The sequence below is a fragment of the Atopostipes suicloacalis DSM 15692 genome (assembly GCF_900129085.1).
GTDB lineage: Bacteria > Bacillota > Bacilli > Lactobacillales > Carnobacteriaceae_A > Atopostipes > Atopostipes suicloacalis.
This window is the reverse complement of record NZ_FQUF01000004.1, coordinates 1-57,671: the sequence shown is the minus strand read 5'-3', so window position 1 is coordinate 57,671 and position 57,671 is coordinate 1. Positions and strand designations below refer to the sequence as shown.

Below are 57,671 nucleotides of genomic sequence, written 5' to 3'. Positions count from 1 at the left end.
ATAGTAACAACTTTTAATTTTTAAGCGATAGACTTATGATTTTAAATAAAGCTTCCTAAATAGTAACGCAAGTTGCTGTTTAGGAAGTTTTTTTGTTGAAATAAGGGATTGAAAATTGAGGGAATACTCCATCTCGTTTGAACGAACATTACAAAATAGATGAGAGAGTTCTCTATCTTGGAAATGTTCTGTGAAAATTCACTTAGCAAATTTCATCTTTTTAAATTAATTTTATAGATGAAAAAAGTCCTACCTATTTCTAGATAAGACTTTTTACAATATCTTTTATTCAATTTACTATATTTTTTCTTATTCAGCTTCTTCTAATAGTTCTGGATAATGTTCTTTAACGATTCCGTGACAACGGTGGCAAAGAACTCCTTTACCTTCTACTTCAATTAACTCTTCCGTCGTAATACGACAACGATCGCAAACTCCACCAGGCATGTGTTCCACTTTAATTGCCATCGTATCAAATTCAAGAAGTGAATCATCTTTTTCTGGTTTATCCGCTAAAGGCAAGATATTCAGTTCAGAAGCTACTAAAATTTGTCGTAAATCTGCGTTTAAAGAATCCAATAACTCTTTTACCCCATCCGTTACATAAAGGGTTAGTTTTGCTTCGAAATCTTTACCAATCACTTTATTTTCACGAGCAACTTCATTCGCCTTTAAAATATTATCTCGCAGGTCCATAAACTGAGTCCATTTATCTAGAACCTCTTCACGATTTTCATAATGCTCAATTCCTGGCATTTCGCTTAATTGAGCATAATCTTCTTCTTCATCCAAAAAGGCCCATAATTCTTCAGCAGTATGTGGAATAATTGGTGTAAGGACTTTTGTTAATTTCACTAGTGCTTCATAAAAGACGGTTTGAATAGCACGTCGGTCATAAGCATCCGGTGCATCAATATATAAGATATCTTTGGCGACATTCATATAGAAGTTTGATAAATCAACCGTACAGAAATGGTTAATTTCTTTGAAAATTTCATTAAATTTATAATTCTCATACGCATTTGAAATCTTTTCAACCGTTTCATCTAGTCGATTCAATAGATACTGATCAATTGTACGTAACTCATCATAAGCTATTCCATTTTCTTCTTTATTGAAGTCTTCAGTATTTTGAACCATAAACCGTAAAGTATTTCGGATCTTACGATAAACCTCTGAAACTTGTTGAATAATCTCCATGCTTACACGTACATCTGACTGAGAATCTGCACTTAATACCCAAAGACGCACAATATCTGCACCTAATTGGTCCATTACTTTATTTGGATCAATCGTATTCCCGAGAGATTTACTCATCTTTCGACCATCACCATCTAAAACAAATCCTTGGGAAAGAACTGCTTTGTATGGAGCTACCCCATTCACCGCCACACTCGTTGTTAAACTCGAGTTAAACCATCCACGATATTGATCAGACCCTTCCAAGTATAAGTCTGCCGGAAATTCTAAGCCATCATAATGACGTAATACGGCTTCATGAGAAGAACCAGAGTCAAACCAAACATCCATGATATCTGTTTCTTTTGTAAATTCACCATTTGGACTTCCAGGATGTGTAAAGTTTTCTGGTAATAAATCTTTGGCTTCTCGCTCAAACCAAACATTTGATCCATGTTCTTCAAATAATTCCGCAACATGCTCAATCGTTTCAGGTGTAATAATAGATTCCCCATTTTCCGCATAGAAAATTGGTAACGGCACTCCCCAATCGCGTTGTCGAGAAATGACCCAGTCCCCGCGATCACGGATCATATTGTGAATTCTTTCTTCACCCCATGGGAGCAACCAATCGACTTTTTCAATTTCATCTAAAATATTTTGACGGAAATCACTAATGGATGCAAACCATTGAGGCGTTGCTCGGAATATTACCGGTTTTTTAGTACGCCAATCATGTGGGTAACTATGTGTAATAAATGACATATCTAGTAGTAGACCTTTATCTTCTAGCCAGCCTGTAATTATTTTATTAGCATCATCATAGAAAACACCTTCTAACCCAGGAGCCTCATCTGTAAAGTGACCTTGGTCGTCGACTGGAGACAAAATATCTAATTTATATTTTTGACCGACAATAAAGTCATCATCCCCATGACCAGGAGCCGTATGAACTAAACCTGTACCTTCTTCAAAAGTTACATGGTCCCCTAATATTAGTAAGGATTCTCGGTCATAAAACGGATGATGTGCCGTTGCATATTCTAAATCTTTTCCATTAAATTCTTTTAAGACCTTAACATCTTCCCAACCTAATGCTTCAGAAACTTTATCTAATAACTCAGCCGCTACAATATACTTTTCGTCTCCCACAAGAACTTCATTATAAATACCAGATTTATGAACTGCAATGGCCATATTTGAAGGGAGTGTCCAAGGAGTTGTTGTCCAGATAACAAATTTAGCATCTTCTGAAACAACGCCCTTTCCATCTTTTACAGGAAATGCAACAAAAATACTAGGGCCACGTACATCATGATATTCAATTTCAGCTTCTGCTAAAGTAGATTCACTAGACGGAGACCAATATACAGGTTTTTTTCCTCGATAAATGTAATCTTTTTCCGCCATTTTTCCAAAAACACGAATTTGAGCGGCTTCATAATTTGGTTGTAAAGTAATATAAGGATGATCCCACTCACCAGTAACTCCCAAACGTTTGAAACCAGTTTTTTGTAATTCAATTTGTTCTAGAGCAAATTCTTCACATAAACGTCGGAATTCTGCAATAGACATGGATTTACGATCCACGCCTTTATTGGTTAGAGCTTGCTCAATAGGTAAACCATGGGTATCCCATCCCGGCACGTAAGGAGCATCATAGCCATTCATTGAACGGTGACGAACAATGAAATCTTTTGATACTTTATTTAATGCGTGTCCAATATGAATCGGTCCATTTGCAAATGGTGGGCCATCATGCAAAATATATTTTGGTTTTCCTTCATTCAGTTGTCTTCTTTTTTCATAAAGACCTTCTTCTTCCCATTCTTTTTGTCGTTTTGGTTCTTTATTAGCAAGACCCGCACGCATGGGAAAATCTGTTTTCAATAGATTTAACGTATCTTTGATTTCCAAAATTTTCAACTCCTATTTTAATTCCTTTTTACTAAACGCTCATTTATACCTTATAAAAATAAAAAAGATCTCATCCGAAAAGGACGAAATCTCGTGGTACCACCTTTTTGAAACAAAATAAACACTTTGTTTCACTCAAAGTCTCTTTAATGCAGAGTTACACGACTAGCTACTAAGTTTCACTAATCTTTTCAATGGATGATAATATATTAAGGATTGATCAACTCACACCAACCGTTGACTCTCTGTTCGACATTACTGTCTCCAATACTCTTAATATATTGCGTTCCAACGTTATATGTTATTAATATTTAAAATCTAATTATTCTTGTGCAGAATCTGGTAATTCTACTGCGGGCATAGAGCCTTCTTCATAATCGTCTTCTGAACTTTCATTATTATATACGTCATCTTCTTCATTTGCAACTGTATCGACTAAATTGTCTTCTGTGTCAACTTCTGTTGCTTCTTCAGTTGAAAATGACTCATCCAAATCTTCTATTTGCTCAGATGTTTCTTCTTCATCGATATCTATTTTTTCTTCTAGTTCTTTTTCAACTTCTGTAATCATCTCAGTATCAGGATATTCAATTGGTTTTCCAACTAAAAGATTATCCCAATCTTCTTTAGTCAAAAGTTCAAGTTGCGTTTCGATAAGAAGTTGTAATCTTTGTCTGAAGACACGACTTTGTTTTCTTAAAGCTTCCGTTTCATCTTCAATTTTTCGTGCTTTTAATACGGCTTCTTGTAATAAAGCATCCGCATTATCGTCTGCTTCTTTATGTATTGAATCAGCATATTCATCCGCTTTTTTATTGGTTTCTGTCGCATACTCGTCGGCTTCTGCGCGGATATTCTCTGCATATTTTTCAGCTTCTAGCTTAATAACTTCGATTTCACGCTCTGTATTTTCTTTTAGACGATCCGCTGCATCCTGAGCTACAAGAATTGATTTATTTAAGGATTCTTGCATTTCTTCGTAATTCGACAATTTTTTATTCAAAATTTCAAGCTCATCATTAACTTCTTTATTTTGACGAATTAATAATTCGTAATCACGAATGACCTGATCAAGAAATTCATTAACCTCATCTTGATCGTAACCACGCATACGCGTATCAAATTCCTTGTTATGTATCTCTAACGGTGTTAATGGCATATAAATCCCCTCTTCCAATAAATAATAATTCTACTTTTAAACTCTTTATGTGTTTCGATCAATAACCTCTATTTTTAATACAAGATTATCTTTACGAGTGATCCCTTGTTGTGTTCCAATCTTTACTCGACCAAATCCACGTATTGAAAGAATATCGTATTCTTCCACGTCAATATCTGGTCTTTCAACTTCTACCCAATTTAGTTTAACTTTTTGATCTTTTATTAACGTTTTTGCTCGATTACGAGACACATTTAATGCCCGTGCTAAAATAACATCTATACGTAATGAAGAAACGACAATTTCTTCTGACTCCCACTTATCCATTTTTTGAACAAGGTTTTCGATAGAATTTTCTTCTAAATGAACATTTACACGCCCTACATGGTTCACATTCATTAAGATAAAATCTTTCATTCCTTCATCAGCGAAAAATTGCCAGCGTTCTCCATCCGTTAGAATATCTCCTAAATTCCCTCTAGAAATTCCTATCCCTAATACAGTTCCCATGATTTGCCCATGAGATAATTCAGCAAATTTTGTAGGGTAGTTAATTTCAAACAGAGTAATTTCAAAATCATTCGAAGTTGGTTCATAATAGGGCGGATAAATTAAAATTCGTTGTTGTTCCGCCCCTTCATACCCACCGAATGATTGGTGATAAATCGTATCGTATTGCCCAATAATAGATTCAACAATAAATAGTTGTCTTGGATTCAAAAAATTCGTTAAATACGGGGCATATTGATTTTCGACTTGTAAAATCCAGTCAATGACTTGATCAATAAAAGACTGTTCATCTTCACGAAAGTGTTGATAGATATTCATCATGTTTTTTTACTCCCCTAAATAAATAAGCGAATTAGAAAATTAAAGAACACAATCACACCATTTTGAATTAAGGAAAGAGCAACAAGTGCTACTATTCCCGCAAGACTTATAAAACCAATTGGAGGTACGAATTTTCTAAAAAAGCCAACGTAAGGTTCACAAATTCGATATAAAATTTCTCCTAATTTTGATTGATAAGCCCCAGGTAACCAAGACATTAAAAAATAAACGACAAGGATTAATTGATAAGCATCAATCAATCGAATAGCTAAACCTCTTAGTTGAATGAGTATATTTACCATATTTTTAATTCTTCTCCTCAATAATTACAATAGTGATTCACTAAATTCAGATAAGTCAGAACCGTTGACCGTTACACTTTGAGGAGTACAAATAAATATTTCATCATCCAATCTTTGGATATCTCCTTTAATCGCATAGGTTACACCCATTAAGAAATCAATGACTTTTGTTGCTTGTTCATGGTCCATTCTACGAAAATTAACAATAATCGATTGATTGGATAATAAATGATCGGAAATTTCTTGAACTTCAGAATATAGTCTTGGTTCAATAATTGTGATCTGTGGCTTTTGCAGTGCTTGTTTTTGATTAATGGCTACCACATTCTCCCTTCCCGATTTTTTTCGTGTCCATTGATTTGTTTTTAGCGTTTCATTTTTTTCTGTTCGATTATTGTCTTCGTAAGTAGGTTCTATTTGTTTTTCCTCTATTTCTTCTACACGATCTAGTTCCCCTTCATCATCAAGAAAGAAGAAACTATTGAACTTATCTTTAAAATTATTCATGATCATTTCTCCTTTTAGGTCTATTAGTCGTCTCTGCGTCGACGTCTAAAGAATGGCGGAGTATCTAGTTCATCGTTTTCTTTTGCTACTTCATCTTCGTTTTCACGGTTAAAAATATTGCTTCCGCGATCTTGATTGCTCTCTTTATGCTCGTCTAAATCTGCATTGTGTCGGTCACGTAAATTGTTCTCTCTTCGAATATCCCAGTTTCCAAATGGATCACTATTACTTTGATGATCATTTGAGGCAGGTTCTTCGTTTGATGTATTTTGTCTACGGTCTCGATCCTCTACATTTGATGGACGATTTCTTTGTGTACTCTGACTACTTTGTGAAGAACGTCCAGGTCCTCCTGGTAAATCTTTTTCTTTAATTCCTGTAGCGATTACGGTGACGACCACTTCATCATTTAAGTTTTCATTAATTGACGTTCCAAAAATAATATTTACATCACTTGTAGAAGCAGCTGATATAATATCTGCAGCATCTTGTGCTTCAAATAATGTTAAGTCAGCACCACCTGCAATATTTAAGAGTACATTATCTGCACCTTCAATAGAAACTTCTAATAATGGAGAAGAAATTGCTTTTTGAGTAGCTTCTGCGGTACGGTTTTCTCCACCGGCTGATCCAATTCCCATTAGTGCAGAACCTTGATTTTCCATAACTGTTTTAACGTCTGCAAAGTCTAAGTTTACAAAACCTGGGTTCGTAATCATATCAGAAATACCTTGTACACCTTGACGCAAGACATTGTCTGCTTCGCGGAAGGCTTCAAGAATAGGTGTTTTCTTATCTACAATTTCCAATAGACGGTTATTTGAGATGGTCACTAATGTATCTACATGTTCTTTCATTAACTCGATACCCTCTTCGGCATAGCGAGCTTTTTTCGGACCTTCAAAGCTAAATGGACGGGTAATGACTCCAATAGTCAATGCCCCTTGTTCTTTTGCTACTTTAGAAACAATACCGGCTGCACCTGTACCTGTTCCTCCACCCATTCCAGCTGTAATAAAGACCATATCTGCACCTTGTAGTGCTTCTGCAATAGATTCTTCACTTTCTTCAGCTGATTTTTTCCCAATCTCAGGCATTGAACCTGCACCTAGTCCACGTGTAAGTTTGGGACCCAGTTGAATTTTAGTTTCAGCATTCATTAAATTTAAGGCTTGTACATCCGTGTTAGCAACAATAAACTCAACCCCGCCAACACCCTCTTCAATCATTCGGTTTACAGCATTTCCACCAGCTCCACCAACACCAATGACTTTAATCACCGCGCCAGTTGGAGGCGTCATTTCGAAATCTAAATCCATTTATTTTCCTCCTGTACCACAATCAGTAACATTTTCATTTTAAATATTATATTTTATATTTTCAATTGAATTTACATCTACCATTTTAGCATTAATTGGCTCTGTTTTAACAGTCTTTCCTAAAAGCTTTCTCAACAAATGACTTTCTTTTTAAGTTTATTCAAAAAATCCAGAAAAAAAGTTTTTTACTTTGTCACCGAATGGTTCTTTTTCCTCATTTGGTTGAGAACTGGGTTGGGTAATTTCTTCTGTTTGTTCATCTTGTTCCTGATTTTCTCGGACCACAGGACGAACAGAATTTTTCGCTTGTAGATTTAATGTTTTCCCTAAAACTGTTTGATTAATCAAGCGCTCAATATCACTTAGGTTTGTTTCAGCAACTACTAAACCTATTGCATTTGTAAAGGCTGGATAACGAACACTCATAAAATCTGGAACATAAATTCTTACCGGAACATTAAAGACATCTTCTGCTAAATGTTCAATTCCAGGTAATGATGCGGCACCTCCACTAATAACCATCCCTGCCGGTAATTTCCCAGCACCTACATGATCAACAGAAAATTTTAGTTGTTCGAAAATTTGTTCTAACCGTGCTTCAATAACTTCTGCAATATAAGCTTCTTTAAACGTCACTAAATCGTTTTGTCCAACAACTTCAACTGAAACTGAACGCTCAGGGTTAGCTTCTTCATAAAAAGCATGTCCCACATCTCTCTTTAGCTTTTCTGCATTTTTAATTGAAGTATTTAAAACGATTGAAATATCTTTTGTTACGTACTCTCCACCTTCAGGAATCACTTGGGCATGTTTAACCTGGTTTTCGTGAAGGACGGCAACGCTTGTTTGTCCGCCTCCCATATCCACTAAAAGCGCCCCAAAATTTCTCTCATCTTCACTTAAAGAAACTTGGGCCATGGCATGAGGTTGTAATATAATATTTTTGATTCCAAAACCAGCTTTTTGAACAGCTTTTCGGATATTATGTAAAATAGAACGAGGGATAGAAGTCATTGTGCCTCTAAACTCAATTCGATTTCCAATCATACCGCGTGGGTCTTTAATTTCATCAAAACCATCTACTACGAATTCTTCTAGCGTTAGATTAAGTACTTCACGTTCTTGATTTAAACTACCCTCTATTGCCTTTTCAACCACACTTTGAACATCTTCATCTGTTATTTCTTGGTGATTTTGATTAATAGAAATACTGCCATAACAAGAATTAATGTGTAAATTGTTGGCTGGTATTCCTACGATTAGTTCATTAATTTTAATGTCTGCTTTATCTTCTGCTTGCCTCACTGCTTGTTGAATCGATACCGCTGTTTGATCAATATCCACAATCATTCCTCGGCTCAATCCATTCGATCGTTCATTTCCTACTCCAATAACATTGATTTGGCCATTTAAAACTTCGGCTGCGATTACTTTAATTGAAGTGGTTCCAATATCTAAACTTGCATAAATTCCGCTTTTCATTTTATGATTGAAACCTCCCATTTTTTTATTTTTAAGTTTTCATCATACTATAATTGAAAGTCTATATTTAATAAAATTTTAACACTTCATTTTTAACTGAAATAAACTTTCCTAACATACTGTTAATATTACCATAAAATCCATTCAAAGTAGAGGTTCAGCTTATATTTCATCATTACGATTTTATTTCAAAGACTTTTGTTTTCTAACATTTTTACTATTCTCTATATTGTTTAGATTTATTTGATAAATATTATCCTAAAAACGAAGTATAAAAAGATTAAAATTTTCTTATATAGAAAAAGGCAGCTTAAACTGCCCTCTCTTATTCATTAAATTCTTCAAGTGCTTCTCTTTCGTCTTCATTTAATCCAGATTCTTCTGTCTCTTCATCAACAAAAGGAGTAAAGTAGACTCCGGCTTCCATATCAAAAACTCCTTTTTTTCCATTTACAGCCTTTACCATTTGGGGGTAATAAGGAATCTTTTCGGAAAAAGTAGGGATTAAAGAAAGAACTCGATTGCCATTATTCATATACACGCGAATGAATAAGGAGTTTTCTCGATCGGTCACTAATTCAATTTCAGAAATTAAATTCAATATCGGCATGTCGACTTTACTTAATTCCTCGATCATTCGATCCAGTGCTGCTCCTTCTTCAAATTTTGTAAGAACGGGTTGGTTTCCAATAGATACATTATATTCTTCATCAAGAACTGTTCCATTTTCTAAAACACGTAAATATGATTGTTCTTTTGCAATATAGGCGACTGTATTATATTCTTTTACCTGAATAATCACTTCGTTAAAGCCAGAAATATCTACAGAAGATTCAGAAACTTGCGGAAGATTTTGAACAATATTTTCAGCTGTTGTATCTTTTTTACGCATAAGCTCTAGGACAGAGTCTTTACTACGAATACCGCTTTCTTCAATAATCTGTTGATCATAAACCGCTTCGTTTCCTTTAACTACTATTGTAGCTACTTTACTCAAAGGACTTATAAGATAGCTCATAATAATAATGATTAGGAGATTAATTATGACAATTGGAATATATCTTTGCATGACTTTATAAAAAGCCATAGAACTCTCTTTTGGATGTTCATTTGCTTGGACATCTTTTTCTTGAGATAAATCAGTATTATTATATGCCATAGATTATTTCTCCTTTCATGATTGAATTCATTTTTTACAAAACCTTAAGCCACCTTGTCTGTTTTATTTCTTTTTGTTCTTCACTTCATCAAGCATGACTTGAATCAGCTGATCTGTGGCTCGTGGTTGTCCAAGCTCTCGAGCACGTTCGCTCATAAAAGATCTTTTATTTACACTATTCATCAATTCATCTAACTTGCTTAAAAGAGATTTTCCAGATAATTGATCTTCTTTTAATAAGATAGCTGCCTCATTATTTACTAAACTTTGAGCATTTTTTGTTTGGTGATCATCCGTTACATACGGAGAAGGAATCAACACACTTGGGATTCCTAAGACTGTAATTTCTGCAATAGTCGTCGCGCCACTTCGACTCACGATAACAGAAACATTCCGTAAAATATCAATCATATGATCAATATAAGGTCTGACGACAAAATGAGGATTACGAGCTAAAGGTGAAACATCATTGAGTTGTTTCACAATTTTTTTATAATGTTCTTCACCTGGAACAAAAATAATCTGATAACCTCGTGTTCGCAGAATAGGATAAGCTTCTACAACCGCTTGATTAATTTTAGGAGCTCCACGGCTTCCGCCAAAAATAAGTGCGATTGGTTTGGTTACATCTAATCCCAAAACATGGTCAATCATCGGCAAGTTCGCAGAATTCACTTCCTGTGCGCGAGGATTTCCTGTGAAAACTACTTTTTCTTGATACTTTTTCATTTGTTCATAAATATCATCAAAACTAATCGCCAAACGATCAATATAACGAAGTAAAAATTTATTCGTTAATCCTAAAAAACTATTCTGTTCATGTACAACCGTTGCGATACCTTCTTTTGAAGCAGCATAACAAATCGGAGCACTAACATAGCCGCCTGTTCCTAAAACAACATCTGGTTGAAAGGTTCGGATAATTTTTTTAGCTTCGCTAATGCTTTTTAAAAACAAATGGACACTACGCAAGTTATATTTTATTCCTTCAAAATTGAGGCTTCGCATAAACCCTTCAACTTCTATTGTTTTAAAGGGAATTTTTTCTCTGGGCACAATCGTACTTTCAAGTCCTCTTTTTGTTCCTACATAAAGAAGCTCAACTTCCGAATCCATTTCTTGTAATCTTCGGGCGACTGCTAAAGCTGGATAAATATGGCCTCCAGTTCCTCCACCTGTTAAAAGTACTCTCATTTATAAAATCCCTCTCCTTAAAGATCTTTTTCATCTAGATTTATTAAATTATGAACGGCTTCAATAAAAATATCCCCACGTATTTCAAAATTATCATATTGATCCCAACTAGCTGCTGCTGGCGAGAGCAAAATGATATCATCCACAGCGCTCATAGCATAAGCTGCTGGGACTGCCTCAGTAACATCCTCAACTTTTTTTATTTGAGTAATCCCCGCTTTTTTTGCAACCTCTACCATTAAATCTGCTGTCTCTCCAAAAGTAATTAGAGCTTTTACATGTTCTTTTAGATCAGGAAGTAAAGAATCAAAGGAGTTCCCTCGATCTAAACCTCCAGCAAGTAAGATCACAGGTTGGTCAAAGCCTGCCAATGCATTTTCTGTTGCTTCAATATTTGTTGCTTTGGAATCATTGTAAAAAATACGTCCTTTATATTCCCCAATAAACTGAGTGCGGTGCTTTACCCCATGAAATTGTCGCATTACCTCTTGGATGATTTCATTAGAGACTCCCTTTAACTTTGCCACGCTGATTGCAGCTAACATATTTTCTAAATTATGAAAACCTTGAATAAAAATATCCGAAACTTTTGCGACTACTTCGCCTTTAAAATAAATGTTCCCCTCTTTTACAGAAGTTCCATTTTCTAAATATTCTTTTCTCGAGAAGGGAAGCAATTGAGCGTTAGAATTTTCCTTTACCAGTCTTTCAAGGTGGGGTTGATCCTTATTATAAATCGTAACATCTTCAGACGTTTGATTACGCATAATATTCATCTTTGCCTCTTCATAAGCTTCTTGTGATCCGTGGTAATCTAAATGAGCAGAATATAAATTAGTAAGCACTGCGATATTTGGTTTAAGTGTTGGCGTCCCCATCAATTGAAAACTTGACAATTCTATCACTGCATCATCATCTGATTTCAAACTTAATGCTAATTGACTTGCCGGAACTCCAATGTTCCCAATAGCATAAACAGATCCAGAAACTCTTTTTTGGTTGAGCATTTCATGGATAATAGAGGTCGTTGTTGTTTTCCCATTAGTCCCTGTAACCCCAATAATAGAAGCCTCCATAACAGAAGCAGCAACTTCTACCTCAGTAATGACGGGGAGTTTTTGTTTTAAAGCCTTCTGAATTACTGGATTATCGTAAGGAATCCCCGGATTTTTTACAACCAAATCAAAAGAATCTTCCATTAAATTTGCTGGATGTCCTCCTGAAATTACTTTAATCCCTAAAGTTTGAAGTTCCTGTGCTTCATTATCATTTTCCAACTCTTTCGCATCATTTACGGTGACTTCTGCTCCTAGGGTATGTAATAATTTTGCAGATTGATAACCACTTTTTGCAAGACCTAAAACTAAAACATTTTTTCCTTGATAACGATTTTCTTTGGTCACAAAGAACTCCTCCTTTTATTTATTCCTCGTATCACAAAATGATTTCCTTATTTTTTTAGATTCTTTGTCATTTCGAAGAGGTGGATTTAGGGTAAAAGGATTAAGGCTAGAGTGGTCATTAAAAAACCGATTCCTGCAAAAACGCCTACTATTTTCCACTCAGACCAACCCTCCATTTCGAAATGATGATGAATCGGACTCATTTTGAAAATCCGTTTCCCTGTTTTTTTGAACCAAAAGACTTGTAAGATCACACTCGCTGTTTCAATAACAAAGATTAAGCCAATTAAAAGTAATGTCCATTCAACATTTAACAAAATTGACATGGCCGCTAATCCTGCACCTAAAGCAAGGGAACCTACATCCCCCATGAAGATTTTTGCGGGTTTATGATTAAAGATTAAAAAGCCAAGTAATCCTCCGACAGTACTTAATGCAAAAATCAACACGCCCCATTCTTCTTGAGTATAGGCAATATAAGCATAACCAGCATACGCAATGGTTCCTGTCGAAGCCATTAGGCCATCAATTCCATCCGTTAAGTTAGTCGCATTTGAAAAACCGACTAACCAAAAGATTGCAAATAATCCATAAAGATATCCTAAGGGAATATTTCCTATAAAAGGAACGTTTAATTGATTGTCAAAGCCATTCATTAACAGTACAACATAAAAAACTAAGCCAATAACGATTTGAGCCAAGAATTTTTGCCGACTTGTCAGTCCTAAATTACGTTTCATAAATAATTTAATAAAATCATCTACAAAGCCAATTAACCCATATAATAAAAAGACCGCCGTAAGTAACCATGCATTTAAACTGCGATCAACATTAACGAGGGTTAGAAAAAAAACAGCAAGGACGACAGCTAAGATGATTACTACTCCACCCATTGTCGGTGTCCCACTTTTGTTTTCATGCCAGCTAGGTCCTTCGTCCAAAGTGACTTGTCCTAATTGTTTTGCTCTAAAATACCGAATAATAAAAGGCATCAAAATTACAGTCATCAAAAAGCTTATTATTAAGGGCCAAAAAATCATTTTCATATGTTCCATCCTATTCTTCCTCATATTCACTATTTCAGGGTTTAGTTACCCTGAATAAAAAGACGTTCTTATTATATAGACTCCCTTTGTCAGGCTCAATACCTTTTAGAATTTTAATAAAAAAAGTGGAAGCCGAATGTATCGTCTATCTTCCACTTTTTTTATTTTTTATAGGAGTCCTCACTCATTCTCATTGGCTTCAGGAGAGCTCGCTTCACCTTCTCCGTTTGATTCTGATGAGAGCTTAACCGTAATTTCCATTCCCGGTTCCATGTATGATCCTTCTTCTAAGCTTTGTTCAACGACATATCCTTCGCCTTCAAATGTAATATCTACACCTGTTAACTCAGATACTTTTAATACATCATTCCTTGACCAATTCGTTAAATCAGGAATGGTAGCAGCACCATTTGTCATGAGTATAATTTGCTGATCGTCAAACAAAGGGGTATCTGGATATGGAATCTGTTGGACAATTTCTTCTCCAGTACCGATCAACGAATATTGCTGATTTGATTTTTTCAAATCTTTAATGGCTTCACTACTCGTTAAATCTAAATAGGATGGTGTTGTGACATATTGAAGATCATTTTCACTGGATCCATCACTTTCTATATCTTCTTTAAAATCAATGATACGATCAATTAAAGGATGATATATTTTTTGGACCACTTCACTCCCATAGGAAGCATCTTCAGTATATGTTGGTTCTTGCACAGTAATATAAACAATGTATTTAGGATCTTCGGTCGGAAATAGTGCTGCTACTGAGTAAATATACTTTGAAGATGAATAAGCACCTGTTTCTGAATCGACTAGCTGGGCGGTTCCAGTTTTAGCTGCAATAGAATACCCTTCTTTTTTATAACCTTTAGCTACCGCATTTTCGATATCCATCGCTTTTGATAAATAATCTAAGGTTAATTGCGCAGTTTCTTTAGAAATGGGGCTTTCTAATTTCTTCGGCTCATAAAGTGTTTCTTCTTCAGTTGTATTATCTTCTGTCTTAGCAATTAATCTAGGCTGTACAATATTCTCGCCATTTGCAATGGCACTAAATGCTTTTAGCATTTGAACAGGAGTTACAGAAATCCCTTGTCCAAAACCTGTATTTACTTTTTGCAGAGGCCATGCATAAGGATTGGTACCAGTTTGTTCATTGGGTAAATTAATTCCCGTTTTTTCACCAAAACCGAAAGCATCCAAATACTCTTTCCATACATCATGACCCATTGCATCTACTAAGCGTACAAAGAGCACATTACTCGAGCGAGCAACACCTTCAAGTGAGGATATCCATCCCCAACCTGTACGATTATAATCTCGAACAGTTCCACCATGAACTTTAATCGCTCCCGACTCATAGTATTGATTCGGGTCAAATACCCCTTCTTCTATAGCTGCTGCTAAGGTTAGAATCTTCATTGTTGAACCTGGTTCATATGTATATTCGGTCAACAAGTTTTGCCAGGAAGCATCAATATTTTCCAAAGTAGTCGCATTAAAAGATGGTCGCTGTGCACTTGCTAAAATTTCCCCATTTTTAGCATCAATTACTGTGGCGGTCATTCGCTTTGGGGTATTTTCCTGTTGTACCCGATCCAAAATCGTCTCTAAATGTGTTTGTAATTTATAATCCAAGGTCAGGTATAAATTATTTCCATTAATCGGATCAATTTCTTCATGCTCCAAACTTGGAATTAAATAACCTAAACTATCTTTTTTATATGTTATTTTCCCATTTTTCCCCGTCAGCAAGTCATTGAAAGAAGCTTCAAGTCCCATAACTCCTTCAAGCTGTTTATCCTCTGTCTTCTCATCTTTATCATTTCCAGTATACTGGGCTAACCCCACTGTATGAGAAGCAAATGTTCCATTCGGATATAATCTCTTTTGTTTCTCTTCGAAAATGACGCCAGATAGATTTTTTTCTTCTAATTCCTCTTTAATACTACTAACTGTTTGGTAAGACAAATTGTTCCCTGCCGAACCAAATTCTATCTGATCGACATCTCGTGTTAAATACTCAAGGACTTTTTCTTCAGACAAATTAATATTTTGAGAAATAATCTTTGCTACCGCTTCAGCATCTGTTATATGTTGAGGATTTTTTTCTGTAGACCATTTATCGGTTAACACGGCAACCATTTTATAAGACGTCGCATCAATCGCTATAGGATTACCAAAGCGATCAAAAATCGTTCCTCGATTCGCTTGCAGTGTTTGATTTCTAGTGTATAATCGTTCCACTTTTCCATCTAAATCTTCTCCATTGATTTCACCTCGTACCATAATTTGAGAAAAACGTAAAAACATTAAACCAAAGGAAAAAATGGTAAACACAAGCAATAATGCAGAGAAATTATGTCTGTTTTTATCTGAATTCATTCTTACACCTACTCTTTTGGCACAAGATTTCGAATATTTTCTTCATGTAACTCTAGTCCGTATTTTTCTGCTATTTCATTAATACGATCATAACGGGTTAATTCTTGAGTATGTTGTTTTAAGTTTTCAATCTCTACTTCAGTTTGTTCAATTTGTGCATTCACGTCTTGGACATCACGACTTACCGTCGTAAGTTGTAAATCGGAATACACATTGAATAAAATTAAAGCAAAAACAATACTTGTAAACAAAGAAACTAGACCGATTTCTAACTTTGTAAGTCCCTTTGCTGCTGGTTTTACCTGTGGTATAGGTTCCACAGAAGGTGTTGGTTCTTCTCTCGGTTGAACCAAAGGCTGAGTGATTTGTTGTTCGTGTGTAACGGAATCTGCTTCTAGTTCAATATCTAATTCTAAATCACGTGCTAAATTATCCTCCATGACGTTAAATCCCCCTTAGATTCAAAGACGTCTAAATAATCAGTTATGTATCCAGTCTTATGACCTTATTTTATTATTATTTATCTAATTCATGCTGTTTTTCTGCAATGCGTAACTTGGCACTTCGCGAACGTTTATTATGTTCTACCTCTTCATTTGAAGGTAGGATAACTTTTCTGTTTACTAATCGTAATGGTGCTTTTTGGATTTCACTAGGTAATATAGGCAAATTTTTAGGTGGTTCTTCAACTGTTGAATATTCTTTGAAAAGTTGTTTAACAATTCGATCTTCTAGTGAATGGAAGGTGATTACACTAACTCGACCATCAATATTAATTAGTTGAATCGCTTGTTCAATAGATTCACTAACTGCATTTAACTCATCATTAACTGCAATTCGAATTGCTTGAAACGTTCGTTTAGCAGGATGTCCACCTGTACGACGAGCGGGTGCTGGAATAGCTTCCTTAATAATATCCACAAGCTCGAACGTTGTCTCAATTGGTTTTATTTCTCTGTGCTGTTCAATTCTTCGTGCAATTTGTTTTGAAAATTTCTCTTCACCATATTGAAAGAATATACGAACCAATTCATTATATTCCCAATTATTTACGATATCATAGGCTGTAAGCTTTTGATTTTGGTTCATGCGCATATCTAAACTGGCATCATAGTTATAACTAAATCCACGTTCTCCTTGATCAAGCTGTGGAGAAGAAACCCCTAAATCATATAAAACACCATCGACTTTTTTTATCCCTAAATTTGCTAGATTTTCTGTCAGATTTCGAAAATTATCTTTAGTTAACGTCACTTGTCCTGCTTCAATCCCATGTTTTAAAGTGATTTTAGCCTGTTCAATCGCAAAATCATCTTGGTCAAATGCATATAAGTGACCTTCTTTGTCCAATTCTTCTAAAATTCGTAACGAATGCCCAGCACCACCAAGTGTACAATCAACATATATTCCGTTCGATTTAATATTTAGTCCTTCTACTGCTTCTTTTAATAGTACCGTCTCATGTTGAAATTCCACATTGTGCCTCCATTCTTTGTATGTTTTTATATTTTAAGATTGATTTTAGAAACCAAAATCAATCATATCTTCTGCAATATCTTCAAACGTTCCTTCAGCTTCTTCAGTAAAGTCGTTCCAATTCTCTTCACTCCAGATTTCGAAACGATCGGAAACACCAACAAAATAACAAGCTTTTTCTAGTTTTGCAAAATCAATGAGTGTCTGCGGAAGATTAATTCTTCCTTGCTTATCAAGCGTGCATTCTGTTGCTGCTGAATAAAAGAAACGTGTAAATTTACGTGCGTCACGTTTTGCCATAGGTAGTTGGCGTAATTTTTCTTCTACTTTTTCCCACTCTTCCGCTGGATAGCCAGATAAACAACCATCCAAGCCTCTTGTGACAATAAAACGCTCGCCTAAATCTCCCCGAAATTTTGCAGGGACGATAATGCGACCTTTTGAGTCGATAGAATGTTTAAATTCACCGAGTAACATTTTATTGCCTCCTTTTATGGTTAAGGTAAGTCCAACATAAATTTATTCTACCACATTCCCCCACTTCCCTCCACTTCAAATCGAATATAATTAAATTTTCTTCACAATTGTAATATTCGTAATACATTAGGGTAACAGGTGTTCGGTTAATGCGTAATTTAGAAGGTTTTCAACCCTTTTTTGAAAATAGTTTGAAGAGCATTCCGTGGGGCATTTTCCCAAATAAAAAAATCCCCCACTTTACTCCCTTTAATTTTCATAAGGGGAAAGGAGGAGAAATTTATTTTTTATTTCGAATTATTTAAATGTTTTTTTGTTCAATTTTTTATCCACCTGTGGATAAAGATTTTTGTCATACTCTTATTAAATAACAATCCTCATTTTATGAATATTGGAAAACACAAAAATACCACAGAATCCTTTAGTCTTTACCAAAGTTTTCTATGGTGTGCACTCTCATTCAAATAGATCATCAAATTCAACAAATAAACTATGGATTTTATCTTCTAGTTTTTAATATTTCAGGGACGAAAATAAATTTTCACCCCTGAATCTGATATCACCACTTATTTAATTAAAAGAAATTAATAAAAATACCATAACCGCCTATAATGACATGATAGCTCAAAGAAAAGATAAAGGCATAACGCCACCATGTACGAAAGAAGTTTCCAACAAGCAACATGCGTTTACCAAATGCTAAGTAAGAGGCATAGACAATTCCAAAAAAGCTAAGAAAAATATAAAAATAGAGATGCAATGGCTCTGCCCTAGCTAAAAGAGTTTGAATGGTAGCTGATAGTAGTAAATAAGGGGTAATCAAATCCACCGTTTTTATCGGAATCGGAAAAACATCTAAATTCAGTCTAAATTTACGCCCAAAAAATAGCATGAGAAAAGGAAATGTATAAAAAAATATGTATAAAACAGTATCTATCGTCTCACTCACTATTTTCCACCTCTCATCCGTTTATAGTTTCTATATTATCATATCAAAAAAAACGTCTTTTGAATAGCTTCAAAAGACGTTCTAATCTAATTTTGATAAAAATAATTATTCACTAACAACTTCTTTTCCGTTGTAGTATCCACAAGATGGACAAACATGATGATTTTTTCTCATTTCACCACAGTTTGGACACTCGCTTAAGTTAGGTAAAGTTAATTTTTGATGTGTACGACGTTTTAATTTTTTTGATTTTGATGTTCTTCTTTTTGGTACTGCCATGTTCCAAACACCTCCTTAAGATTTCAATTCATAATATTTTAGTATTCTGATTACTCATTTTCATCCTCAGAAAAATCTAAATCTAGATCTTTCAAAATGGCGAAAGGTGAATTTTCAGATGTGTCTGCTTCATCCTTTTTATTTGATGAATCAGTTTCACCTTCTAGCTTAACTTCCCAATCATTTCCGGTTGGAAAATCGTTAGAAGTCTTTTCATCTTCCGAAAGAACTTTCATCGGAATAGCGGCTAGGATTGTGTCTTCAATCGGCTTTTTTAGGTCAAGGATATCTTGTTCAAGAGAAAAAACGACCTCATCTTCTAAATTCTCAACTGCAGCCTGACCTGCTTCTGGTGCTAAATACACTTCAGAAAATGGAATAGTCAAGTCTAATTTAACAGGTTTTAAAGATCTTGATGAAGGCAAAGTTAATGCAACGTTTAAAGTCAAATAAACAAAGTAGCGACTATATGCCTCAATGCTGATTGTACCTTGAATTTCAATCAAACTTACATCCATCAATTCAGTGTCCCGCTTTTTTAAAGACTCAGTCATATCCACTTTTTCATCTAACGTTAAAATGCCAGCTGGTTGTTTATGAAGCTCTGCTAAAGACCATTTTAATTTCATATTTGTCACCTCAATCTTGACCTATGATTGCGTTCCATAGGAATAGACAACATCAGTAATTATACTAGTACAGTGTGTTTCTGTCAATCAAATTTTATAGGATGACGTGTAAAATCCTGCTTTTTTAGTCTTTTATTTCCCAAAGTATAAATTTCGCCGGCTAAAGTATCTAACTTTACTAGATTTTTTGTCTTCTGATTTATATTTGAAATTAACGGAGACTGGAATTGATTCTTTTTTTCATTTAAATAACACTGACCTTTTTTATTGAATCCAAGCAAACGAATAACTGGTATTTCGTTCAAGTTTTTTTCAACCTCTTCTTGCGACAATTGCAGTAAAATATAAGTCAGCAATCTTTGCAACCTTGTGCGTGTATAACGTTTTGTTTTTACACACTCCAAAAATTCCTCCATAGAAAAGGCCTCTTTTATACATTGCTTTAGGCGATATTCAAGCCCTTCAGTCATTTGATAAACGTTACGTAAAGATGCTTCAGATTGTATAAGCAACTGATATTTTAAATATGGAAAATAATCGTCCCATGTCACCATCTGATCTACTTCTTCAAGTAAATAGGAGTAAGAGGAACTAGGAATATAAGCTTCAATCTCTCTATCATCAAGCAGTGCCTTACGAATAGCTGTCGCACTCGCAATATTTGTTTTTTCATCAAGCACAGGATCATTATATCCAACAGCCTTCCTTTGGATAGGAAAAAGTTCAATTTTCTCCGCTAGACCTTGTCGTACAATCTCTTTTGCATAAGCAAATCCTAGTTGATTATTCGGTGAATTGAGTGCAATCGGAAAACTAGGAGCTAACTGATTTAAAAGTTCTTCCATTTGTTTCGCGTAAGGAACATTCATTGTCTCACGCTTTATCATTTCACGAGAAATTAATGATTCATTCTCAATCATCCAAATGGCAGCTTTTAAAAAATCTACACCTGATCCCTCTTCCACACCAAAACTCAAAAAATCAATCTTTAAATCTCCTAAAATCTGGATAGCCCCTTTAGCAAAAAAATCAGCCGGTTGTGTACTAAATGAAACAGGTAGCTCTACAACCAAGTCAACTCCGGCAGCTAGAGCCATTTTCGTGCGTGTCCATTTATCAACAATAGCTGGCTCACCACGCTGAAGAAAATTCCCACTCATCACAGCGATTACGACATCAACGGGTAATTTATTTCGTATTTGCTCAATTTGATAGGCATGTCCATTATGAAATGGATTATATTCAGTGACTATCCCACAAGCTTTCATTGATCTTCTCACCTTATTCTTTTAGTTCTGTGCTTTAAAAAACCAACGAATATTCTCTCCAGTGATTTCCTTATCAAAATCTGCAAAAACTTCCACTTTTGTAAATCCAGCTTTTTTCAACTCTTCTAGATACTGCTCCAGTGGATAAGTGCGCTCCTTATGCAACTCTTCAAATCGTTTATATTGACCATTTTCTTGCTCAACAAAAAAAGACAAGTCATGTTCTATTGAATGAGACTCTTCTCCAGAAAAACTATCCCAAGTAAAGACTAAACCAGGTAATTCATCATGATAAGAGTAGCCATCCAGTGAAGCTACATGTTCTGTTGTAAAAACATCGAACAAAAAGACTCCACCCTCTACCAAATGTGCATGAGCTTGTTCAAAGACACTTATTAAATCATCAAACGCCTGCAAATAGCAAAGCGTATCACAAAAACTAATGATCGCCTCATATCTACCAAAATTTGACAAATCTCTCATATCCACTTGAAATAAAGGAAAGTTAACTCCAGCCTCTTCTTGCTTTTGCTTCGCTAATGACAACATTTCTGCAGATAAATCTAAGCCCGTAATGTCATACCCTTTTTGCTTTAGTAAAATACCTAATTGACCGTTCCCGCAACCTAATTCTAAAATACTGGCTTTTGGGTCCGATACAAATCTTTCAGTATAGTCTAGCCATTTAATAAATAAAGTATCATCCATTAGCTGGTCATAAACTTTGGCAAAAATTCCATAAGCCACTACTCATTCATCCAATCTGTAATATCTACGGTTGGAGCTTCTGTCCATAAACTTTCTAATCGATAACGACTACGTTCTTCTTCATCAAACACGTGGAAAATAACGTCTCCTAAATCAATCAATATCCAATCTCTCGATTGTTTTCCTTCAATACTTTTTACTTCAATACCTGCTTTTGTAGCTGCTTCGACAATACTATCTGCAATCGCATTAATTAAACGTTTATTCGAAGCATGGGCGATAACATTATAATCAGTTAAAATCGAAATTTCTCTCATATCAATCGCAATAATATCTTTTGCTTGGCGGTCATCCGCTGTGCGAACCACAAGCTCTAATAATTCTTCGGGTGTGTTTCCCATTAATATTTTTCCTCCAGTATCATTTTTTACATTATCTGTTTTTTCTTTCAATCCATGCATTATAGGCATTTATAGCATTTGGATAAATTCGTTCCTCATTTTCAACTAAATATTTAATCGTTTGTGTAATTTCAAAACGAACTGCATCTCGTAAAGAGTAACTTGCTAATTTTCTAGCTTCTTCTGCAGCTTGATGCGTTCGACCAGGCTCAATATAATCAGCCACAAAAATAATCTGAGCAATTAAACTCATTTCTGGAGCTGCAATGGTATGATATTTAATAGCTTCTAGGATTTCATCATCTGTAATGCCATATTCTCTTTCTGCCAGAATAGAACCAACTGGCGCATGCCAAATCTGACTCCCAAACTGTAAAAGATCCAGATTTAAATTCTCACTTATGACAATATCACGCATTTCAGCTTCAGGTTGTTCCTTGGCCACATCATGCAAAAGTGCCGCAATACTAGCTTTTTCCACATCTGCAGCATACTCTCTAGCCAACTGTATTGCTGTTTGTTCTACACGAAGAACATGTTCAAACCGTTTTTCACTCATCGTATTTTTGACTAGTTCGATGAGTTGGTTTCGAGTATAAGAAGTGTACTTTCCAGAATATACAACTGGTTCACTATTTATCATCTTTATATAACCCTTCTTTTTCAATAAATTCTTGCACTACCCTTGGTACTAAATAGTTTATCGAGCCACCTATTGCTACTTTGTGACGAATAAAGGAAGAACTGATATCTAAAGTTGGCGTATCTACCATAATAATCGGATATTCAGATTCCTTTTCAAAACCTGGCCGCTTTACGCCAACAAATTGAACCAGCTGCACCAACTCATCAATTTTATACCAAGTCGGCAAATCGCTAATCATGTCGCCACCAATAATAAAATAAAAATCAACAGCAGGATATAATTCAATCAGAGCCTTCATCGTATTATACGTATAATTTTTCCCTCCAGCTTCCACTTCATATAACTCAACATCAAAAGCCGAATGGTCTTGAATCGCCAATTCTAGCATCTTTACCCGTATATCTGAAGAAATCGTCTTCTTCTTAACCGAAGAATGTGGAGGTTGAGCGGTCGGCATAAATAAGATCTTATCCAGATCCAACTGATCCTTGACTTGATCCGCCATAACTAAATGTCCCATATGAGGAGGGTTATAGGTTCCCCCAAGAATCCCCACCTTTTCACGCTTACTCGTTCTAATTTCTTCGATTAAAATTTCCGGTTCTGTGATCACTGACGATTGTTTACTCAAACTTCTTCGTTCCTTTCTGTTCATTTTCGCTTCGCAAATGCCTTTATTCTAATTTTCAGCAGCCTTTTGTAGGTTCGTGGAATATCTTTGGTATTTCTCTTCTTCAGCTGGTAAATACAAGACCAATACTTTTCCAATCACTTGAACGACTGTAATCTCTGAATGCTCTTCAATAAAGGCAGCTGCTTCTTTAGCCGTCATGCTTGAATTTTGTAATACTTGTACTTTCATTAATTCACGTTTCGATAAGGCATCAACATATTCATTGACAATTTCTTCTGTTAGATCATTTTTCCCAATCTGAAAAACTGGGGACATATCATGCGCTTCCGCACGTAAGAAACGCTTTTGTTTTCCTGTTAATTTTAACATATTATCTCCATTCTTTTGTTTCTTCATTTTTATCTTACTGCTCTCTTCGTCGTATTTTCGAAGAGGGATTTAAATCATTGTTTTTCGCACGTAGACATCGACGCCTTCAGGGGCCCACATGGCAATTTTGGTCTTTATGTGGTCAATAGATACCCAACCTAGGCCTGAAACGACTATATCCGTTGGTTCATTGATTGTAAATTGATGTCGTTTTAATTTTGGAAAGTTTTGTGCTGTGAATTCAGTGGGTGGATTTAAGATTTTTCCGACTTGTTTTTCGTAAAATTCATCGGCATTTTCTAATTTAGTCCGATGCAACTGTAAATCGTTACTCACATAAAAAACAAATGGTTGTTTTCCTTCTCCGCTGATGTAATCAAAACGAGCTACCCCATCTACAAAAATCGTTTGTTGGTCATTTAATTGATAGACTTTTGGTTTGACTTCTCGTCTTGGGATTACTTGCTTGAGTTCTCGACCTGATAGGAAATGTGTTAGATTTGTATGCTGAATAATCCCTGGTGTATCAATGATATTGCTTCCGTCGTCTAATGGAATTTCAATACTTCCTAGCGTGGTTCCTGGGAAATATGAGGTTGTAATGACATCATTTGATTCAGTAGCGATATTAATAATTTGATTGATGAGCGTTGATTTCCCAACGTTTGTCGCTCCTACAATATAGACATCGCGCCCATTTCGCTCGCGTTCAATGACGTTCATTAGTTGCTTAACACTTTCTGAGCGTTTTGCACTTGCAAGGACAACATCTTTTGGACGAATACCTACTTCGTGCATGCGCTCGGTTAACCATTGACGAATTTTCCCGTGACTGACTGCATTTGGAACTAAATCTATTTTGTTTCCTACAATTAAGAGAGGATTTTTTCCTGCAAATCGCTGCATTCCTGTGATCAATGTTCCACTAAAATCAAAGATATCGACCACATTCACAATTAAGGCATCTTTAGAGCTAATATCATTTAACATACGTAAAAAGTCATCATCTGTTAATTCGACGTCGGACACTTCGTTATAATGACGCAAACGGAAACAGCGTCGGCAATAAATATTTTGTAATTCAGAAGATGGACGTTTGAATACGGAAGATGGCACATAACCTGCTTTGTTTTCTTCGACAGATTGTAACTTTGCTCCACAACCTATACAATAAAATTCTTTATCATTTGCTGACTGGTTCATCTAATGATTCCCCCCATTTCATATCTGGATCTGATTTTATTAATGCATTCATTACTTTTAGTTCAATAAAACGATTTAATTTTGTATTCCAAGCGTCGGAATTTAAGATTGGCTTTACTAATATAGATCGTACCCCATGACGGTTTGATCCTAAAATATCCGTTAAGATTTGGTCACCAACCATAACTAAATTCTCAGCTGGGATACCTAATTTTTTTTCTGCTTTACGAAATGCTCGACGTGAAGGTTTTAGACTTCTCGGAACATAATCTAAATCTAATATTTCAGCAACTTTTTGAATGCGGTCTCCTTTGTTATTTGAAAGAATAATTACCGGTATACCGGCTTCTTTCATTCTTTCTATCCAAAGAATCGATTCTTCTGTTGCTTCTGGATGGTTCCAAGCAATTAACGTATTATCTAAATCTGTTAATACGGCTTGGATATTATTTTTACGCAATTGCTCTGGCGTTATTGAATAAATCGATTCTACCATCCATGTTGGTTTAAAATAGTTTAACATTCTTTATTCCTTTACTAGTAAATTTCTTATGAAAAACAGAGAGTACAAATTTGTACTCTCTATTTCGCCTTAATTTTCTTCAGGCAAGACCGGTTGAATAAGTTCTAAGATCTCCATTGCTACAAAGTCGATATTGTCAAACTCCATTTCTTCTTCTATGGATGGATCTTTTATAATAAATAGGTCACGGTCTTTGAAGTATTCAACAGTGGCTCGTAATTGTCCATCGGTTTCAAAGCGACGAACTTGAACATCATCTGTTGTATCTTCAATCATTGCTTCTAATCTTAATATAATAGGTCTTAAACTTGATGGTTTCATCTTTCTCACCTTTCTAATTGATTCTTCTGATGGTCGTAGTTTATTTTACCAAATAAACGGTTAAATAACATTGATTTCCTCTAATTCTAACAAAAAAAGAGAAGGATTCGAAGACACACGCAATGAATCCTTCTGAATAGATTGTTATTTCATTCGAATCATATCGGTCAAAATTTAAAAGAACTGATCTTATTTAAATTTTATTTAGATTCGATGGTATTTTCAGTCTACATATTTTATTCATGTAAAACTTAATCCCACCACAATTTAATTAATGATTGAGTTCCTTCATCTCCGTAGCCAACGCTTTCTAAGTTTTTGTATAATTCATAAGCTTGAGTCGTTGCCGGAAGATTTAGTTCCATCTTTTCAGCTTCATCTAAAGCAATTTTCAAGTCTTTTACAAAATGTTTCACAAAGAAGCCTGGAGAATAATCCTCTTTAATAATACGCGGTCCGTAATTTTCTAAAGACCAGTTCCGTGCCGCACCACCATTGACTGTTTTTACGACTTCTTCTAAATCAAGTCCTGCCTTTTTTGCATAAGCTAGCATTTCAATGAGCCCTGTCATTGTTCCAGCAACCATAATCTGGTTCGCCATCTTTGTATGTTGCCCACTTCCTGCTGGACCAAATAATCTTAATTCACTTGAGAACGTATCTAAAATAGGTTGAACTTTTTCATAAGCTGCTTGCTCCCCACCAACCATAACCGTTAATGTTCCGTTTTTAGCACCTAAATCTCCACCTGAAACTGGTGCATCCAATGCAGCAACTCCAATTTTTTCCGCCTCTTTTGCTAATTGTTCGGCAAGTGCTGGAGTACTTGTTGTCATGTCAATAATGGTTTTGCCTTCTGATAAGCCTTCAAACACACCATCTTCTTCAAAATAAACTTTTTCAACGTCAATCGGATACCCGACAATTGTCAAAATGACATCTGAAGTTTTCGCAATTTCAGCAGGCGTATTTTTCCAAACCGCTCCCTCTTCAGTTAGAGGCATAGCTTTTGATTTTGTACGATTATAGACGTTCACTTCATACCCTGCTTTTAAAAGATGACGTACCATAGACGATCCCATAACACCTGTTCCAATAAATCCAATCTTCATGAAAATTTCCTCCTAATAATTTCTAATTTAACTATCTACATTATTCCTGATAACAAACCTATATTTTACCTATGATAACTCTACAGGAGTCCTCCTAGAGAATCAAAAATTATCTATGAAGAGAGAAAGTAAGTTCAGTAGATTTGGTCTTCTTTTGCTTTATTAGGTTTTAAGTGAAAAACCTCTCTAGTATGCGGATTAGTAAGATTTTATACGGTGAAAAACGCCCATTTTTCTGAAGCACCTTATGTTCGGTGTGCAACATATTACATTAGCACTCACTGTTTTGCGTTTTTTGTCGGTAGATCCCATCAACGCCCACCGCTTTTCGTTCTGTGTCGGTAGATCCCATCAACGCCCACTTTTTCGCGTTCTGTGTCGGTAGATCCCATCAGCGCCCACTGTTTTGCGTTTTGTGTTGGCAGATCTCACCAGCGCCCACTTTTTTGCGTTCTGTGTCGGTAGATCCCATCAGCGCTCACTGTTTCGCGTTTTGTGTTAGCAGATCCTATCAGCCCCCACTGTTTTGCGTTTTGTGTCAGCAGATCCCATCAGCGCTCACTTTTTTGCGTTTTGTGTCAGCAGATTCGATCAACGCCCACTGTTTTGCGTTCTGTGTCAGTAGATCCCATCAGCGCCCACTTTTTTGCGTTCTGTGTCGGTAGATCCCATCAGCGCCCACTTTTTTGCGTTTTGTGTCAGCAGATTCGATCAACGCCCACTTTTTTGCATTTTGTGTCAGCAGATTCCATCAGCGCTCACTTTTTTTGCGTTTTGTGTCGGTAGATCCCATCTACACCCACTTTTTTTCGTTCTGTGTGTGATAAGCATTGCTAGCGCTCACTGTTTCATGTTCTGTGTGTGATAAATCCTCCCAGCACTCACTGTTTCGCGTTTTGTGTGCGATAAGCTGTTCTAACTCGTTTTTATCGAGGATTAAAATCAAAAAAAAGGAGCTAGTTCCCTAGCTCCTCCGAAATTACTATTTAAATATTTATTTGGTATATTCTTCAACTAACGCTTTAACTTCTTCATTTGAAGTTGCTTCGTTCAATGCTTTCTCTACTAATTCTTCCATTTTAGAAGAATCTAGACGTTTCATTAAACTACGCGTTTTTAGAATACTTGTAGCACTCATTGAGAATTCATCTAATCCCATACCAACAAGTAGAGGTACAGCGGTTTGATCTCCAGCTACTTCTCCACACATACCTGCCCATTTACCTTCAGCGTGTGCTGCCTTAATGACGTTATTGATTAAACGTAAGATAGAAGGGTTATATGGTTGGTATAAATATGAAACTTGTTCATTCATACGGTCAGCGGCCATTGAGTATTGGATTAAATCGTTTGTACCAAGACTGAAGAAATCAACTTCTTTCGCAAATTGGTCAGCTAATACTGCAGCTGCTGGAATTTCCACCATAATACCAACTTCGATTGAATCAGAAACTTCAACGCCTTTACTTTGAAGTTTTTCTTTTTCTTCTTCATAGATTGCTTTTGCATCACGAAACTCTTGCAACGTAGCAATCATTGGGAACATGATACGAAGTCTTCCATGAACAGAAGCACGTAATAGTGCTCGTAATTGTGTTCGGAAGATTTCATCTTGGTCTAAACTAATACGAATAGCTCGGTAACCTAAGAATGGATTCATTTCATCTGGTAATGCAAGGTATGGGAGTTCTTTGTCGCCACCAATATCCATTGTACGAACAACAACTGGTCGACCTTCCATACCTTCAAGCACTTCTTTATAAGCTTCATATTGTTCATCTTCAGTAGGAAGCTCTTGAGAATCCATGTATAAGAATTCTGTACGGTATAAACCAATCGCTTCTCCACCATGTTCTAAAACACCTTCTAAATCACGAGGTGTTCCAATATTTCCAGCTAATTCAAGTTGTTTACCATCAGCTGTCACAGTTGGTTCGTCTTTTAATTTTTCCCATTCTGCTTTTAATTGTTCGAAATCTTCAGCTTTTGTTGCATATTCGGCAACTTCATCTTCTGAAGGATCAACAAGAACCGTTCCTTCAATTCCATCTACAAGTAACATGTCTCCTTCTGAAACTTCATCAGAAATTGTACCTGTACCAACGATAGCAGGAATTTCTAATGAACGAGCCATAATTGCAGAGTGAGATGTACGACCACCAATATTCGTTACAAAAGCTTTGACATATTTTTTATTTAATTGTGCTGTATCACTTGGAGTTAAGTCGTGAGCCACAATAACAACTTCTTCATCGATCGTAGAAGGGTTTGGTAATGAAACACCTAGTAATGTAGCAATGACACGTTTGCAGACATCTTGAATATCTGCCGCTCGCTCTTGCATATAAGGATTATCTTCCATACCTTCAAACATTGTAATAAATGTATCTGTAACTTCTTCATAAGCTGCTTCTGCATTTATTTTGTTTGTAGTAATTGCTTCTTCTACTTGACTTGTCATTTCTGGGTCAGACAAAATCATCGCATGTGCATCAAAAACTTGCGCTTCTTCTTCACCTAATGATTGAGCAGCAATCTCACGAATACGTCCAATTTCCGCACTTGATTTCTCAATTGCTTCTTTTAAACGCTCGATTTCAATGGCAGGATCTTCAATTTCTGTTTTTTCAATTGTAAGATCAGGCTCGATTAGACGATAAACTTTAGCATGAGCATAACCATCGCTTGCCGCAATTCCAGTTATTTTTTTGCTCATTATTATTCGCCCAGTCCTTCGCTTTTCATTGTTGCTTTGATGCCTTCCATTGCTTCTTCTTCATCTTCGCCATCAGCAGTGATTGTAACTTCAGCACCTTGACCAACACCAAGAGACATAACGCCCATGATTGATTTTAGGTTTACTGATTTACCATTATACTCTAAAGTAATATCTGAACTGTACTTACCTGCTGTTTGCACTAACATTGTAGCTGGACGTGCATGGATCCCTGTATCTGCTGTAATATTAAATTCGTGTTTTACCATTCAAAAAACTCCTCTATAAATATATTTTTTATTTCTGAAGGATAGAAATACTTCTCGTTCCTAAATAAATTAGAAATCCATCAGGAAGCATTTTCACGAGTCCTCCAGTCAAGATTACCATTTTTCAAAATGATTCTCAACCATTATTTATCTAAAATATTATTTGGCAAATTAAACTAGAAACCTTTAGTTTTAGGGACATAATAAAAATATTTAATTATGAAGTTTCTAATAAGTATTCCAAGTTATAATATCAACAATGAAATATAGGATCTACTGTTTGAGATTCATTTCTGGTCTATAAAACATATTATGTATATATTTCTCTATACTCATCTTGATCCAATACTTCAATGACATTTGACTAATGTAAAACCGTTCCTACAAAATTTCTAATATCCAGCCCTTCCATTTCATATACTTCTACATCATTAACCATTCCTGTTGCTTCTTCAATATTCCTTAACTCTTCTTTAAAATCATTGGTCAGACTTTTTATTTTCTATGGATCTGTCGTAGGACTTATTGCATATCTCTTTGTAGTCACTTCTATGGAACAAATTACTTAAAACACTGATATAATAGACTTCTCCTTTTAAAATAAACTTAATATTTTTAAGCATAACACTTGAAAGTCAACATTGGTCAGAGTATACTATATATTGTCAAAGGTCAGAGATAGTCAAACGGAAAGTTCTTGATATTTTTAAACCATATCTCTTTCTTTTGAGCCTATATGATATAAAATATACTTGATAAAACATTTGAAAGGAAGTGGTTTGGATGCTTTGTGAAAGATGTAGAAAGAATGAAGCAACCATTCATTTAACAACCAGAGTAAATGGTCAAAAAAGAGAAATTGATATTTGCCAAAATTGCTATCGTGAAATTAGACAACAACATAATGATGCAAGAAATCTAAATAACCCGAACAGAACACCCGATCCATTCGGTTTTGGAAACTTTGATGATTTATTCCGTGCAATGAGCGGCGGTGCGACAAGACCTCAAGGACAAAGACCACAACAAGATCAACCTTCTCAAGGGTTCGGTGGACCTACTCCCCCTGAAGGAGGACAAGGTGGTCGTGGAGGACTCCTTGGAGAATTCGGAATTAACTTAAACGATATGGCACGTGAAGGTAAAATCGATGGTGTGATTGGCCGAGACGAAGAAATAGAACGTGTCAGTGAAATTCTTAACCGTCGTCGAAAAAATAATCCAGTTCTTATTGGTGAAGCTGGTGTAGGTAAGACAGCGATTGTAGAAGGTATGGCTTTAAAAATCGTTCATGGAGAAGTTCCTCAAAAATTAGCGAAGAAAGAAATCATTCAATTAGATGTCGCTAGTCTCGTTTCTGGAACGGGAATTCGTGGTCAATTTGAAGAAAAAATGCAACAACTAGTTAGTGAACTGGAAGAAAATCCAGACATTATCTTATTCATTGATGAAGTACATCAAATCGTTGGTGCTGGATCTGCAGAAGGTTCAAATAGCGATGCTGGAAATATCTTAAAGCCTGCCCTTGCTCGTGGAGATATTCAGTTAATTGGAGCAACTACTTTAAATGAATACCGAGTGATTGAAAAAGACTCTGCTTTGGAACGTCGTTTACAACCTGTACGCGTGGATGAACCTGATTTAGAAGAAACGTATACGATTCTTAAAGGAATTCAAGAACAATATGAAAATTATCACCACGTAAAATATTCAGAAGAAGCGATACGCTCAGCGATTGATTTATCTGATCGTTATATACAAGATCGTTTCTTACCGGATAAAGCGATCGACTTGCTTGACGAATCAGGTTCTAAGAAAAATTTAACCATTCAAACACGAGATCCAGAAGCTATCCAAGAACAAATTGATGAAGCTGATAAATTAAAAGAAGAAGCAACCCAGAGAGAAGATTATGAAAAAGCAGCTTTCTATCGAGACCAAATCTCAAAATATGAAGGAATGCTTGAACATCAAGATCATGATTCTGAAACGCCGACTGTTACTGAACAAGATATGATTAACATCATTGAAATTAAAACAGGAATCCCAGTAGGTGAATTAAAAGAAAAAGAACAAACACAACTTCGTGATTTAGATAAAGAACTTGAAAAGGTTGTTGTAGGGCAAGACGAAGCCATTGATAAAGTTACGCGTGCTGTTCGTCGAAATCGTATTGGTTTACGTAAAACTAATCGCCCAATCGGTTCTTTCCTATTTATAGGTCCAACGGGTGTCGGTAAAACAGAACTCGCAAAAGCTTTAACTTTTGAACTATTTGGAAACCGTGATGCTTATATTCGTCTAGATATGAGTGAATTTATGGATCGACACAGTACTAGTAAATTAATCGGTTCTCCTCCTGGCTATGTTGGTTACGAAGAAGCCGGTCAATTAACTGAACAAATCCGTCGCAATCCATATAGCTTAGTCTTGGTGGATGAAGTGGAAAAAGCCCACCCAGATGTATTGAATATGTTCTTACAAATTATGGACGATGGTCGTTTAACTGATTCTCAAGGACGAACTGTTGATTTTAAAAACACCATCATTATTATGACAAGTAACGCAGGTAGTGGAGGTGCCGAAGCAAACGTTGGTTTTGGTGCTACTTTAGAAGGTACTCAACAATCGATATTAGATCAATTGGGTGATTTCTTTAAACCTGAATTCTTAAACCGATTCGATGCAATTGTAGAATTCAACTCACTAACCAAAGATAACTTGTTAGATATTGTGGATATTATGCTAAAAGAAATTAACGAGTCAATGAGTGCACATGGCATTACCATTCATGTTGATAAGGAAGCCAAAGAAAAATTAGTAGATTTAGGCTATAACCCAAGCATGGGTGCCCGTCCGTTACGTCGTGTGATTGAAGAACAAATAGAAGATAAAATCGCCGAATTTTATCTTGAAAATCCAGATGTTGGTGAAATTTATGTGACCGTTTCTGACGATGAAATTGTCGTCACTAAAAATTCAGAACAAGAAAAAATGAATATTGAAATTGAAGTAGATGGACCTGAAGATGAAGTATCAGATGATAATGAAAAATCAGAGGATGATACTGAAGATTCTGATGAAGAAGAATAAAAAAGTCTACTCCTGAAAGCACTCGGAAACGAGTGCTTTTTTAATTGGATAAGAATTTATGTATTTAAAGTTTATCCGATCTGTTTTTAAATTTTTGAATAAGCTAGATAGACCTTTATTCGTTAAAATGTGGACATTAATGAGACAATGGATGCTGTTGAGCTAGACTAAATAATGGACACAGACTTTTGGACATTTTCTCAGGTTTTGTCTAATAAATAAGAATTATAATTTATTAAAGCAAAAAACCAGCTCAAATTCCATAAATTTAAAGAAACAGAGACTCGTTTATAATTTGATCAGCTGATCATCTTACAAATGAGTCTCTTTTATTTTTTATTTATAATATCCTTCGTTCCACAAGACGACTTCTTCTTGTGCTAGAGATTTCTTCACATCAATAATCCGCTGATTAGAACTTCCCCTAAAATCTAAATCATAGCTAAACTGTTCTAATACAAAGCGTCCATCAACGAGTACATCCACTAAATCCAATAAAGCTAACTTATCTTCACTTCCTCGTAAAATTTCTTCCCAAGTATAGCCTGTCCAAGACCAAATATCTTTTTGATCCCCATAGACTTCGCGAACACGTTCGCAAATTGAAATCGTCACGTCTGTATTTAAAAATGGTTCACCACCGAGTAAAGTTAAGCCCTGACAATACTCTGCTTTTAAATCTTCAACAATTTGTTTTTCTAATTCTTCTGTATATGGTTTTCCATATTTAAAATTTTGTGCGATCTTATTGTAACAACCCTTGCAAGCAAAGGGACAACCACTTACATATAAGCTACAACGAACTCCTTCGCCATCCACAAAATTATACGGCTTGTAGTCTGCAATATAGTTTTGGCTAAAATCTTTAGACTCCCACTTCACAGGATCAAAAGTCCCCAAATTATTCGGCCCCTTTCATGTGTTTCACGCGTGCCTTAATTTCTTTATGGCGACCTTCTGCCATAGGACGTTTTTGAGGATTTCCAAGATACCCACACGTACGCTTCACCACATCACAGGTTTCAGGATTCGTATTTCCACATTGAGGGCACTTAAAGCCTTCAGCTGTTGGTAAAAATTCTCCTTCAAAATGACATTCAAAACATTGATCAATGGGCGTATTGGTTCCAAGGTAGCCAATTTTGTCATAGGCATAATCCCAAACAGCTTCTAGTGCTTTTGGATTACTGCTTAATTTTGGATATTCACAATAATGAATAAAGCCTCCGCTTGTTAAAGGCGCATAATCTTTTTCAAAATCGAGCTTTTCAAAAGGTGTGGGATTTTTCCGTACATCGTAATGGAAGCTGTTAGTGTAATAACCTTTATCTGTAATATCAGATACTAAGCCAAATTTTTCTGTATCTATTTTACAAAAACGATCCGTCAAACTTTCACTAGGCGTTGAGTAAACACTGAAGTGCAAATCATACGCATCGCTCCACTCATCGGCATTTTGTTTCAGTAAAGATAAAATCTCGATTGTAAAATCTTTTGCTGCTTGATTATCTTCCCATTCAGGTCCGTAAAATACCGTTGCTGCTTCATATAAACCAATATATCCTAGGGAAACAGTTGCGCGACGATTTAAAAATAATTTGGATACATCATCTTTAGATTCTAAGCGATCACCAAAAGCTCCATATTGGTATAAAATTGGTGCGTTTTCCGGTACAGCTTCCATGACTCGTCGTGCTTTAAAAAGCAAGGCATCTTTTAAAATGAATAATCTTTCTTCTAACATCTCAAAAAATCGTGTTTTATTTCCTTCAGCTTCCATGGCGATTCGTGGAATATTTAAAGTGACAACGCCTAAATTCATTCGACCAGCGGTAACATCTTCGCCTGCATCATTTTTCCAACCTTGTAAAAATGAACGACAACCCATTGGCGCTTTAAAACTTCCTGTCAATTCAACAATTTTATCGTAACTAATAATATCGGGATACATTCTTTTAATTGAACACTCTATCGCTAGTTGCTTGATATCATAATTGGGATCCGCTGGTTTGAGATTTAAGCCATCTTTCAATGTAAAAATTAATTTTGGAAAAATAGCTGTTCGTTTTTCTTTTCCTAGTCCTTCAATTCGTATTTTGAAAATAGCTTTCTGGATTTCTCGTTCGATCCAATTGGTTCCAAGACCAAAACCAATCGTTGTAAATGGCGTTTGTCCCTGTGAAGTATAAAGAGTATTGATTTCGTATTCTAGACTTTGCATGGCATCATAAATATCTTTTTTGGTTTTTTCATAGGCAAAAGCTTGTTGTTTTTCTTTATCCTCCAGCCATTCTTGGGCGGTTTTCAGATGTTTTTCGTAGTTGATTTCAGCATAGGGTGCTAATATTTCATCAATCCGATCAAAACTACAACCACCATATTGAGAAGAAGCCACATTCGCAATAATTTGAGCCGTTTGTGCAGCAGCTGTTTGAATTGAACGAGGGGATTCCACTTCAGCATTTCCAATCTGAAACCCTTCTTCAAACATGGATTGAAAATCAATTAAACAACAGTTACTCATGGGTGAATAAGGCGTATAATCCAAATCATGATAATGAATTTCCCCTTTTTCGTGGGCATTTGCAACATGCGTTGGGAGTAACTTCAATCCAATCGCTTTCCCAACAATTCCTGCTGTTAAGTCGCGTTGTGTGTTGAACACATTACTATCTTTGTTTGCATTCTCGTTTACAATGGTTTTATCTTGTTGGAGAAGCTGTTGGATCATTACATTTACATCACGACGATCTTTTCGACCTTTTGCTTTCTCTTCTCTTCGATGAATATAAGCTTCAGCTAGAAACGGATAATCTTTTTGTTCTAATACTTCAAGAACAACCTCATCTATATTTGTTGTGGTTAAACTGCCCCTAACTTCCTCAGTTAAATTATCTACTTTACTTTCCACTTCAAAAGCCATTTCTCTTGCCTCTTCAAGTGAATATTTCTGATCCAATTGTTGAGTGGCTTGAGATAAAGCTTGTGTAATTTTTTGGACATCAAAGTCTTGCTTACGTCCATCTCGTTTTTGGATGAATATTGTTTTCTGTGTCATTTTTTCTTCTTTATGGACTTGCATCCTCTATTCCCCCTTATGTCAATAATTAATTATTTCACAAACAATTACAAAAAAATATTAAATATTCACTACTAAGAAACAGAAAGCAAGCAATTTTTTTAGATATTATTTTGGATGGCGACAATATAAGCCATTCAAAAAAAACCATAAAACAAAAAAGCCCAAAGGCAGAATTGCACTCGGGATACTTGTTTACTACTTTGCCTCGAAGTAGTTACACCAAAGATATTAATAAAAAGACCTGACTTGAACAATGTTCTTACAGTGGCGGGACCGTTTCGGATTTGCACCGAATTCCATTTATTATTATCTATATATACTTATTTTTTTATGTAATTAAAGATTAACATACTATATATAGTGTTTCAACCAAAAAATAAAAACCCAAAAGTTAGTCTCTATTCTACTAAGCTTTTGGGGTAAATTATATTTTATTTATTAGCTTTTATTTCTCCTGGATAAAAGTTTACGGTGTAAAATTCGTTTTCCTCATCTAACTGATGAAAGATAGAAACAAGTTTTTCGCCATATTTCCCTAGATGTTCAATCACTGCATTCACATGCGTAAATTCAACTACAGTTGGCTCACTTGATTCATTAAGCACATCCCATAATGCATCCAAGTTGCTTCCAAAATACTTTGGAAAACTAAATACACGATTCAAATGGGCATACATTAAATCCTTTGTTACCATAAAATCTCCATCAATTACCATTATTTTCATTCTGTTCACCACCTGGTTTCATTTCTTCAAAACTTTCATAATGGTCCTCCGTATAAAAGTATAGTCCATCATTTGAATAGATAAGACGTTTCGCATTACGGTGACCTCCTTCATAATCGACATCCGCTTCATAATAATCCCGGTCGTCGTCTTCAGGTAATAACTCTTCATAATTTCCAAAATAATCGCCACCAATACTTGCATCTGGTGCTACTTCCCATAAGTTACCTTCTTTAGCGTCCCACCCTAGTTCACGCGCTTCTTTTTTTGTTAAAAAATTAGGGGGTAATTCATCAAAGGCTTCTAAATAATTGACCAGATCTTGCGGTTCTGTATAAGACTGGCCCTCTGTAACATTACGTGAATCCTCACTCGTGGACGTCTCTGTTTCTGGAGTAGGCATATCTTCTAAAAGATCCATCGTCCCACAAGCAACCATCAACACCATCAAAATTGGCCACACCAAAAATTGTTTCACTCTTTTTAGCATTCACTCATCCCTCACTTTATCTATTGTTTTTCGCTCTACTTCGTAAAATGACACATAAAAGTCATTTTCGAAGAAGTTAGAGTAATGAATAAAGTTCGACTTCTGGATATTTATCACTGAACCAGCGCAAAGCGAAGTCACTTTCAAATAAAATAACGGGCTGATCGTAGCGATCTTTTGCCAATAAACTTCGATTGGAACTCATATTTTCATCCAATTGATCAGGATTAATCCAACGAGCAATCTTATTGCCGAGAGGTTTCATGACCACTTCGGAGTTATACTCTTTATTCATCCGATGTTCAAACACTTCAAATTGAAGTTGTCCAACTGCACCTAAAATATATTCTTCAGTATGATAGGTTTTATATAATTGAATGGCTCCTTCTTGAACGAGCTGTTGAATTCCTTTGTGATAAGATTTTTGTTTCATTACATTTTTAGGTTCCACTTTCATGAAAATTTCTGGCGTGAATTGTGGAAGTTCTTTGAAAGTTACTTGATCTTTTCCTTCGTAAATTGTATCGCCAATCTGGAAATTTCCTGTATCGTATAAACCAATAATGTCTCCTGCCACAGCGTGTTTAACAATCTCACGATCTTCCGCCATAAATTGAGTGGAGTTATTCAAACGAAAATCTCGGTCTGTACGTGATAAGGTCACACTCATTCCAGGCTCGAATTGTCCCGAACAGATGCGTACAAACGCAATCCGGTCTCGGTGTTTGGGATCCATATTGGCTTGAATTTTAAAAATAAAACCTGAAAAATTCTCATCTGTTGGTTCAACGGCTAGTTCTTCTTGGTCGATTGTTGTACTTGGTTCAGGTGCGAATCCTAGAAATGTTTTTAAAAAGCTTTCGACACCAAATCCTGTTAGAGCTGACCCAAAGAATACCGGCGTTAATTCGCCCGCAGCGATCGCTTCTTTAGAAAATTCATTTCCAGCAATTTTCAAAAGCTCCACTTCTTCAAGAACTTGCTCATATAGACGATCTTCTTTTAGTCGGTGCTCCCCTTCAATTTCTCCCTGTTCGTTTAAAGGAAGATACGTCTCGCCATTATTCCATTCATCTGGATCATTAAATTCAATACGGTTATGATAAATATCATAAACACCAATTAAACTTCTCCCCGTTCCAATTGGCCAATTCATTGGATACGCATCAATTTCAAGAACCTCTTCTAGTTCCTCCACTAAATCAATCGGTTCACGGCCATCGCGGTCTAACTTGTTCATAAAGGTAAAGATAGGAATCCCACGCATCCGACAAACTTTAAATAGTTTTTCCGTTTGTGCTTCAATCCCATTGGCTGTGTCTACGACCATGACTCCAGAGTCTACTGCCATTAAGGTACGATAGGTATCTTCTGAAAAATCCTCATGGCCTGGAGTATCTAAAATATTTACATGTTTATCTTCATAATTAAAATGCATCACCGAACTTGTAACGGATATTCCACGTTGTTTTTCAACTTCCATCCAGTCAGAAGTCGCGAATTTACCCGTTTTACGTCCCTTGACCGTCCCTGCTTGTCGGATAGCTCCTCCAAGCTTTAACATTTGTTCAGTAATCGTTGTTTTACCAGCATCCGGGTGGGAAATAATTGCAAAGGTCCGACGTTGATTCACTTCATTTTTTAATAATTGTTGATCTACTTTCATTAATTTATGCACTTCCTATGTTTCTATAGTTTTTCATTCTTTTTAGTTTATTAAAGTCAGTTTCTTCATTATATATGGATTACACGATAAGTTCCATTAAATATCAAGTATTGAATGTTTCGGCATTCATTTTCATCCGCTTTTTATATTTTAAAGTAAAATACACAAGTTGCAACATTTTTAGCCAAAATAATGCGACTTCTTTTATAAAACGTTCTCTATTACATTCTTGCTACAAATGCCTTTTTTACATGACATAGCCCTTCCTTCTTGTTATTCTCTATTTTGTATTTTTATAAAAAGGAGTTTTTTTATATGGCACAAGAAACTATTCAAGCAAAATGGACCACAAATACCCAATCAAAAATTTACCAAGATGCAACCGATATACGGTATAATGTTTTTATTGCCGAACAGAAATTTCCAGAAGGTTCAGATATCGATGCTCTCGATGAGAAGTCGGAACATCTTGTTCTTTATGATCACAAAGATGCTCCGTTAGCCACAGCACGAATCAATGAACTTGAAAAGCCTTGGTATCAAATTGAACGCGTTGCGGTTTCAAAAAATGCTCGAAAATTAGGATTAGGAAAGATTCTGATTCAAGAAATGGAAGAGCGTATATTAGAAAACGGGGGCGAAGCCATTACATTAAATAGTGAGAGCGAAGCAATCGGCTTTTATAAAAAGAATGGTTATGAAGAAATCGACGATCAATATCTAGATTATCATATTATGCATCAAAAAATGATAAAAACCTTTTAGAAAAATCAATATACAGGAGAGAATTTAATGACTAAAATGAGTTGGACAGAGAATTTAAATTCAAAAATTTATGAAGATGCTTTAAATATTCGTTATAAAGTCTTCGTAGAAGAACAAAAAGTACCTGCAGAGGTAGAAGCCGATGAACTTGAGGACAAATCACATCATCTTGTCCTTTATGAAAACCAAACCCCTCTAGGAACCGCTCGAATTTACCATCGAGGAGACAGCATTTATAAAATACAACGAGTTGCGATCTTGGAAAACTACCGTGGACAAGGAATTGGCGCTCAACTCATGAAAGAATGCGAACTCCAAATCAAAAAACTTCACGGAACACAAATTACTCTAGGTGCACAACTTCAGGCTCTGCCCTTTTATGAAAAGCTAGGCTATACAGCAGAAGGCCAAGAATTTATAGATGCAGGTATCCCCCATCGGGAAATGATTAAGAATCTGATTTAATCTTGAATAATAAAAAAGCAGATGTTTTAAAAGATGAAGCCTTATAAACTTCAACCTTTTTAGACATCTCCTTTTTCTTTAATCTTTTTTATTCTGGCTTCTTTTTAAAAGTGCTTCCCTCTTAGCTCGAGCGGTTTGCTCTCGACGAATACGTTCTTTTGGAAGGTTATTTAATAAGTTCAACTGATCATCTTTTGTAATTTCTACTTCAAATACATCTCCAATTTCAATATCTGATGGTAATTGGGCAGTGGGTAAATGATAAATTTTTTGAATGTTATCTACTATAAAAACAGCTAAGTCTCCATTTATTTCTTCAAATACAGCTTTCATTTAAATAAACCTCCAATAGTACCTCTTATTTTTCGGTTTCCATTGTTATTTCGCCTGCCTCATCGATATAAAGTGATATTGTTCCAAATTCATCCGTCCCATAAACTGGAATATTTTCTGCTGCAAGGCGTTCAAGTGTTTCAGGACTTGGATGTCCATAAGAGTTATTAACCCCCGCTTGATAAAAAGCCATCTTTGGTTGAACAGCTTCTAGCCACTGCTCTCCAGAACTATTCTTAGCCCCATGGTGGCCCAAAATGAGTAAATCGGACTTCAAATGGAAGTTTCGTTTAATAACATCCTTTTCTCTGGGGATAGAAGCATCTCCTGAAGTCATCACCGAAAGATTATCAAACACCATCCGCATAATAATGGATTCATCATTTGGATCTTTTTGTGGACTATCAGGTGCCGGATGAAGAATTTGAAGATCAAATGCCCCACGATTAAATCTTTCTCCTGCTTTTGGTTCAACATACTCGACATCCTGTTCTAATAAAGTATCCAATAAATCTGCATAAACTTTTGAAGTATGATCCATTCCATTCATCCACACTTCTTGCACATCAAAATATTCAAGCACTAAATCGCCATGACCAATATGATCTGAATCATTATGAGAAAAAACCAATAAGTCAATTTTTTCTCCCAATCCAATATATTGATCTAGATAAGAAATAATGCGTTTTTCAGAATCGTCGTAGCGACCCGTGTCTACCAATACTGAGGTCCCATCACTTGCGATATATAAGGTGGAAGAACCTTGCCCCACATCAAATAAATGAATTTGGCCCGTTCCTCCCGCTCCTGAAACATCAGACTTTTTAGAAGGTTGGGTTCTATTTTTTATTTGCTCTTCAAGTTGAACAAAGGTCTCATCTAACTTTGCTTGAATTCCTCTTAAGTCGATATCTTGACGTCCCGTCAAATAACCGCCAATAAAAATGAAAAAAGCGATGAGCCCTCCTAATACCCAACGATTTCGGCGTTCTCTTTGCTTTTTAGTTAATCTTTTTCTCTTCGCCAATTCTTTCACTCCATCTTGCCATGACTAGCTTTTTTGAATATAAAATATCATAATAAGAAAGCTTTACTTCGCTTGTTCTTCTACAAGCTTTTGCATATCTTCTGGTAAAGAGGCTTGGACTTCCACAAATTGACCCGTCAGAGGATGCTCAAAACGATAGGATGAGCAATGCAATGCTTGTCGATCCAACAATTTCTTTGAACCGCCATACAAATCATCCCCAACAAGCGGATGCCCAATATGTGACATATGCACACGAATTTGATGCGTTCGCCCCGTATGCAACGAAAGCCTAACATGGCTGATGTCTTTTTCCAGATACTTTATCACTTCATATTGGGTAATCGAAGGCTTCCCTTCTGGAGCTACCATTCGCTCAATGATCGATTCGGGTGAACGAGCAATCGGAGCATCGATCAAGCCCTCTTTTTGTCTTAAATGACCTTGTACCAGAGCCTCATAATGCTTCTCGAGCTTTTGATGACTCAATAGATTCCCCATCAGTGAATGAGCCAGCGTATTTTTGGCAATAAGCATAACTCCACTAGTATAACGATCTAACCGCGTAACGATATGGACCACTTTATGTCGATAATCCTGCTCCAAATAATATCCCTTGACTCGACTGGCTACCGTATCTCCACGGTGGGCAGGCGATGGGACAGAAATTAAGCCAACAGGTTTATTGATTATTAAATAGTGGTCATCTTCATATAAAATATCCAGTGGTTTATGCGTTGTTATTAAATTGGGGTTAGGTTCTTCTATTGGAAGATTCAACTCTACCCAATCCCCCACTTTTAATTCCTTTCGCACCCGTTCTTCTTGTCCATTTACTAAAAAAGTACCGCCGTGAAATTTTGTTCGTCCAATAATGCGTCGCGAAACCCCTTTTTGTTTTAAAAATTCTTTTAAATATTTTTCATCTTCTGCTGTCACTTGCCATTTAACTGTCATTTAAAATTTCTCTCCAATAAAAGCATCACTTACTCGATCCCAAAAATGTGTATGGCGATAACGGGCAAAATGTATCGAATCTTCCGCGATTCTGAGACGAATATTTTTAACTTCTGTTTCCGTTGCCGTAATATGATCGAGTGTCAATAATAAATCTTGAGATTCGAGTAAATCAAGATTGATGACTTCATCCTCAGCAATAATCAAAGGAGAACTTAACGTCCGGTAGACGCGATTATTTATAGAAGCTATCTCCGTCATTTGTAAAGCTTTCAAGCCAGGGTGTAAAACGGCTCCACCAATTGATTTACTATACCCCGTGGAACCTGTAGGTGTTGAAACACAAATACCATCGCCACGAAAGCGTTCAAAATGCTGTTTATCAATATAAACATCAGAAACCATAGTTCCACCCACTTTTTGAATGGTTGCTTCATTGAGAGCAAGAAAGTTATTGGCTTGACGATCTCCTTCATATGTAACGGAAACATCTAGCAAAGGATAGGCAACATACTCTCCGTCATCTTTTTTAATACTATCTACTAAAGATTCCAACTCAAATTCTCGCCAATCGGTATAAAATCCTAAATGACCCGTATGGACACCAATAAAGCGGATGGTATCTAGTTGATGGGCGTAACGGTGAAAACCAGAAAGTAACGTGCCGTCCCCACCGACTGTAATTAAAATATCAGGCTTTACAGGGTCAATCTCGATATTGGCTTCCTTAAGTAGTGCCACTAATTTATTAACCACTTCAATTGTATTTTTTTTATCATTATTTTGAATAGCAACTTTCATTCTACTTGCTCCTAACAAATCATTTGATGATTTTAAAGAATGATTTTCATTCATTTATAGCATATTTAATTGTAACATAACTTATCTACGTACAGAAAACACTTCTTTTGTTTTTAGATGAATTAAAGCAAATAAAACTATCTTTTCAAGTTAGTTTGGTATAATAAAAAGAGGTAAGAAAACGGTATCTCATATTAAAGGAGCGAATAGAATGAAGCGATTGTTAAGTTGTTACCCCAGTGATTATAAAATGATGACGGCCGAGGATTTAAAAAACTCAATTATTGCTAGTGAAGGCCGAACGATACTAGCAGAAACAGTGGTCACTTCTCCTCCCCTGTTAGAAGGTGTTACGAATGCTGAAGTGATGACGGCTTTTGGTGCAGATTTGATTGTGTTGAATGAATTCGATGTGTTTGAAAAAGAAATTATTGGAATGGAAACGACAGTCAATCCTATCCAACAAATCAAAGAATGGGTAGGTCGGCCAGTAGGAATCAACTTAGAACCTGTTGATCAAGCGGCTTTCGTTCATGATGAACAAGTGACCCTTTCAGCTGGACGATTAGTCTCAGAAGAAAGTTTACAAGAGGCAAATAAATTAGGAATTGATTTTATCATGCTGACTGGAAACCCTGCAACAGGTGTTTCGATGGACGCCATAGAAAAAGCTTGTAAGCTTACTAAAGAACACTACACAGGATTAGTGTTTGCAGGAAAGATGCACGGCGCAGGTTTAGCAGAAGATATTATTGATATTGAACAGTTAAAGAACTTCATAACACAAGGTGCGGATGGCGTACTTATTCCAGCAAGTGGTACAGCTCCTGGTGTAACTGAAGAAGTTGCGTTTACCGCTACAAAAGCTATTCATCACTTAGGAGGAATCGTGATTAGTACGATCGGTACTAGTCAGGAGAGCGCGGATAAAGATACCATTCGCGAAATTGGTTTAAGTAATAAACGAGCAGGGGTAGACGTTCATCATATCGGGGATGGGGACTATGGTCGAATGCCTGCTCCAGAAAATATTATGCAACTGGGACTAACGGTTCGCGGGAGAAGGCATACGTATTTCAAAATGTCTCAATCCTTAAATCGCTAAATTTATGCATTTTTATTTCACAAGTCTTACGAAGTCATTTTGAGAAAATAGTCCTGAATAAAGGGGTAAGGAAAGGAGAAACCACTATGCTAGATTATTTACCGACTGAGATTTATGAACTTAGCGGTCTTACCATTGCTTTTCGTGTCGTTTTAGCAATGTTTGTTGGTGGATTAATTGGTACAGAACGGGACATTAAAAACCGTGCGGCGGGTATTCGAACGCATATGCTTGTCTGTTTAGGAGCTGCTGTTGTCATGATGACCAACCAATATGTCGCTGAAACCTATACAGAAAGTAATATAGATATTACACGAATGGGTGCTCAAGTGGTCAGCGGAATTGGTTTTTTAGGTGCGGGTACTATTTTAGTGACGAGTCACAATCGGATTCGAGGATTGACCACTGCAGCGGGTTTGTGGGCAGCCGCAACTCTTGGTCTAGCCATCGGTATTGGTTTTTATGAATTGGCACTCATCGGAAGTTTCGCCATATTATTCATTGTAATTTTCTTAAGGCCTTTTAAACAATTCGTTCAAGAACGAACGGAGATTTCCCAATTCACTTTACTCATCTACACAGAAGATGGTCTTGATAATTTTCTAAAATTTACTTCAGATGAAGAAATAAAATTGATCAATATGAGTATCGAAAACGAGCATGACCTTGATGACGCAACAAAAGGAACCATTATAAAAGTCACAATCGAATTAGCCCCCGAAGCACATAAAGAAGACTTTATTAAATATTTAAAATCTTTAGAGGGTGTAAATCATGTGGTAGAAATTTAAGTCGTCATTTAAAAAGCCATGGTTTAAACCCATGGCTTTATTTTGTATCCTCAAAAAGGATTCTATTTTTGAGTGACTTGCCTTTTATAGTAAGAATAGCCACCTCTTGTGTTAGATATATTTTTTCTTACAAATTCACCGTTTGGGTATTTTGATTTAACTTCTTTCATAAAGGTTTCATACACGATATCATTTTTAACCAAGACACTTCCTGTAACGGCCACTTTTGGTGATTTATGCATACCGATTTTTTCAATTAACATAGAAACTTGATTGGCTAATTTTAGTCCTGCTTCTTTTAGAAGTTGAATGGCTTGTTCGTTTCCTTGACTAGCTTTTTCTACAACAACCATTGAAAGATTCGCTACTTGATCTTTACCGGATGCATAAACAAATTTCACTAATTCAAAAACTGTTGAAAAGTCGCCTTCTTTCAGTAGCTTTTTTTCTAATTTCGAATAAGTTTCACCTTTATCAAAAGCATTTAATACTGCTTTAATCAATTCTTTTGCAATATCATAGCCACTTCCTTCATCTCCTAGTAAATTCCCATAGCCACCTACTCTATCTTCTAATCCTTCAAATTTTCCTATCACTATTGAACCTGTCCCAGAAATCACCAAGCAGCCGTCTTCGCCATCTAATAATGCATAATGCGCCATCCAAGCATCATTCAAAATAACAGTTTCTGGCTTAATCGGTGCTAGATTTTCAAAAATGACTTCTCGAAAATCACCAGAATCTACTCCAGCCACACCAAGAACGACCATTTGACAATTATCTTCTCCAAGTTCTTCAAAAAGATTCAATAAACTTTGTCGAATATTCGCAAGTGCTTCCTCAGCATTATTCAGTAAGTTGCCAAAGCCCGTTTGTGTTTCTTTAAGTAATTGGCCTTCTAAACTATAAGCAGCTGCTTTCGTTGACGTGCCCCCACTATCTACACCAATTATATACTTCAATTCAATAGCCTCCTTTGTAAAAATCTTCTATTTAATTATAAAGGAGATTTAAACGAATACAATGTTATTTCAATATATTTTATTTAATACAAAATAATATTTCTTGTGTTAAAAGCATTATAAGTGTTTCCTATAATAAAATATGATAATCTTTAAATACTTATTTTCATGAAAGGATGATTGTTCTGAAAAAATTATTATGGTCAAGTGCCCTCGTTGCACTTTTATTATCTGGTTGTAGAGATAGCCCAGAGAACCAAGATGAAGAAAATCCAATTGACACTGAAGATCTTACAGGAGAAGTCTACGATGTTGAAGGAAATGAGGATACCGAAGATGTTGAAGCTGAAGGTTTAGAAGCAAATACTTTAGTGGGGGCCGTTACTGACATAGAACCCGTCTCCATTGAAGATTACGATAAAGATAAATGGTCCTATGCCGACTTGAGCCATTTAGAACATAAGATCACAAATGAAGTATTTAAAGAAGAAAATAATTTATACATAGGTACAGATAGTGAAAGCGTCATGAGTTTATCCCCTGAATTTGAACCTATTTGGGAAGATAAAAATCCTTATGGTTATAAAGTGAGCCTCGCTATTGATGAGGATTATATCTATAATCCTGCATTAGGCGGTGATGGTTCTACTGATGACGCCCTTAAAGCACTCAATAAAGAATCAGGTGAAATTCAGTATGCCATTGATCTTGAAGATTATGCTGAAATGAGTGAAATACTATTTGATGATGAAGCAATTTATTTGGCTCTTGGAAAAATATCTGATCCAGAAGAATTAACTTTTGCAGACATGGCATCACTTCATAAATTTGATAAATCAAATGGTAAAGAAGTATGGTCTCTTGACTTTGATGGTACAAGATTAGGCGGTGGGCGTTCTCATCCTTATGATCTTACTCAAAGTGAAGACTTAATTTATTTAGTGGAAGAAGACGGTCAAAAATTAGTCGCTCGTTCGAAAGAAGATGGGACTGAAGTTTGGTCAGAAAAATTTGGAGAATCAGATGAAGCTATTCGTCTTGCTCAGACCTTTACTTCAGGAGATTCCGTTTATGTCATTGATAATAATTATGTTTTCTATATATTCGATCCAAAAACTGGAGAAAAAGAAGCAGAATATCAATACAACGGAGAAGTACCAGGAGCAATGGTCCCTTTTCCTGTATTTTACGAAGATACCGTATTTTGGCAAGATGTGGATGAAGACCAACATTATTTAAAAGCTGTTCAACCAAAATCAGAAGAAGAACTTTGGACACTGGATATGGATGAACATTTTCTTGTCGATTATTCTATAGTTGATGGAATGCTTTACGCCTTCTTTGGATCGACTGATTATGATGCCGAAGAAAATACACTAATGGCACGAATAAATCCTGAGACTGGAGAGATCGTGGATTTGGTAGATATGGGCGAGCATATGTCAGCCAAATACAATAATTATTATAGATATATGGGGCTTACAGAACACGAAGGAAATTTAGTTTATTTTTATGAAAAACATTTATTTATATTTAATGAATAGTTTTACCTAAAAAAACTCCTAACGAGATTCGCTAGGAGTTTTTTCTAATTATAAATTTCTGCTTCCATTTGAGCTTCAAATTCATCAAGCATCGCTCTAACTTCATCCGTTGATTCCGTCTCCATTAATCGATGACGTAAATCTGCAGCTCCTTTGATTCCACGAACATAAATTTTAAAGAAACGTCGAAGGGGTTTAAATGGTTGATTCTCTGCTTTTTGATTTTCATCAAATAAATCCAGATGTAATCTGAATAAATCGAGTAATTCTTTTGGACTATGCTCTTTAGCTTCGAATTCAAACGCAAATGGATTTGTGAATACGCCACGTCCTATCATGACCCCATCTACTCCATATTTCTCAACCAGTTCTAATCCCACTTGCCGATTTGGAATATCTCCATTAATCGTAAGCAAAGTATTCGGAGCAATCTCATCACGAAGTTTTTTAATTTCGGGGATAAGTTCCCAATGTGCATCGTATTTACTCATTTCAGAGCGAGTCCGTAAGTGAATTGAAAGATTAGCGATATCCTGTTCAAGAACATGTTTTAACCACTCAAACCATTCATTCACTTTTGAATAACCTAAGCGCGTTTTTACACTTACAGGAATCCCTCCTGCTTTTGCGGCTTGGATAAGTTCGGCAGCCACTTCTGGACGGCGAATCAAACCTGATCCTTTTCCGTTTTTTGCTACATTTGCCGCAGGACAGCCCATGTTAATATCAATACCTTTAAAACCAGCAGTTGCCATATCTATACTCATTTTTTCAAAATGTTCAGGCTTATCTCCCCAAATATGAGCTACAATCGGTTGTTCATCTTCAGTAAAAGTTAAACGTCCACGCACACTATCTTTCCCATCCGGGTGATTATAACTTTCGGCATTCGTAAACTCAGTGAAATAGACATCCGGTTCAGCCGCTTCTTTAATAACATGTCGGAATACTACATCTGTTACATCTTCCATGGGGGCTAATATAAAAAATGGTCGTGGTAAATCATTCCAAAAATTCTCAGTCATTCAATCCATCCTTTCTGTTTTGAATTCAATCTCTTCATAAAAATAAAGCAGAAATTTTCTGCTTTAAGAGGTTATTATTTCTGTTTAAAAACCAGCTAAGAGATAATACCAAAAATAGATGAAAATAACAAGATACTGAGTCTTACAAAAGATTTTACAAGTTCTATATTTATATATACTAAAGTTATTCCAATGCTCTCATCTTGTTCTCTTCCATATTGTTTCCGTTTTCATTCGATATATCGGATATCTAGAGAAAGAGTTAAGCATATTTTATGAAATGATTGAGATTTTAAGGATTTTTTTAAATGATTCTGACGGATATATATTTTTCAGGTATACTATGGACATAGAAAAGCGATAATGAAAGGTGTTTAGTCAATGAGTGTTGAGTTGTATCCTGATCATAAAGCGATTTTACATTTCCAAGATTCTTTAAAAGTCTATGAGATTGATTTTCTTGACTATTTAACAGAATTTCTTTTACGGGATGAATATGTAGATCGACAGTTTGAAATTTATGTAAAACCTACTTTGGGACACTCTGCCTTTGATTTTATTGTTCTTGAACCGAATCAGGTAATTTATAGTTTTCAGACCCCTGAAAATATAAAGCAATATCAAATGAATCAAGAAATTTTTGATTTTTTTATGGAACAAAGACTTTACACATTGAGCCCAACTTTTCAGCGAAGGATTCAACAAACGATTATCGAAAAACAGCAAGAAAAAAAAGAAGTTGTGATTAAGCAATTATTCTATATTTATGAAGAAAATTTTTTAGAGGAAATTTACGAAGAAGGTTTGGAAGAGTCAATTCTAATTACTTCTAAAGATTTTCAGAATAGTACTTCAACCTTAAATGAAATTTTTTCCGTAGAGAAAGATTCTAGTATTCAGTTAACAGAAACGGAAACAGAAGAAATCAAGCAACGATTAAATCCAAATACAAATATCGAAAATTATATTTCGAAAAGTCTTCCCCGTGATTACGACGTCTTTGCCAAAAGTCAGTCACAAAGCAAACACAAATTTAAAGGTGCTCAGGGCTCAGGGAAAACACTGCTACTCACTAAACGAGTTATTAATTGTGCCAATCGTTTAAAAGAAAATGAAAGAATCTTAGTTATTTCCGGAAATATTTCTAAAGTGAATGATTTAAAGAATCTAATTACGGCTGAAGATGGACGTTCTCTTCAAGAATTGGGAATTGATATTTCGAGTTTCCAGGAGTTGGCTCCCGCTAAGAAAAAATATCAAGCTTTGTTTATTGATGATGCACAATATTTGAAAAGTTCTTGGATTGATTATTTATTAGAGCATTATTTAGTCGAAATGACTGAAGAGAATGACTATGAATATGTTGTTATGGCTGATGAAGCGGAATTGCCGGCTGTGCCAAAGATTTTCGGTCCTTATCGAACACTGAAACACGATCTAAGAAGGATAAATAAGATGTTAAAAGATAGTCGCGAAATTTTTCTAAGTATTTTAGGTAGTTAATAAAAACTACACGTATTCTTCAATATGTAGAATCGTGTAGTTTTTATTTTTTTATAGTCCAATTTTCTTCTCAGCTTTCCTCATAAAAACACCTACTACATAGGAAACTCCCATAACCAGTACAAAACTGAACACTATATATAAAAGCGTATTCCAATCCCAACCTAATGTTGCGTAAACATCCCGCCATATACTTAAAAATAAATAGTGACTCAAATAAATATAAAACGAATATTTACTGAGTTTAAGAAGAACTTTATTTATCTTCTGATAATCAAAGGGAGTCACAATCATCAATAACACAAGCATAGTAGAATAAAAGATAACGGTTGGACGTGTCGAAGCCAGTACCAAATTAAAATCAAAAAGATCTCCAACTAAAAAGGGCGTTAATAAAACAAGACTCATGGATAAAACTAAACCAATCCAAATAAAAAATTTGTATTTTTGCAGATGTTGAACTTTCTCTTTAAAGTTTCTAGCAAACCACATACCAAAGATAAAATAAAAGATCCAGTTTAAAATATTTTTGTTCATATAAAAGTATTCATGTTGAATCCATACATCAGAAAGCTGACTAATCATTGTTATGAATAAAGACAGTAAAACACCAAATTTATTAGCTACCTTCAGCAATAATGGATAAAAAACGTAGAGAACAAGGATAACAGGGACAAAATATAAATGATTATAAATTGTTCCTAAAAGAAAAGCTTTCAACACTTCCATTAAATTTTGTGAGCTCCAAACATCCGAATAAGCTAAGTAAATAAAATTCCAAACGATATATTGGGGAAATACGCTCAAAAATCTAGCTTTTAAAAAGTCCCAATACCCATCACTTTTTGCATAGCTTTCAGCAATGGTTAAGCCCCAACCTGATAAAAAGAAAAAAACAGGGACTGCGAATCTAGATATTTGATTAACTAAGACTGCCAAAACTTTTCCCTCAGTTGCTAAAGGGGCAGTAATATGAATTAAAACCACTCCTATAATGGCAAACCCCCGAAGGATATCAAATTTTTCATATCTTGTACTCATAATGTTCCACTACTCTTTTCTAGTTAAAAATTTTATGTATTCTTTGCTAAAGGTTATTTTACAGGATATAAGTGAAAAATGAGTGACAATATGATTATAACTTGTAACATTTCCTTATAATTATTACGACTACTAAAATCTTTAACTCTTCCCCTTTTAATCTTCTAGTTTAATTGAATGAAAAAAAGATGCAGCTATTTGCTGCATCCAAATGAATATCTCAGATCCCCCATCGGTTTGTCATCCTAATTCCTAGACCATACCCTAATAGGCCCCCAATGATTCCTCCTAGTATTATTCCAATCCAACCGACTGCTTCATAGCCTTTCCAAGTTAAAAATACAAATTCGGGATAATAATTTCCACCGATGTATGTGCCTAGTAAAAAACCGATAAAGGCGCCAATAAGAAGAAATATAACTGCTCCAACCCCTCCATAAATTATCCTTCTCTTCATTTAGATTCGACCTCTCTATTTTTTAGTATGAATCGTTTAACGAGCTAAATGATTCCTTACAAACTTAAATTTTCCACTTTTATCCTTTGGTATTTCTGGAACTTTTCTTAATTTGATTGTCATATTTTCACCAAATGTATAGATTAATTTTTGTAAAATAATGTTATCTATTTTTTCTTCATAACTACTATCAGGAACGATATTGACAATGACATGATTTAATTTTTTTTGAATATATTGCATATTGACAATAGAAGTTTTAAATTCTTCACTTATAATTGAGAGAAAAACGGCTGTTACTTTCCCTTTTTCCTCAGACTCAATATAATCTGTAGATCGTCCTTCTAAGGATTGAACGATTGGAAATGCAGAACCACACGCACATTTTTCTTTTTCCTCGCTAAAATTAATTTTATCTCCAATTCGATACCTAATCAGCGGTGTTCCATTGTTCATAAAAGAAGTAATGAGCATTTCGTCATCCTCTACTTGTTCAATGACTCCGCTCAACTTATGATAATGCAAGTTTCCTGCAGTACATTCGACAACAAATGGAGCGCCCTCACTTGAAGCATATTGATTAAAAACTTTACACTTAAACGCTCGTTCAATTTCTTCTCTATAATGAGGATGCAAAGTTTCAGCTGTTGGAAAAATAGCAATCGGTTTAAAATCTAAAGAGATCTCCTTTGTATTTATATAACGGGCAATTTCATATAAAGTAGAGGGATAACCATCTAACGAAATAGGTTTATATTCATTTAAATTTTTGACATAATAGTGGATATTTTCAGCTTGACTATGAAAGCTTGAATAAAGGCGTTGCTTCATAGGCACGTTATCTCGCCAAAAGATTTTCCTTTGCTGATCAGCCGCAACAATTTCTGATGAATTAAAACTGGCTTTTTTCATCTGACCATTAATAAATCCATGCTCTCTTTTGAAATCATCTAAAATCGCATTACGTCTTTGAATCCCTTCATAAGTATGCAAAAACTTCATAGGAGTTCCAGTTGTCCCACTTGTGTGACTGACTACCGCTTCTTTTTCACTAATTGTATACATTTCTTCTATATGATTTCTGACAATTTTTTTTTCAAGAATAGGCAGTTTCTTTAAGTCATCAGGGGTTTGAATTTGTCGAATATCGATATTTTTGTAGAATTCTTTGTAAAATGGACTATGATTTACCACAAAATGCAATAGTCTTTGTAATTCTTTTGCTTGATATTTTTGAACAGCTACTTCATCTGTCACATCAAATTTATTATAAAAATCCATTTCTCTTTGATAATATTTACCGTTTCTTTGGCGTTTATATTGATATCCTCGAACAGAAGTCAGAATATTTTGCATGAAAATTGGGGATTTATAGTACACTTTCATTAAAACCATTATGCTCACTCCTTATTTATTATTGTCTGAGATATTACATACGCTATTTTTTTGTCTGTACTTTTAAAGTCATTTTATCTAGGGGTTAATTGAATGGATTTTTGACTAAGTATTTTTCATAATCATTCATTCCTACGAGCCATAAGGGAATCATGAAGATTAGGACGTAAATAAAGCCAAAAATGATTAGATAACGTATTTGGTATAAATCTACAAATTGATTCACTAAAAAACCGTAAATAATAGCTGGAAGTAAGGCGGGAATGAACTTTGATATTTCCTTCCAGAAATATGTCATATTCATTCCTATTTTTTTGTGATAGTACCAGTTAATAATCCCACCATTACCTATGATAACTGCTACCGCTGTCCCTAATGCTGCACCTACTACCCCGTATTTTTGTGCGAGTGGAATAGAAAGAAGGATATTTCCTAATGCAATTGTTAGGTAGACCCACGATTGAAATTGATGCATATTTTTGGCTTGTTGAATTTCAATGCCAATATTTTGAATTGCTGGGACAAAAGAAGCTGTCATTAAAAGGAGGGCTACTGGGAAAGACTGGTAATAATCTCTTCCTGCCCAAATCCCAATAAATGGCCTTCCGAAAAAAATAAATCCTGTTAAAACTAGAGACATTAAAATAAACTGGACTCGGCCAACTCGTGTAAATAATTGTGTTAATTCAAAATCATCTGTTTCTTCTGCTACCATTCGATGAACTCTTGGAGTGAAAACATTCGCAATGGTCAATGAAAGTTGTTGGTAATAAATATTTAGATTGGAACCTATACTATAAATAGCGACAGGTATCGTTCCTTGAAAACGTCCCAAAATTGTTTTATCCACATTATTATTTATTTGTTCAACAATCATATTTACGAAGATATAAGAAGAAAAGACCGTCATTTCAATCATTAAATGTCGATCAAAATCCTCGAATAGAAAACGCATCTCCATTTTCTTAATGCAGTAGATAAAAATGATCACTTCTAAAATAATATTAATGGTTACCGTCCCAGCCACCATTCCAATAGAACCATAACCTGCTAATAAAATCGGCAAATTAATTAAAGGAGTGGTGAGCTGAGCGAGGATTAAAAAAACGTTTTGGAAGACAAATTTTTCATTGGCCTGTAGGTATGTATTAAAAACAATTGCCGGAAAAGAAACACTTAAATTAATGACTAAGATTAAAACAAGGATTTGAGCGGTCTGTAATTCCTGACTGGAAAGAGTCGTCCCAAAGATTAAATCTACATTCAGTGCTAATATAACTCCTGCTATAATGACCAAAACGCCCAACAAACTAAAAATTGTTAAAAACATACTATTTAAGATTGCAATTTTTTTATGGTCCTCATTGACCTTGTATCTTGAATAAAAGCGCATATAAGCACTACCAAAACCAAAATTCAATATTCCCAAATACGAAATGGTTGAAGCGGCGATATTATAAAGGCCGTATTCATTTTGTCCAAGCAGACGAATCATTACTGGAGTGTAGACAAGACCTACTACCACTGTAATGATTCGAGAGATATAGGATAGGAGCACTCCAACTTTTAATTGATTGAATTTTGGTTCCATAAATTTCCCTCAATTCTTCAGACATTTTTGAACCGTTAAGAAAAATCCAGAATATTTAAGGTTTTGCTTGAACAAATTTTGTTTCATTCATTGTGATGGCAAGAAGTAAAATAAATAAACCAATAAACTTGTCACGATGTCTTAGTGCCGTTCCAGCGTTACTGACCCCCCAAGAAAAGACCATGATTCCACCCAGAACAATTAATAAGATAATAAGAAGAAAATTTTTATTTTGAACATTTTTATGAAACAAATGCCGAACGCCTAAATAAAGCGTGTAGCCATAAAATAATCCACTAAATAAAAAGGCAATCACATCTGTAATACCTCGCCAAGTCCATGGAAGAGGTGAAAAAATAAAATAAAACATCCGCACTGGTGTATTGACTATAAAATTTAAGATTGGATTTTTAATCGCATAACCAGTTGAATATCCAGACTCTCCCATTACATAAATATCCACCACATCATCGACTTCATTTATATTCGAAAATTTCGCAAAAAATAAGTCATAGTAATTTTGGAACAGATAGATAAATACAAAACCAAAAGCAATGGCTAATAATACTGACTGGTAGCTTATACGAAACTTATCTTTTCTGCGATCGAACAAGATAAGTATCAAGGTATAGGCAACGACCAAAATGATGGACCCTGAATGAAAAACAGAGACTAATAATCCACATACGTAAGCTAGAGTTAACCAAAGAAGATTTTTATCAATCAACCACTTTGAAAAACAATAAAAAGAGAGTGCATATAAAAAAATAATAATACTTTCTCTCAACAAGATACTGCTCATAATGGCGAAATTTGGTAAAATAGCAATCAAGGTTAATGCGAAATACTTGGCTTTCTTTTGAATCTTGTACAGACCCATCGTTTTGTAAATAAATATAATCGCTTGAATCGATAATAAAACGTTAAAAAACTGAGGAATAATCCGCTCAAATCCAAAAAAGGAATAGAGAAAACCAATGACTACAGAATACACATGCCCATTACCATAATTTCCAGTAGCTAAGCCAGTAATGGCCGATTGATTGAACATTTCAGAATCTAATCCGCTGTTGGGTAGGACAAAATAATCACGACCATATAGATCAAAAAACAGAAGAAATAACCTTAAGAAATAAGTTAAAAACAAAATAAGAAAAACTTCTTTTGGAAAATCATATTGTGATAAGTCAAAAATAAAAAATATAGTCGTGATTAACACAATCAGGACGGGTAGCCCCTCAATCCCTAAATAGGCAAAAAACAGATGGGATAGCAAGGCTTGGATAATAAAAACAATCCAGGTAGCAAACATTTTAACTCCCCTCCTTAAGAATAGAAAAATAACAATCTTTCAATTCTTTTGCGGTATCTTTCGCATCAAAACCTGCTTCAATCATTTTTTCTGACATATCTTCTCTAAAGAGTAAATACAAGTCATCAATCATTTTTGCCCATTGCGAAGGCTCTGCTTCAATCGTTTTAAAATGGATCAAGTTCGAAATGTTCACTTCTTTAGTTATTCTATCTGAAGCGATAATGGGTAGTCCGGCAGCTTGAGCTTCAATTAAAGGAAGCGGCACCCCCTCAAATAAAGAGGGAAACAGGAAAACATCCATCGCTTGAAACCATTCATAATAATCCGTATCCACACCTAAAAATCGTACGTTCTTTTTTAACCCATATTCAGATACTTTTCTTTGAAGCTCCTCTTTAAGCTCCCCTTCCCCTATTAATATTAAGATACTCTTTGAATTTAATGCATGATATGCTTTAAAAACATCGATCAAATACAATTGATTTTTCTCAATTTCCATACGTCCCAAATGACCAAGGATCATTTCATTTTTTAACCCCAGTTCAGCTCTTTTCCTTTTCCTTATATTTTCATTGAATATATATTTTTCAGGTTCAAGCGCATTTTTAATCACTCGAACCTCTTCTTTATTTACATTAAAAACATACGCTCCCGCTAACTTTGAACAAGCGAATAAATAGTCAGCATTATTTTTTATAGGAGCACGCAAGATTTTTTGGACATACGTCTTAAAGTTGATAAAATCTCGATCAAAATGCGCATGAGCAATTGTAACTAGCTGATGTTTTTTTGCTAAATCAATCATCAACATAGTGGAAGAGGCATCATGAATATGAACAATTTCCCATTCGGGATGCTCTTGGAATAGCTGATTCACTTTTTTTCGATAAAATACAAAGTTCTTTCCAGAAAATGTCGGAAGAGTAAAAATTCTTCCTCCTAAATTTTTCACTTCAGCCTCATAGAAAAAAGGAGCAGTTCGTTCATTTACTACAAAATCAAATTGAATTTGATCTCGATCAATATTTCTATAAAGATTCATAATCATCGCTTCAGTTTCACCATAGTCTAAAGTTGCTAGTGACTGTAAGATGCGGATAGCTACCATTTAATTCACCTCTGTTTATTTATAGATGGCCATATACTTTGCTTAAAACTTCTTTTGTTAATGCACCAAACAAGGGGCCATTTGTTCTTTGATGGTAATTAATATCTTGAATATTTACACCAATCTCAATTAAATTCGGCTCTCCCAATCGATCAATTGCAATATCCCAAGAAACTAAATCGAAGTAAATTAATTGCTCATGGGCTGTTTTTACTAAATCCAAACTCTCGGCGACACTTGGTAAAACTTTCCCTTTAAACTCAAAATGACTATGCGGGTGTTTTATTTGAAAAGAAAATGCTAAAAAGAGACAAAAAAGCATCTCTCATGGTATAATTAAATCATGAAAATTTTAAAAATATTTACTTAATTGAGTACTAGTTTCTGTTGCCGCAGACCTAGTGCTCTTTTTTCGTCATATGGTACTTTGTCATCTAGAATCTTATAAATAATCCGTAGTAACTTGTGCCCACATGCCACAACTGCTTTTATTTTGGTTCCTCTGTTAGATATTCTGTGATATAACGATCCAAAAGCTGGATCACGTGACCTTCCGGCCATTCC

56 protein-coding genes and 1 riboswitch (1 of these 57 running past the window's edge) are annotated in these 57,671 nt (G+C 35.4%); of the genes, 8 read left to right on the top strand and 48 right to left on the bottom strand.

The window, feature by feature from the left end:
- Positions 1–17 carry the 3' portion of a toxic anion resistance protein gene (locus BUB96_RS01585; protein WP_234945770.1) on the top strand. Its footprint begins 1,237 nt before the window's first position, so the window shows 17 of its 1,254 coding nt (coding positions 1,238–1,254); the start codon falls outside the window, past its left edge; it ends in the stop codon at positions 15–17.
- A 292-nt stretch (positions 18–309) separates the two neighbouring features.
- On the opposite strand, the gene ileS is transcribed toward BUB96_RS01585, so the two are convergent.
- From ileS to BUB96_RS01435, 30 genes are all read right to left on the bottom strand, one after another.
- The gene (gene ileS, locus BUB96_RS01580) at positions 310–3,096 is read right to left on the bottom strand and encodes an isoleucine--tRNA ligase (protein WP_073295262.1); all 2,787 of its coding nucleotides are present in this window, start codon (positions 3,094–3,096) and stop codon (positions 310–312) included.
- A 322-nt stretch (positions 3,097–3,418) separates the two neighbouring features.
- Positions 3,419–4,255: a DivIVA domain-containing protein gene (locus BUB96_RS01575; protein ID WP_073295259.1), complete on the bottom strand. Its 837-nt coding sequence runs from the start codon at positions 4,253–4,255 to the stop codon at positions 3,419–3,421.
- Positions 4,256–4,300: 45 nt separating this feature from the next.
- The gene (locus BUB96_RS01570) at positions 4,301–5,086 is read right to left on the bottom strand and encodes a YlmH family RNA-binding protein (RefSeq protein WP_073295256.1); all 786 of its coding nucleotides are present in this window, start codon (positions 5,084–5,086) and stop codon (positions 4,301–4,303) included.
- 14 nt (positions 5,087–5,100) lie between these two features.
- The gene (locus BUB96_RS01565) at positions 5,101–5,388 is read right to left on the bottom strand and encodes a YggT family protein (protein ID WP_073295253.1); all 288 of its coding nucleotides are present in this window, start codon (positions 5,386–5,388) and stop codon (positions 5,101–5,103) included.
- A gap of 24 nt (positions 5,389–5,412) precedes the next feature.
- Positions 5,413–5,895, bottom strand: coding sequence for a cell division protein SepF (locus BUB96_RS01560; protein WP_073295250.1), 483 nt, complete (start codon positions 5,893–5,895; stop codon positions 5,413–5,415).
- A gap of 23 nt (positions 5,896–5,918) precedes the next feature.
- The gene (gene ftsZ / locus BUB96_RS01555) at positions 5,919–7,214 is read right to left on the bottom strand and encodes a cell division protein FtsZ (protein ID WP_073295246.1); all 1,296 of its coding nucleotides are present in this window, start codon (positions 7,212–7,214) and stop codon (positions 5,919–5,921) included.
- A gap of 156 nt (positions 7,215–7,370) precedes the next feature.
- Positions 7,371–8,696 carry a cell division protein FtsA gene (gene ftsA / locus BUB96_RS01550; RefSeq protein ID WP_084136646.1) on the bottom strand — a complete coding sequence of 442 codons (1,326 nt, stop codon included), beginning with the start codon at positions 8,694–8,696 and terminating at the stop codon, positions 7,371–7,373.
- Positions 8,697–9,021: 325 nt separating this feature from the next.
- Positions 9,022–9,855, bottom strand: coding sequence for a cell division protein FtsQ/DivIB (locus BUB96_RS01545; protein WP_084136643.1), 834 nt, complete (start codon positions 9,853–9,855; stop codon positions 9,022–9,024).
- A 63-nt stretch (positions 9,856–9,918) separates the two neighbouring features.
- Positions 9,919–11,049 carry an undecaprenyldiphospho-muramoylpentapeptide beta-N-acetylglucosaminyltransferase gene (gene murG, locus BUB96_RS01540; RefSeq protein ID WP_073295239.1) on the bottom strand — a complete coding sequence of 377 codons (1,131 nt, stop codon included), beginning with the start codon at positions 11,047–11,049 and terminating at the stop codon, positions 9,919–9,921.
- A gap of 17 nt (positions 11,050–11,066) precedes the next feature.
- A complete protein-coding gene (gene murD / locus BUB96_RS01535) occupies positions 11,067–12,452 on the bottom strand; it encodes a UDP-N-acetylmuramoyl-L-alanine--D-glutamate ligase (RefSeq protein WP_073295236.1) in 1,386 nt (461 codons plus the stop codon).
- A gap of 86 nt (positions 12,453–12,538) precedes the next feature.
- Positions 12,539–13,507 (bottom strand): phospho-N-acetylmuramoyl-pentapeptide-transferase, encoded by a 969-nt coding sequence (mraY, locus tag BUB96_RS01530; protein WP_073295234.1) that lies wholly within the window; start codon positions 13,505–13,507, stop codon positions 12,539–12,541.
- A 171-nt stretch (positions 13,508–13,678) separates the two neighbouring features.
- Positions 13,679–15,886 (bottom strand): penicillin-binding protein, encoded by a 2,208-nt coding sequence (locus BUB96_RS01525; RefSeq protein WP_073295231.1) that lies wholly within the window; start codon positions 15,884–15,886, stop codon positions 13,679–13,681.
- An 8-nt stretch (positions 15,887–15,894) separates the two neighbouring features.
- A complete protein-coding gene (ftsL, locus tag BUB96_RS01520) occupies positions 15,895–16,326 on the bottom strand; it encodes a cell division protein FtsL (protein WP_073295229.1) in 432 nt (143 codons plus the stop codon).
- A gap of 76 nt (positions 16,327–16,402) precedes the next feature.
- A complete protein-coding gene (gene rsmH / locus BUB96_RS01515; RefSeq protein WP_073295224.1) occupies positions 16,403–17,362 on the bottom strand; it encodes a 16S rRNA (cytosine(1402)-N(4))-methyltransferase RsmH in 960 nt (319 codons plus the stop codon).
- A 45-nt stretch (positions 17,363–17,407) separates the two neighbouring features.
- Complete coding sequence (gene mraZ / locus BUB96_RS01510; protein WP_073295222.1) at positions 17,408–17,839, bottom strand: division/cell wall cluster transcriptional repressor MraZ; 432 nt, start codon at positions 17,837–17,839, stop codon at positions 17,408–17,410.
- Positions 17,840–18,413: 574 nt separating this feature from the next.
- Complete coding sequence (locus tag BUB96_RS01505) at positions 18,414–18,788, bottom strand: DUF3397 family protein (RefSeq protein ID WP_073295219.1); 375 nt, start codon at positions 18,786–18,788, stop codon at positions 18,414–18,416.
- 105 nt (positions 18,789–18,893) lie between these two features.
- Positions 18,894–19,067 (bottom strand): 50S ribosomal protein L32, encoded by a 174-nt coding sequence (gene rpmF, locus BUB96_RS01500; RefSeq protein ID WP_073295217.1) that lies wholly within the window; start codon positions 19,065–19,067, stop codon positions 18,894–18,896.
- A gap of 50 nt (positions 19,068–19,117) precedes the next feature.
- Complete coding sequence (locus BUB96_RS01495; RefSeq protein WP_073295214.1) at positions 19,118–19,696, bottom strand: DUF177 domain-containing protein; 579 nt, start codon at positions 19,694–19,696, stop codon at positions 19,118–19,120.
- 83 nt (positions 19,697–19,779) lie between these two features.
- Complete coding sequence (locus BUB96_RS01490) at positions 19,780–20,964, bottom strand: nucleotidyltransferase (protein ID WP_073295210.1); 1,185 nt, start codon at positions 20,962–20,964, stop codon at positions 19,780–19,782.
- Positions 20,965–20,985: 21 nt separating this feature from the next.
- Entirely contained in the window at positions 20,986–21,711 is a 726-nt protein-coding gene (locus tag BUB96_RS01485) for a class I SAM-dependent DNA methyltransferase (RefSeq protein WP_073295206.1), read from the bottom strand.
- A complete protein-coding gene (gene rsfS, locus BUB96_RS01480; RefSeq protein WP_073295439.1) occupies positions 21,711–22,073 on the bottom strand; it encodes a ribosome silencing factor in 363 nt (120 codons plus the stop codon). Before rsfS ends, BUB96_RS01485 begins: the two co-directional genes overlap by 1 nt.
- Positions 22,074–22,104: 31 nt before the next feature.
- Entirely contained in the window at positions 22,105–22,716 is a 612-nt protein-coding gene (yqeK, locus tag BUB96_RS01475; RefSeq protein WP_073295204.1) for a bis(5'-nucleosyl)-tetraphosphatase (symmetrical) YqeK, read from the bottom strand.
- Complete coding sequence (locus BUB96_RS01470; protein WP_234945769.1) at positions 22,706–23,350, bottom strand: nicotinate-nucleotide adenylyltransferase; 645 nt, start codon at positions 23,348–23,350, stop codon at positions 22,706–22,708. Before BUB96_RS01470 ends, yqeK begins: the two co-directional genes overlap by 11 nt.
- Positions 23,351–23,398: 48 nt before the next feature.
- Positions 23,399–23,722, bottom strand: a complete 324-nt coding sequence (gene yhbY, locus BUB96_RS01465) for a ribosome assembly RNA-binding protein YhbY (protein WP_073295436.1) — start codon at positions 23,720–23,722, stop codon at positions 23,399–23,401.
- Positions 23,723–23,791: 69 nt separating this feature from the next.
- The gene (yqeH, locus tag BUB96_RS01460) at positions 23,792–24,925 is read right to left on the bottom strand and encodes a ribosome biogenesis GTPase YqeH (protein ID WP_073295196.1); all 1,134 of its coding nucleotides are present in this window, start codon (positions 24,923–24,925) and stop codon (positions 23,792–23,794) included.
- Complete coding sequence (locus BUB96_RS01455) at positions 24,906–25,448, bottom strand: YqeG family HAD IIIA-type phosphatase (protein ID WP_073295193.1); 543 nt, start codon at positions 25,446–25,448, stop codon at positions 24,906–24,908. The genes yqeH and BUB96_RS01455 overlap by 20 nt, the downstream gene beginning before the upstream one ends.
- A gap of 69 nt (positions 25,449–25,517) precedes the next feature.
- Positions 25,518–25,769 carry a DUF1797 family protein gene (locus tag BUB96_RS01450; RefSeq protein ID WP_073295188.1) on the bottom strand — a complete coding sequence of 84 codons (252 nt, stop codon included), beginning with the start codon at positions 25,767–25,769 and terminating at the stop codon, positions 25,518–25,520.
- A gap of 251 nt (positions 25,770–26,020) precedes the next feature.
- Positions 26,021–26,881 (bottom strand): NAD(P)-dependent oxidoreductase, encoded by an 861-nt coding sequence (locus BUB96_RS01445; RefSeq protein ID WP_073295185.1) that lies wholly within the window; start codon positions 26,879–26,881, stop codon positions 26,021–26,023.
- Between the two features lie 994 nt (positions 26,882–27,875).
- A complete protein-coding gene (gene ptsP, locus BUB96_RS01440; protein ID WP_073295182.1) occupies positions 27,876–29,597 on the bottom strand; it encodes a phosphoenolpyruvate--protein phosphotransferase in 1,722 nt (573 codons plus the stop codon).
- A 2-nt stretch (positions 29,598–29,599) separates the two neighbouring features.
- Positions 29,600–29,866, bottom strand: coding sequence for a phosphocarrier protein HPr (locus BUB96_RS01435; protein ID WP_073295179.1), 267 nt, complete (start codon positions 29,864–29,866; stop codon positions 29,600–29,602).
- Positions 29,867–30,649: 783 nt separating this feature from the next.
- Here BUB96_RS01435 and BUB96_RS01425 point away from each other — a divergent pair.
- Entirely contained in the window at positions 30,650–32,959 is a 2,310-nt protein-coding gene (locus tag BUB96_RS01425; RefSeq protein WP_073295176.1) for an ATP-dependent Clp protease ATP-binding subunit, read from the top strand.
- Positions 32,960–33,295: 336 nt separating this feature from the next.
- On the opposite strand, the gene nrdG is transcribed toward BUB96_RS01425, so the two are convergent.
- The 5 genes from nrdG to BUB96_RS01400 all read right to left on the bottom strand — a co-directional run bounded on the left by nrdG (position 33,296) and on the right by BUB96_RS01400 (position 38,922).
- Positions 33,296–33,859, bottom strand: a complete 564-nt coding sequence (gene nrdG / locus BUB96_RS01420; protein WP_073295173.1) for an anaerobic ribonucleoside-triphosphate reductase activating protein — start codon at positions 33,857–33,859, stop codon at positions 33,296–33,298.
- Between the two features lies 1 nt (position 33,860).
- Positions 33,861–36,041 carry an anaerobic ribonucleoside-triphosphate reductase gene (gene nrdD, locus BUB96_RS01415; protein WP_073295169.1) on the bottom strand — a complete coding sequence of 727 codons (2,181 nt, stop codon included), beginning with the start codon at positions 36,039–36,041 and terminating at the stop codon, positions 33,861–33,863.
- Between the two features lie 187 nt (positions 36,042–36,228).
- Positions 36,229–36,365: riboswitch (adenosylcobalamin (AdoCbl) riboswitch) on the bottom strand.
- Between the two features lie 107 nt (positions 36,366–36,472).
- Positions 36,473–36,766: a barstar family protein gene (locus BUB96_RS01410; protein ID WP_073295165.1), complete on the bottom strand. Its 294-nt coding sequence runs from the start codon at positions 36,764–36,766 to the stop codon at positions 36,473–36,475.
- Positions 36,747–37,256: a ribonuclease domain-containing protein gene (locus BUB96_RS01405; protein ID WP_073295162.1), complete on the bottom strand. Its 510-nt coding sequence runs from the start codon at positions 37,254–37,256 to the stop codon at positions 36,747–36,749. Before BUB96_RS01405 ends, BUB96_RS01410 begins: the two co-directional genes overlap by 20 nt.
- A 76-nt stretch (positions 37,257–37,332) precedes the next feature.
- A complete protein-coding gene (locus tag BUB96_RS01400; RefSeq protein WP_073295158.1) occupies positions 37,333–38,922 on the bottom strand; it encodes a peptide chain release factor 3 in 1,590 nt (529 codons plus the stop codon).
- Between the two features lie 315 nt (positions 38,923–39,237).
- Here BUB96_RS01400 and BUB96_RS01395 point away from each other — a divergent pair, with 315 nt between their 5' ends.
- A complete protein-coding gene (locus BUB96_RS01395; protein ID WP_073295153.1) occupies positions 39,238–39,687 on the top strand; it encodes a GNAT family N-acetyltransferase in 450 nt (149 codons plus the stop codon).
- A 27-nt stretch (positions 39,688–39,714) separates the two neighbouring features.
- The gene (locus BUB96_RS01390) at positions 39,715–40,152 is read left to right on the top strand and encodes a GNAT family N-acetyltransferase (protein WP_234945768.1); all 438 of its coding nucleotides are present in this window, start codon (positions 39,715–39,717) and stop codon (positions 40,150–40,152) included.
- A gap of 78 nt (positions 40,153–40,230) precedes the next feature.
- On the opposite strand, the gene BUB96_RS01385 is transcribed toward BUB96_RS01390, so the two are convergent.
- The 4 genes from BUB96_RS01385 to BUB96_RS01370 form a co-directional block, all read right to left on the bottom strand.
- Positions 40,231–40,485, bottom strand: a complete 255-nt coding sequence (locus tag BUB96_RS01385) for a DUF3006 family protein (RefSeq protein ID WP_073295150.1) — start codon at positions 40,483–40,485, stop codon at positions 40,231–40,233.
- A gap of 25 nt (positions 40,486–40,510) precedes the next feature.
- Complete coding sequence (locus BUB96_RS01380; protein WP_073295145.1) at positions 40,511–41,512, bottom strand: ComEC/Rec2 family competence protein; 1,002 nt, start codon at positions 41,510–41,512, stop codon at positions 40,511–40,513.
- A gap of 63 nt (positions 41,513–41,575) precedes the next feature.
- Positions 41,576–42,469: an RluA family pseudouridine synthase gene (locus BUB96_RS01375; RefSeq protein WP_073295140.1), complete on the bottom strand. Its 894-nt coding sequence runs from the start codon at positions 42,467–42,469 to the stop codon at positions 41,576–41,578.
- Positions 42,470–43,270: an NAD kinase gene (locus BUB96_RS01370; RefSeq protein WP_073295135.1), complete on the bottom strand. Its 801-nt coding sequence runs from the start codon at positions 43,268–43,270 to the stop codon at positions 42,470–42,472.
- Positions 43,271–43,481: 211 nt separating this feature from the next.
- Between BUB96_RS01370 and BUB96_RS01365 the strand changes: the two genes are divergently transcribed.
- Both BUB96_RS01365 and BUB96_RS01360 read left to right on the top strand, forming a co-directional pair.
- Complete coding sequence (locus BUB96_RS01365) at positions 43,482–44,375, top strand: DUF7916 family protein (protein WP_073295132.1); 894 nt, start codon at positions 43,482–43,484, stop codon at positions 44,373–44,375.
- 86 nt (positions 44,376–44,461) lie between these two features.
- Positions 44,462–45,166: an MgtC/SapB family protein gene (locus BUB96_RS01360; protein WP_073295127.1), complete on the top strand. Its 705-nt coding sequence runs from the start codon at positions 44,462–44,464 to the stop codon at positions 45,164–45,166.
- Positions 45,167–45,228: 62 nt separating this feature from the next.
- On the opposite strand, the gene BUB96_RS01355 is transcribed toward BUB96_RS01360, so the two are convergent.
- Positions 45,229–46,128: a BadF/BadG/BcrA/BcrD ATPase family protein gene (locus BUB96_RS01355; RefSeq protein WP_073295122.1), complete on the bottom strand. Its 900-nt coding sequence runs from the start codon at positions 46,126–46,128 to the stop codon at positions 45,229–45,231.
- 176 nt (positions 46,129–46,304) lie between these two features.
- Between BUB96_RS01355 and BUB96_RS01350 the strand changes: the two genes are divergently transcribed.
- Complete coding sequence (locus BUB96_RS01350) at positions 46,305–47,672, top strand: outer membrane protein assembly factor BamB family protein (RefSeq protein WP_073295119.1); 1,368 nt, start codon at positions 46,305–46,307, stop codon at positions 47,670–47,672.
- 44 nt (positions 47,673–47,716) lie between these two features.
- On the opposite strand, the gene BUB96_RS01345 is transcribed toward BUB96_RS01350, so the two are convergent.
- A complete protein-coding gene (locus BUB96_RS01345) occupies positions 47,717–48,697 on the bottom strand; it encodes a tRNA dihydrouridine synthase (protein WP_073295114.1) in 981 nt (326 codons plus the stop codon).
- Positions 48,698–49,078: 381 nt separating this feature from the next.
- On the opposite strand from BUB96_RS01345, the gene BUB96_RS01340 reads away from it, so the two are divergent.
- Positions 49,079–50,200: a DNA/RNA helicase domain-containing protein gene (locus BUB96_RS01340; RefSeq protein WP_073295110.1), complete on the top strand. Its 1,122-nt coding sequence runs from the start codon at positions 49,079–49,081 to the stop codon at positions 50,198–50,200.
- Between the two features lie 51 nt (positions 50,201–50,251).
- On the opposite strand, the gene BUB96_RS01335 is transcribed toward BUB96_RS01340, so the two are convergent.
- The 7 genes from BUB96_RS01335 to BUB96_RS01305 all read right to left on the bottom strand — a co-directional run bounded on the left by BUB96_RS01335 (position 50,252) and on the right by BUB96_RS01305 (position 57,429).
- Positions 50,252–51,241, bottom strand: a complete 990-nt coding sequence (locus BUB96_RS01335) for an acyltransferase (protein WP_073295105.1) — start codon at positions 51,239–51,241, stop codon at positions 50,252–50,254.
- Positions 51,242–51,461: 220 nt separating this feature from the next.
- Positions 51,462–51,698 carry a hypothetical protein gene (locus BUB96_RS01330; protein WP_073295100.1) on the bottom strand — a complete coding sequence of 79 codons (237 nt, stop codon included), beginning with the start codon at positions 51,696–51,698 and terminating at the stop codon, positions 51,462–51,464.
- Positions 51,699–51,734: 36 nt separating this feature from the next.
- Positions 51,735–53,093, bottom strand: coding sequence for a phenylacetate--CoA ligase family protein (locus BUB96_RS01325; RefSeq protein ID WP_073295097.1), 1,359 nt, complete (start codon positions 53,091–53,093; stop codon positions 51,735–51,737).
- Between the two features lie 85 nt (positions 53,094–53,178).
- Positions 53,179–54,684, bottom strand: coding sequence for a lipopolysaccharide biosynthesis protein (locus BUB96_RS01320; protein WP_073295093.1), 1,506 nt, complete (start codon positions 54,682–54,684; stop codon positions 53,179–53,181).
- Between the two features lie 55 nt (positions 54,685–54,739).
- Positions 54,740–55,996 (bottom strand): phospholipid carrier-dependent glycosyltransferase, encoded by a 1,257-nt coding sequence (locus tag BUB96_RS01315; protein WP_073295080.1) that lies wholly within the window; start codon positions 55,994–55,996, stop codon positions 54,740–54,742.
- Between the two features lies 1 nt (position 55,997).
- The gene (locus tag BUB96_RS01310) at positions 55,998–57,107 is read right to left on the bottom strand and encodes a glycosyltransferase (protein WP_073295075.1); all 1,110 of its coding nucleotides are present in this window, start codon (positions 57,105–57,107) and stop codon (positions 55,998–56,000) included.
- 19 nt (positions 57,108–57,126) lie between these two features.
- Positions 57,127–57,429 carry a sugar-transfer associated ATP-grasp domain-containing protein gene (locus tag BUB96_RS01305; protein ID WP_073295070.1) on the bottom strand — a complete coding sequence of 101 codons (303 nt, stop codon included), beginning with the start codon at positions 57,427–57,429 and terminating at the stop codon, positions 57,127–57,129.
- Positions 57,430–57,671 lie beyond the last annotated feature (242 nt).

Excerpts from the sequence above, each read along its gene's own strand:
- BUB96_RS01565 (WP_073295253.1), bottom strand. The coding sequence starts at position 5,388 with ATGGTAAATATACTCATTCAACTAAGAGGTTTAGCTATTCGATTGATT.
- BUB96_RS01370 (WP_073295135.1), bottom strand. The coding sequence starts at position 43,270 with ATGAAAGTTGCTATTCAAAATAATGATAAAAAAAATACAATTGAAGTG.
- BUB96_RS01395 (WP_073295153.1), top strand. The coding sequence starts at position 39,238 with ATGGCACAAGAAACTATTCAAGCAAAATGGACCACAAATACCCAATCA.
- BUB96_RS01335 (WP_073295105.1), bottom strand. The coding sequence starts at position 51,241 with ATGAGTACAAGATATGAAAAATTTGATATCCTTCGGGGGTTTGCCATT.
- BUB96_RS01385 (WP_073295150.1), bottom strand. The coding sequence starts at position 40,485 with ATGAAAGCTGTATTTGAAGAAATAAATGGAGACTTAGCTGTTTTTATA.
- ptsP (WP_073295182.1), bottom strand. The coding sequence starts at position 29,597 with ATGAGCAAAAAAATAACTGGAATTGCGGCAAGCGATGGTTATGCTCAT.
- BUB96_RS01445 (WP_073295185.1), bottom strand. The coding sequence starts at position 26,881 with ATGAAGATTGGATTTATTGGAACAGGTGTTATGGGATCGTCTATGGTA.
- BUB96_RS01560 (WP_073295250.1), bottom strand. The coding sequence starts at position 5,895 with ATGAATAATTTTAAAGATAAGTTCAATAGTTTCTTCTTTCTTGATGAT.
- rsfS (WP_073295439.1), bottom strand. The coding sequence starts at position 22,073 with ATGGGAAACACACCCGAAGAATTATTAGAGCTTGTGGTTCGCACAGCG.
- BUB96_RS01315 (WP_073295080.1), bottom strand. The coding sequence starts at position 55,996 with ATGTTTGCTACCTGGATTGTTTTTATTATCCAAGCCTTGCTATCCCAT.
- BUB96_RS01450 (WP_073295188.1), bottom strand. The coding sequence starts at position 25,769 with ATGAAACCATCAAGTTTAAGACCTATTATATTAAGATTAGAAGCAATG.
- BUB96_RS01390 (WP_234945768.1), top strand. The coding sequence starts at position 39,715 with ATGACTAAAATGAGTTGGACAGAGAATTTAAATTCAAAAATTTATGAA.
- yhbY (WP_073295436.1), bottom strand. The coding sequence starts at position 23,722 with ATGTTAAAATTAACAGGAAAACAAAAGCGTTTCTTACGTGCGGAAGCG.
- BUB96_RS01400 (WP_073295158.1), bottom strand. The coding sequence starts at position 38,922 with ATGAAAGTAGATCAACAATTATTAAAAAATGAAGTGAATCAACGTCGG.
- murG (WP_073295239.1), bottom strand. The coding sequence starts at position 11,049 with ATGAGAGTACTTTTAACAGGTGGAGGAACTGGAGGCCATATTTATCCA.
- ftsL (WP_073295229.1), bottom strand. The coding sequence starts at position 16,326 with ATGGAGGATAATTTAGCACGTGATTTAGAATTAGATATTGAACTAGAA.
- BUB96_RS01575 (WP_073295259.1), bottom strand. The coding sequence starts at position 4,255 with ATGCCATTAACACCGTTAGAGATACATAACAAGGAATTTGATACGCGT.
- BUB96_RS01325 (WP_073295097.1), bottom strand. The coding sequence starts at position 53,093 with ATGGTTTTAATGAAAGTGTACTATAAATCCCCAATTTTCATGCAAAAT.
- mraZ (WP_073295222.1), bottom strand. The coding sequence starts at position 17,839 with ATGTTACTCGGTGAATTTAAACATTCTATCGACTCAAAAGGTCGCATT.
- BUB96_RS01310 (WP_073295075.1), bottom strand. The coding sequence starts at position 57,107 with ATGGTAGCTATCCGCATCTTACAGTCACTAGCAACTTTAGACTATGGT.
- BUB96_RS01350 (WP_073295119.1), top strand. The coding sequence starts at position 46,305 with ATGATTGTTCTGAAAAAATTATTATGGTCAAGTGCCCTCGTTGCACTT.
- yqeK (WP_073295204.1), bottom strand. The coding sequence starts at position 22,716 with ATGATAAATAGTGAACCAGTTGTATATTCTGGAAAGTACACTTCTTAT.
- BUB96_RS01360 (WP_073295127.1), top strand. The coding sequence starts at position 44,462 with ATGCTAGATTATTTACCGACTGAGATTTATGAACTTAGCGGTCTTACC.
- BUB96_RS01345 (WP_073295114.1), bottom strand. The coding sequence starts at position 48,697 with ATGACTGAGAATTTTTGGAATGATTTACCACGACCATTTTTTATATTA.
- BUB96_RS01375 (WP_073295140.1), bottom strand. The coding sequence starts at position 42,469 with ATGACAGTTAAATGGCAAGTGACAGCAGAAGATGAAAAATATTTAAAA.
- mraY (WP_073295234.1), bottom strand. The coding sequence starts at position 13,507 with ATGGAACATATGAAAATGATTTTTTGGCCCTTAATAATAAGCTTTTTG.
- rpmF (WP_073295217.1), bottom strand. The coding sequence starts at position 19,067 with ATGGCAGTACCAAAAAGAAGAACATCAAAATCAAAAAAATTAAAACGT.
- BUB96_RS01365 (WP_073295132.1), top strand. The coding sequence starts at position 43,482 with ATGAAGCGATTGTTAAGTTGTTACCCCAGTGATTATAAAATGATGACG.
- BUB96_RS01495 (WP_073295214.1), bottom strand. The coding sequence starts at position 19,696 with ATGAAATTAAAATGGTCTTTAGCAGAGCTTCATAAACAACCAGCTGGC.
- BUB96_RS01425 (WP_073295176.1), top strand. The coding sequence starts at position 30,650 with ATGCTTTGTGAAAGATGTAGAAAGAATGAAGCAACCATTCATTTAACA.
- ftsZ (WP_073295246.1), bottom strand. The coding sequence starts at position 7,214 with ATGGATTTAGATTTCGAAATGACGCCTCCAACTGGCGCGGTGATTAAA.
- BUB96_RS01545 (WP_084136643.1), bottom strand. The coding sequence starts at position 9,855 with ATGGCATATAATAATACTGATTTATCTCAAGAAAAAGATGTCCAAGCA.
- BUB96_RS01435 (WP_073295179.1), bottom strand. The coding sequence starts at position 29,866 with ATGGTAAAACACGAATTTAATATTACAGCAGATACAGGGATCCATGCA.
- BUB96_RS01410 (WP_073295165.1), bottom strand. The coding sequence starts at position 36,766 with ATGAAAATAATGGTAATTGATGGAGATTTTATGGTAACAAAGGATTTA.
- BUB96_RS01305 (WP_073295070.1), bottom strand. The coding sequence starts at position 57,429 with ATGCTTTTTTGTCTCTTTTTAGCATTTTCTTTTCAAATAAAACACCCG.
- BUB96_RS01455 (WP_073295193.1), bottom strand. The coding sequence starts at position 25,448 with ATGTTAAACTATTTTAAACCAACATGGATGGTAGAATCGATTTATTCA.
- BUB96_RS01320 (WP_073295093.1), bottom strand. The coding sequence starts at position 54,684 with ATGGAACCAAAATTCAATCAATTAAAAGTTGGAGTGCTCCTATCCTAT.
- BUB96_RS01330 (WP_073295100.1), bottom strand. The coding sequence starts at position 51,698 with ATGAAGAGAAGGATAATTTATGGAGGGGTTGGAGCAGTTATATTTCTT.
- BUB96_RS01340 (WP_073295110.1), top strand. The coding sequence starts at position 49,079 with ATGAGTGTTGAGTTGTATCCTGATCATAAAGCGATTTTACATTTCCAA.
- BUB96_RS01490 (WP_073295210.1), bottom strand. The coding sequence starts at position 20,964 with ATGAAAGCTTGTGGGATAGTCACTGAATATAATCCATTTCATAATGGA.
- nrdD (WP_073295169.1), bottom strand. The coding sequence starts at position 36,041 with ATGCAAGTCCATAAAGAAGAAAAAATGACACAGAAAACAATATTCATC.
- BUB96_RS01525 (WP_073295231.1), bottom strand. The coding sequence starts at position 15,886 with ATGAATTCAGATAAAAACAGACATAATTTCTCTGCATTATTGCTTGTG.
- yqeH (WP_073295196.1), bottom strand. The coding sequence starts at position 24,925 with ATGAACCAGTCAGCAAATGATAAAGAATTTTATTGTATAGGTTGTGGA.
- BUB96_RS01570 (WP_073295256.1), bottom strand. The coding sequence starts at position 5,086 with ATGATGAATATCTATCAACACTTTCGTGAAGATGAACAGTCTTTTATT.
- BUB96_RS01405 (WP_073295162.1), bottom strand. The coding sequence starts at position 37,256 with ATGCTAAAAAGAGTGAAACAATTTTTGGTGTGGCCAATTTTGATGGTG.
- ftsA (WP_084136646.1), bottom strand. The coding sequence starts at position 8,696 with ATGAAAAGCGGAATTTATGCAAGTTTAGATATTGGAACCACTTCAATT.